Source organism: Dyella sp. 2RAB6 (assembly GCF_052115385.1).
In the GTDB taxonomy this organism is placed as follows: Bacteria; Pseudomonadota; Gammaproteobacteria; order Xanthomonadales; family Rhodanobacteraceae; genus Dyella_D.
On record NZ_JBFRGP010000003.1, the window covers coordinates 114,874 to 171,193 of the forward strand.

Annotated in this window: 53 protein-coding genes (2 of these 53 running past the window's edge); 31 read left to right on the top strand and 22 right to left on the bottom strand. The window is 67.8% G+C overall.

All coding sequences use genetic code 11. The features are described 5' to 3' along the window. Positions 1–50 carry the beginning of a DegV family protein gene (locus tag AB4083_RS06380; RefSeq protein WP_441606932.1) on the bottom strand. Its footprint begins 895 nt before the window's first position, so the window shows 50 of its 945 coding nt (coding positions 1–50); the start codon lies at positions 48–50; the stop codon falls past the left edge of the window. Between the two features lie 221 nt (positions 51–271). Here AB4083_RS06380 and AB4083_RS06385 point away from each other — a divergent pair, with 221 nt between their 5' ends. Next, positions 272–1,057 (top strand): AMP nucleosidase, encoded by a 786-nt coding sequence (locus tag AB4083_RS06385; RefSeq protein WP_441606933.1) that lies wholly within the window; start codon positions 272–274, stop codon positions 1,055–1,057. A 159-nt stretch (positions 1,058–1,216) separates the two neighbouring features. Here the strand turns inward: AB4083_RS06385 and AB4083_RS06390 are convergent, their stop codons facing one another. From AB4083_RS06390 to AB4083_RS06410, 5 genes are all read right to left on the bottom strand, one after another. Then, entirely contained in the window at positions 1,217–4,288 is a 3,072-nt protein-coding gene (locus AB4083_RS06390; RefSeq protein ID WP_441606934.1) for a TonB-dependent receptor, read from the bottom strand. 549 nt (positions 4,289–4,837) lie between these two features. After that, a complete protein-coding gene (grxD, locus tag AB4083_RS06395; RefSeq protein ID WP_441606935.1) occupies positions 4,838–5,761 on the bottom strand; it encodes a Grx4 family monothiol glutaredoxin in 924 nt (307 codons plus the stop codon). 285 nt (positions 5,762–6,046) lie between these two features. Further along, positions 6,047–6,904 (bottom strand): UDP-2,3-diacylglucosamine diphosphatase, encoded by an 858-nt coding sequence (locus AB4083_RS06400; protein ID WP_441606936.1) that lies wholly within the window; start codon positions 6,902–6,904, stop codon positions 6,047–6,049. A gap of 101 nt (positions 6,905–7,005) precedes the next feature. Beyond that, on the bottom strand, positions 7,006–7,602 hold the full coding sequence (locus AB4083_RS06405; protein ID WP_441606937.1) for an SGNH/GDSL hydrolase family protein: 597 nt from the start codon (positions 7,600–7,602) through the stop codon (positions 7,006–7,008). An 8-nt stretch (positions 7,603–7,610) separates the two neighbouring features. After that, on the bottom strand, positions 7,611–8,849 hold the full coding sequence (locus AB4083_RS06410; RefSeq protein ID WP_441606938.1) for an aminotransferase class I/II-fold pyridoxal phosphate-dependent enzyme: 1,239 nt from the start codon (positions 8,847–8,849) through the stop codon (positions 7,611–7,613). A 139-nt stretch (positions 8,850–8,988) separates the two neighbouring features. On the opposite strand from AB4083_RS06410, the gene rsgA reads away from it, so the two are divergent. From rsgA to aceE, 4 genes are all read left to right on the top strand, one after another. Beyond that, positions 8,989–10,044 (top strand): ribosome small subunit-dependent GTPase A, encoded by a 1,056-nt coding sequence (gene rsgA, locus AB4083_RS06415; protein WP_441606939.1) that lies wholly within the window; start codon positions 8,989–8,991, stop codon positions 10,042–10,044. A gap of 29 nt (positions 10,045–10,073) precedes the next feature. Continuing rightward, on the top strand, positions 10,074–11,348 hold the full coding sequence (locus tag AB4083_RS06420; protein WP_441606940.1) for a flavohemoglobin expression-modulating QEGLA motif protein: 1,275 nt from the start codon (positions 10,074–10,076) through the stop codon (positions 11,346–11,348). Positions 11,349–11,536: 188 nt separating this feature from the next. Then, positions 11,537–13,822 (top strand): NADP-dependent malic enzyme, encoded by a 2,286-nt coding sequence (locus tag AB4083_RS06425; protein WP_441606941.1) that lies wholly within the window; start codon positions 11,537–11,539, stop codon positions 13,820–13,822. 403 nt (positions 13,823–14,225) lie between these two features. Further along, positions 14,226–16,919, top strand: a complete 2,694-nt coding sequence (gene aceE / locus AB4083_RS06430) for a pyruvate dehydrogenase (acetyl-transferring), homodimeric type (RefSeq protein WP_441606942.1) — start codon at positions 14,226–14,228, stop codon at positions 16,917–16,919. A gap of 71 nt (positions 16,920–16,990) precedes the next feature. Here the strand turns inward: aceE and AB4083_RS06435 are convergent, their stop codons facing one another. The 4 genes from AB4083_RS06435 to AB4083_RS06450 form a co-directional block, all read right to left on the bottom strand. After that, positions 16,991–17,320: a hypothetical protein gene (locus AB4083_RS06435; RefSeq protein WP_441606943.1), complete on the bottom strand. Its 330-nt coding sequence runs from the start codon at positions 17,318–17,320 to the stop codon at positions 16,991–16,993. Positions 17,321–17,420: 100 nt separating this feature from the next. Further along, on the bottom strand, positions 17,421–18,095 hold the full coding sequence (locus AB4083_RS06440) for a glutathione S-transferase (RefSeq protein ID WP_441606944.1): 675 nt from the start codon (positions 18,093–18,095) through the stop codon (positions 17,421–17,423). Positions 18,096–18,125: 30 nt separating this feature from the next. Then, entirely contained in the window at positions 18,126–19,394 is a 1,269-nt protein-coding gene (locus tag AB4083_RS06445) for an MFS transporter (protein WP_441606945.1), read from the bottom strand. Positions 19,395–19,552: 158 nt separating this feature from the next. Next, positions 19,553–21,382, bottom strand: coding sequence for an FAD-dependent oxidoreductase (locus tag AB4083_RS06450; RefSeq protein ID WP_441606946.1), 1,830 nt, complete (start codon positions 21,380–21,382; stop codon positions 19,553–19,555). A gap of 166 nt (positions 21,383–21,548) precedes the next feature. Between AB4083_RS06450 and AB4083_RS06455 the strand changes: the two genes are divergently transcribed. From AB4083_RS06455 to AB4083_RS06470, 4 genes are all read left to right on the top strand, one after another. After that, positions 21,549–22,424: a LytTR family DNA-binding domain-containing protein gene (locus AB4083_RS06455; protein ID WP_441606947.1), complete on the top strand. Its 876-nt coding sequence runs from the start codon at positions 21,549–21,551 to the stop codon at positions 22,422–22,424. A gap of 63 nt (positions 22,425–22,487) precedes the next feature. Further along, the gene (locus AB4083_RS06460) at positions 22,488–23,225 is read left to right on the top strand and encodes a hypothetical protein (RefSeq protein ID WP_441606948.1); all 738 of its coding nucleotides are present in this window, start codon (positions 22,488–22,490) and stop codon (positions 23,223–23,225) included. Positions 23,226–23,291: 66 nt separating this feature from the next. Further along, on the top strand, positions 23,292–23,750 hold the full coding sequence (locus tag AB4083_RS06465) for a DUF6491 family protein (RefSeq protein WP_441606949.1): 459 nt from the start codon (positions 23,292–23,294) through the stop codon (positions 23,748–23,750). A gap of 10 nt (positions 23,751–23,760) precedes the next feature. Beyond that, a complete protein-coding gene (locus AB4083_RS06470) occupies positions 23,761–24,024 on the top strand; it encodes a hypothetical protein (protein ID WP_441606950.1) in 264 nt (87 codons plus the stop codon). A 155-nt stretch (positions 24,025–24,179) separates the two neighbouring features. Here the strand turns inward: AB4083_RS06470 and AB4083_RS06475 are convergent, their stop codons facing one another. The 3 genes from AB4083_RS06475 to AB4083_RS06485 all read right to left on the bottom strand — a co-directional run bounded on the left by AB4083_RS06475 (position 24,180) and on the right by AB4083_RS06485 (position 26,128). Continuing rightward, positions 24,180–25,001 (bottom strand): ferritin-like domain-containing protein, encoded by an 822-nt coding sequence (locus tag AB4083_RS06475; protein ID WP_441606951.1) that lies wholly within the window; start codon positions 24,999–25,001, stop codon positions 24,180–24,182. A gap of 342 nt (positions 25,002–25,343) precedes the next feature. Further along, positions 25,344–25,757: a universal stress protein gene (locus AB4083_RS06480; protein ID WP_441606952.1), complete on the bottom strand. Its 414-nt coding sequence runs from the start codon at positions 25,755–25,757 to the stop codon at positions 25,344–25,346. 32 nt (positions 25,758–25,789) lie between these two features. After that, the gene (locus AB4083_RS06485) at positions 25,790–26,128 is read right to left on the bottom strand and encodes a glycine zipper 2TM domain-containing protein (protein WP_441606953.1); all 339 of its coding nucleotides are present in this window, start codon (positions 26,126–26,128) and stop codon (positions 25,790–25,792) included. A gap of 200 nt (positions 26,129–26,328) precedes the next feature. Here AB4083_RS06485 and AB4083_RS06490 point away from each other — a divergent pair, with 200 nt between their 5' ends. The 8 genes from AB4083_RS06490 to AB4083_RS06525 all read left to right on the top strand — a co-directional run bounded on the left by AB4083_RS06490 (position 26,329) and on the right by AB4083_RS06525 (position 31,796). Next, positions 26,329–26,787 carry a hypothetical protein gene (locus tag AB4083_RS06490; protein WP_441606954.1) on the top strand — a complete coding sequence of 153 codons (459 nt, stop codon included), beginning with the start codon at positions 26,329–26,331 and terminating at the stop codon, positions 26,785–26,787. Between the two features lie 133 nt (positions 26,788–26,920). Then, positions 26,921–27,481: a peroxiredoxin gene (locus tag AB4083_RS06495; RefSeq protein ID WP_441606955.1), complete on the top strand. Its 561-nt coding sequence runs from the start codon at positions 26,921–26,923 to the stop codon at positions 27,479–27,481. Next, positions 27,481–27,954: a hypothetical protein gene (locus AB4083_RS06500; protein ID WP_441606956.1), complete on the top strand. Its 474-nt coding sequence runs from the start codon at positions 27,481–27,483 to the stop codon at positions 27,952–27,954. Before AB4083_RS06495 ends, AB4083_RS06500 begins: the two co-directional genes overlap by 1 nt. Positions 27,955–28,023: 69 nt before the next feature. Then, positions 28,024–28,779 (top strand): DUF2884 family protein, encoded by a 756-nt coding sequence (locus tag AB4083_RS06505; RefSeq protein WP_441606957.1) that lies wholly within the window; start codon positions 28,024–28,026, stop codon positions 28,777–28,779. Between the two features lie 129 nt (positions 28,780–28,908). Next, a complete protein-coding gene (locus AB4083_RS06510; protein WP_441606958.1) occupies positions 28,909–29,346 on the top strand; it encodes a DUF2383 domain-containing protein in 438 nt (145 codons plus the stop codon). Positions 29,347–29,352: 6 nt separating this feature from the next. Then, positions 29,353–29,919 (top strand): DUF924 family protein, encoded by a 567-nt coding sequence (locus tag AB4083_RS06515; protein WP_441606959.1) that lies wholly within the window; start codon positions 29,353–29,355, stop codon positions 29,917–29,919. A 245-nt stretch (positions 29,920–30,164) separates the two neighbouring features. Then, on the top strand, positions 30,165–30,500 hold the full coding sequence (locus AB4083_RS06520) for a DUF2845 domain-containing protein (RefSeq protein ID WP_441606960.1): 336 nt from the start codon (positions 30,165–30,167) through the stop codon (positions 30,498–30,500). 66 nt (positions 30,501–30,566) lie between these two features. After that, positions 30,567–31,796: a low temperature requirement protein A gene (locus AB4083_RS06525; protein ID WP_441606961.1), complete on the top strand. Its 1,230-nt coding sequence runs from the start codon at positions 30,567–30,569 to the stop codon at positions 31,794–31,796. 97 nt (positions 31,797–31,893) lie between these two features. Here AB4083_RS06525 and AB4083_RS06530 read toward each other — a convergent pair whose 3' ends face one another. Further along, positions 31,894–32,916 carry a 2-dehydropantoate 2-reductase gene (locus tag AB4083_RS06530; protein WP_441606962.1) on the bottom strand — a complete coding sequence of 341 codons (1,023 nt, stop codon included), beginning with the start codon at positions 32,914–32,916 and terminating at the stop codon, positions 31,894–31,896. Further along, positions 32,913–34,571 carry an FAD-binding dehydrogenase gene (locus tag AB4083_RS06535; protein WP_441606963.1) on the bottom strand — a complete coding sequence of 553 codons (1,659 nt, stop codon included), beginning with the start codon at positions 34,569–34,571 and terminating at the stop codon, positions 32,913–32,915. Before AB4083_RS06535 ends, AB4083_RS06530 begins: the two co-directional genes overlap by 4 nt. Before the next feature lie 185 nt (positions 34,572–34,756). On the opposite strand from AB4083_RS06535, the gene AB4083_RS06540 reads away from it, so the two are divergent. From AB4083_RS06540 to lpdA, 4 genes are all read left to right on the top strand, one after another. Further along, positions 34,757–35,575, top strand: a complete 819-nt coding sequence (locus AB4083_RS06540) for a DUF2884 family protein (RefSeq protein ID WP_441606964.1) — start codon at positions 34,757–34,759, stop codon at positions 35,573–35,575. Positions 35,576–35,755: 180 nt separating this feature from the next. After that, positions 35,756–36,580: a mechanosensitive ion channel family protein gene (locus tag AB4083_RS06545; protein ID WP_441606965.1), complete on the top strand. Its 825-nt coding sequence runs from the start codon at positions 35,756–35,758 to the stop codon at positions 36,578–36,580. Between the two features lie 356 nt (positions 36,581–36,936). Further along, positions 36,937–38,634 (top strand): dihydrolipoyllysine-residue acetyltransferase, encoded by a 1,698-nt coding sequence (gene aceF, locus AB4083_RS06550; protein ID WP_441606966.1) that lies wholly within the window; start codon positions 36,937–36,939, stop codon positions 38,632–38,634. Between the two features lie 18 nt (positions 38,635–38,652). After that, entirely contained in the window at positions 38,653–40,431 is a 1,779-nt protein-coding gene (gene lpdA, locus AB4083_RS06555) for a dihydrolipoyl dehydrogenase (RefSeq protein ID WP_441606967.1), read from the top strand. Positions 40,432–40,601: 170 nt separating this feature from the next. Here the strand turns inward: lpdA and AB4083_RS06560 are convergent, their stop codons facing one another. Further along, the gene (locus AB4083_RS06560) at positions 40,602–41,651 is read right to left on the bottom strand and encodes a hypothetical protein (RefSeq protein ID WP_441606968.1); all 1,050 of its coding nucleotides are present in this window, start codon (positions 41,649–41,651) and stop codon (positions 40,602–40,604) included. Positions 41,652–42,231: 580 nt separating this feature from the next. Then, positions 42,232–42,912 carry a hypothetical protein gene (locus AB4083_RS06565; protein WP_441606969.1) on the bottom strand — a complete coding sequence of 227 codons (681 nt, stop codon included), beginning with the start codon at positions 42,910–42,912 and terminating at the stop codon, positions 42,232–42,234. 160 nt (positions 42,913–43,072) lie between these two features. Here AB4083_RS06565 and dapB point away from each other — a divergent pair, with 160 nt between their 5' ends. Further along, on the top strand, positions 43,073–43,876 hold the full coding sequence (dapB, locus tag AB4083_RS06570) for a 4-hydroxy-tetrahydrodipicolinate reductase (RefSeq protein WP_441606970.1): 804 nt from the start codon (positions 43,073–43,075) through the stop codon (positions 43,874–43,876). A 3-nt stretch (positions 43,877–43,879) separates the two neighbouring features. Here the strand turns inward: dapB and AB4083_RS06575 are convergent, their stop codons facing one another. Together AB4083_RS06575 and dinB are read right to left on the bottom strand one after the other, a co-directional pair. Then, entirely contained in the window at positions 43,880–44,563 is a 684-nt protein-coding gene (locus AB4083_RS06575) for a hypothetical protein (RefSeq protein WP_441606971.1), read from the bottom strand. A 67-nt stretch (positions 44,564–44,630) separates the two neighbouring features. Continuing rightward, the gene (gene dinB / locus AB4083_RS06580) at positions 44,631–45,725 is read right to left on the bottom strand and encodes a DNA polymerase IV (RefSeq protein ID WP_441606972.1); all 1,095 of its coding nucleotides are present in this window, start codon (positions 45,723–45,725) and stop codon (positions 44,631–44,633) included. Between the two features lie 202 nt (positions 45,726–45,927). Here dinB and AB4083_RS06585 point away from each other — a divergent pair, with 202 nt between their 5' ends. The 5 genes from AB4083_RS06585 (at position 45,928) to AB4083_RS06605 (ending at position 51,778) form a co-directional block, all read left to right on the top strand. Continuing rightward, positions 45,928–46,266, top strand: a complete 339-nt coding sequence (locus AB4083_RS06585) for a hypothetical protein (protein ID WP_441606973.1) — start codon at positions 45,928–45,930, stop codon at positions 46,264–46,266. Continuing rightward, positions 46,253–47,227, top strand: a complete 975-nt coding sequence (locus tag AB4083_RS06590) for a scabin-related ADP-ribosyltransferase (RefSeq protein ID WP_441606974.1) — start codon at positions 46,253–46,255, stop codon at positions 47,225–47,227. The genes AB4083_RS06585 and AB4083_RS06590 overlap by 14 nt, the downstream gene beginning before the upstream one ends. Before the next feature lie 175 nt (positions 47,228–47,402). Continuing rightward, positions 47,403–48,086, top strand: a complete 684-nt coding sequence (locus tag AB4083_RS06595) for a type 1 glutamine amidotransferase domain-containing protein (protein ID WP_441606975.1) — start codon at positions 47,403–47,405, stop codon at positions 48,084–48,086. 118 nt (positions 48,087–48,204) lie between these two features. Continuing rightward, positions 48,205–49,536 (top strand): APC family permease, encoded by a 1,332-nt coding sequence (locus AB4083_RS06600; protein WP_441606976.1) that lies wholly within the window; start codon positions 48,205–48,207, stop codon positions 49,534–49,536. A 118-nt stretch (positions 49,537–49,654) separates the two neighbouring features. Then, positions 49,655–51,778, top strand: coding sequence for a beta-agarase (locus AB4083_RS06605; RefSeq protein ID WP_441606977.1), 2,124 nt, complete (start codon positions 49,655–49,657; stop codon positions 51,776–51,778). A gap of 24 nt (positions 51,779–51,802) precedes the next feature. Here the strand turns inward: AB4083_RS06605 and AB4083_RS06610 are convergent, their stop codons facing one another. From AB4083_RS06610 to AB4083_RS06620, 3 genes are read right to left on the bottom strand one after another with little or no spacing between them, the layout of a single operon-like run. Then, positions 51,803–52,210: a hypothetical protein gene (locus AB4083_RS06610; RefSeq protein ID WP_441606978.1), complete on the bottom strand. Its 408-nt coding sequence runs from the start codon at positions 52,208–52,210 to the stop codon at positions 51,803–51,805. After that, complete coding sequence (locus AB4083_RS06615) at positions 52,207–52,698, bottom strand: Mpo1 family 2-hydroxy fatty acid dioxygenase (RefSeq protein ID WP_441606979.1); 492 nt, start codon at positions 52,696–52,698, stop codon at positions 52,207–52,209. Before AB4083_RS06615 ends, AB4083_RS06610 begins: the two co-directional genes overlap by 4 nt. A gap of 8 nt (positions 52,699–52,706) precedes the next feature. Next, positions 52,707–53,603 (bottom strand): phosphoribosylaminoimidazolesuccinocarboxamide synthase, encoded by an 897-nt coding sequence (locus AB4083_RS06620; RefSeq protein ID WP_441606980.1) that lies wholly within the window; start codon positions 53,601–53,603, stop codon positions 52,707–52,709. A gap of 134 nt (positions 53,604–53,737) precedes the next feature. Between AB4083_RS06620 and AB4083_RS06625 the strand changes: the two genes are divergently transcribed. The 4 genes from AB4083_RS06625 to pdsR form a co-directional block, all read left to right on the top strand. After that, positions 53,738–54,049 carry a c-type cytochrome gene (locus AB4083_RS06625; RefSeq protein ID WP_441606981.1) on the top strand — a complete coding sequence of 104 codons (312 nt, stop codon included), beginning with the start codon at positions 53,738–53,740 and terminating at the stop codon, positions 54,047–54,049. Then, a complete protein-coding gene (djlA, locus tag AB4083_RS06630) occupies positions 54,046–54,852 on the top strand; it encodes a co-chaperone DjlA (RefSeq protein ID WP_441606982.1) in 807 nt (268 codons plus the stop codon). Before AB4083_RS06625 ends, djlA begins: the two co-directional genes overlap by 4 nt. Before the next feature lie 50 nt (positions 54,853–54,902). Continuing rightward, positions 54,903–55,583 carry a ribulose-phosphate 3-epimerase gene (gene rpe, locus AB4083_RS06635; protein WP_441606983.1) on the top strand — a complete coding sequence of 227 codons (681 nt, stop codon included), beginning with the start codon at positions 54,903–54,905 and terminating at the stop codon, positions 55,581–55,583. Positions 55,584–56,239: 656 nt separating this feature from the next. Further along, positions 56,240–56,320 carry the start of a proteobacterial dedicated sortase system response regulator gene (gene pdsR, locus AB4083_RS06640; RefSeq protein ID WP_441606984.1) on the top strand. 609 nt of this gene lie beyond the right edge of the window, so the window shows 81 of its 690 coding nt (coding positions 1–81); its start codon is at positions 56,240–56,242; the stop codon falls past the right edge of the window.

Here is a 56,320-nt window from a genome sequence, read left to right on the forward strand (position 1 = left end):
AAGCCCTGCGGAATATCGCAGGACGCATCGATGGCCAGCCCCATGCGCATCTTTTTACCCCCTAGCTCGACTGCGGCGGGAACATAACATGGGCCGGCGCCTGTGCCGACTGGGTCACATAACACGCGCCGGCCATGCGGCACTGCGCCATGCGGGAGCCGGGGCCGGTTCCGGCTAGAATGATGCGGATCATTCGGCCTATCGCCGGCGTGGCGTCGCCGGTAACGCGGTGCGGGAGGCTCCCGCGCCCATCGACCTGCCAAAGGGTCCCATGAAAGACAAACAGGAAATCGTTTCCAACTGGCTGCCGCGCTATACCGGCACGCCGCTGGATCAGTTCGGCGACTACGTGCTGCTGACCAATTTCGGCCACTACGTCGATCTGTTCGCCGAATGGCATGGCGTGGAAGTGCAGGGACGCGACCGTCCCATGCCCAATGCCACCGCCGACGGCATCACCTTGATCAACTTCGGCATGGGCAGCCCCAATGCCGCCACGGTGATGGACCTGCTCAGCGCCATCGCGCCCAAGGCCGCCTTGTTCCTGGGCAAGTGCGGCGGCCTGAAGAAGAAGAACGCGATCGGCGACCTGGTGCTGCCGATCGCCGCCATCCGTGGCGAGGGCACCTCGAACGACTATCTGCCGCCGGAAGTGCCAGCGCTGCCGGCGTTCCAGCTGCAGCGTGGCGTCTCCACCATGATCCGCGACCTCGGCTACGACTACTGGACCGGCACGGTGTACACCACCAACCGCCGCGTGTGGGAGCACGACGAGCAGTTCAAGGACTACCTGCGCCGCACCCGCTGCATGGCGGTGGACATGGAGACCGCCACCATCTTCGCCGCGGGCTTCGCCAACGAGATCCCCTGCGGCGCGCTGCTGCTGGTCTCGGACCAGCCGATGATCCCGGAAGGGGTGAAGACCGAGGCCAGCGACCGCGGCGTGACGGCGCAGTTCGTCGAGCGCCATATCCGCATCGGCATCGAGGCGCTGAAGCTGGTGCGCCGCAACGGCCGCAGCGTGAAGCACCTGCGCTTCGAGGAAAACGTCGAGTAAGTGCGCACTTCCCCTTCTCCCCGTCCGGGGAGAAGGTTTTCGTATCGCCCGCAAAAAAAGGGACCGCCTCGCGGCGGCCCATATGGGGAGATACCAGCTGTTTGTCGGCGCGGGGAACTCCATCCGTGGATCCCCGCGCACTTTGGAATGGCTAGCCCCTTACAGCGAGAAGTCGTAACGCGCGCCGAGGCGGACGTAACGCGGGTCCTGGAACGAACGCGGGCGGAAGCAGTTGATCGTGGTGTTGCCCGAGGGGTCTTCGCAGGTCTCGTTGAGCTGGGTGATGCGCTGCTTGCCGAGCAGGTTGAAGATGTCGGCCGACAGGGTCAGCTTGTGGTCCAGGAAGGCCGGCTGCCAGGCAGCGCTCATGTTGAAGGTGTAGGTCCACGGCGTGCGGCCGTACGAGCCGCGTCCCGCGGGCTTGCCGTTGCACCAGAAGTACGCCGCCTGGTAACCCACCGGGTCGCCGCCCGCCGATTCCGGACGGGCGCCGATGCAGCTGATCGGCGTGCCGGAGGTGATGCGGCTGACCGTGGAGAAGCGCCATTCCGGCGTCGGCTGGTACACGCCCAGGATGCGCAGCTGGTGCGTCTGGTCGTTGGCCAGCGGGCCGTTGGTGTTCTCCATCAGTTCCGGCGCGTCCCAGCTCTCGGTGGTCGACACGTCCGCCTGCACGATGTCGGAGTCGAGCTGGCCTTCCGAGTTGCCGTAGCTGCGCGAGAAGGTGTACTCGACCTTGGCGTACCACTTGTCGCTGAACTGATGCTCGGCATAGAAGTCGAGCATGTAGTAGCGGCGCTTGGCCTTCGGCTCGCCGATCTCGCGTGCGCTCAGCGGTACTTCGAAGTACTGGCCCGCCGCGGGCGACAGGATGAAGGTATTGGCGTTGCCCGGGTTGTACAGCCAGCACTGCGTGCTGTTGGCGATACCGGCGGCGACCACCGCGCTCATGCCGTGCGCATCGCCCCAGGCCTGGATCGGACGGCTATCGCAGTCGTCGTCGATCAGGTTGCGCAGGGTGCGGAACATGGCCTTGGCGCCGACTGTCCAGTTGTTCGGCAACTGCTTGTCGAAGCCGAGGATGTACTCGTCCTGGTAGTAGGTCTTCAGGTCCTTCACCGACACCGTCCTGGCATCGGGCGGGGTGCCGTTGGCACCGTTGTTGTAGAAGGTCTGCGACCACGGCGAGCCCACGCTCAGGCCCTGCGGCACGCCGGTGGTCGGGTCGATGCTGGTGTAGGCGTAGTAGGTGGACGGGAAGGTGGACGGACCGGCGCCGCGCACCGCCACGCTGGTCGGCAGGCCCAGGTGATAGCGGCCGGCATTGCCGTAGATCTTCAGCGAGCTGTCGCCGTACACGTCCCAGGCGAAGCCCAGGCGCGGGTCGAGCTGGTTGCGTTCCTTCGCATAGGCGGCGCCGACGCCGTTGTAGTTGGTGAACTGCTCGTTGCGCAGGCCCAGGTAGATGTTCCAGCGATCGGTCAGCTGCCAGTGGTCTTCGACGAACTGCGAGCGCTGCGCAGTGCGGGCCGAGGTACCGGTGCTGAGGCCGGTGGATTCGGCGTAGTAGCCGTTGGCGAACGCGGCCGGGTTGTACAGGCTCGGGCTCAGGCCCAGGTTGGTCAGGCGCTGGGTGATCGCCTGGCCGCCGCCGAGGTCGAAGTAGCGCCAGGAGGTGCCGGTCACCGGCGCGCTGCCCCAGGTGGCGCGCAGGATGTAGTTATCCATACCGGCGCGCAGGTCATGGCTGCCCAGGCGGTATTCGACGTTGAAGCTCCAGCCGTTGGTGCTGTCCTTCGAACCCGGGCGCAAGGTGGTGGTGGCGCCGAACTGGCAGCTGGGCGCGGGATTGGTCGCGGCGATGGCGCGGTTGTCGGTAATCGCCGGACACGGCGTGCCGCCGGCGCCGGTGATGGTCTGGATGTGATCCGCGTTGCTCTTGCCGTACATCGCGTTGATGGTCAGATCGTCGGTGATGTAACCGGTGTAGTGGCCGACGTAGATGTTGCCGCCCGGCGTGCCGTTGGTCTGCGTGCCGTTGTAGTTCTTGGTGTACTGGTGGACCTTGTAGCCGGTGTTCTGCTGGGTCGAATAGTTGTAGCCGTAGATCTGCGAGTCGGTGGTTTCGTCGTCGCCGGTGGCGGTGAATTCCAGGATGTGGCTGTCGGTGATGTTCCAGTCGAACTTGGTCAGCCAGCGCGTGATGTGGTTGCTGTCGTTCTGCACGGTGGAGCTGTTGGACTGGGTGCCGTGGAACACATCGGTCTGGTGGACCGCGTCCGCGGCGCCGAAGAAGAACAGCTTGTCCTTGATCAGCGCGCCGCCGATGGAACCGGAATACTGCAGTTCGTCGCGATCGCGCGGCGAGAACCCGTTGCCGACCTGGTACAGGGTGCCATTGCGGCGATACACGTTGCGCGGCTGCTGCGCCAGCTGGCTGGGCGACCAGAACGCCTGCACGTCGCCCTTCCACTGGTTGGTGCCGCGCTTGGTCACTACGTTGATCACGCCGCCGGTGGAACGGCCGTACTCGGCGCCGTAGCCGCCGATCAGCACCTGCTCCTGGTCGATCGCGTCATAGGGAAGCTGGCGCGAGCTCACGCCGGTCAGCGGATTGGTGACCGAGAAACCGTTGATGTAGTACGCGTTCTCCGAAGCGGACGAACCGCCGAACGACAGTGCGTTGCCATAGCCCCTGGCCGCCTGCGTGGTGCCCGGCGCGAGCAGGGCGATCGAGCTGATCGAGGTGCGCGCGATCGGCAGCTTGGCCAACTGGTCGGCGGTGAGCACGGCGCGCGAGTCCACCGACGACACGTCGATCGCCGGCAGCACATTACCCACCACCTGCACCGCGCCCAGCGTCTGCGCGTTGGCGGCGTTGGCGATAAAGGACACTTCGACACCGCTGCTGATCGTGGTCTGCACGTCGTTGCGGCTGTCCATCACCTTGCCGTCCTTGATGACGGACACGTTGTACGTGCCGATCGGCAGCGAGGCGGCGCGGTATCGGCCCTGCGCGTCGGTGGTGAGGTCGCGCTTGAGGCCGGTCTGCGTGCTTTCGATGTGGATGGTTTCTCCCGGCGCGGCCTGGCCGAAGATCACGCCCGTCGCATTGGACTGGGCAAGCGCGATGCCGCTGCTCGCGAGGCCCAGGCCCACGGCCAGGGCGAGCACGAGCGGGCGCCGCGGCAGCGAAAAACCACCGTAGCGTTTGGCTTTGCTGGAAGTCATGGTCGAACCTCGGTTGATGATTGTTTTGGTCGCTAGGACTGAGCGAGTTCATCGAACCGGAACGCTGCCCACGGCAAAGCCATGCCCGAGGCGGGGTGCCCCTGTCATGCCTGCCTTGGTAAGCGGTACTCCCCCGATTCGTCCGGATGTCCCCACATCCGGAGGCCTTTCATGGCGTGCCCCGCCGTGACTTGTGGCCTAGTCCGAAGCTACGAACCGCGCATTTGTTATGCAATGGTTACGCGTCGTAGGAAAAAACGAGCCCACCGTGGTTTGGCCCGCTTTATGCGCCGGGTAAATTTTCTCATTCTGATCGTGAAATCTTTCGGTAAACGGGGCGTTTGCAAGCCAGCGGCAAGAAATACGAAGAGGCTTGCGGCGAGGGGAGGTGCCCTTGCGTGGTGCGCTGGCGGCTATTTCGCAAAACATTGCTCATTCTATGAATGAATCATAAATAAGAGGCGCGTTTTGTCCGGTTTTTTGCGCGTCAGAAAAGCGATCGGGGCCCGTAGGCCCCGATTTTTCCTAGGAATTTTTCCTAGAAGTACCTCAATAGCGCGGCACGCTGGGGTCGATTTCCGCCGCCCATGCGTCCATTCCGCCCTGCACGTTATAGACGTTGCTGAAGCCGTGCGCGGCGAAGCGCTCGGCCACCCCGCGGCTGGACACGCCGTGATGGCAGATGAAGGCGATGGCGGTGTCCTTGGGCAAGGCGGCCAGCGTGTCGTAGCCGACTTCGTCCAGCACGCGGGCCTGGGCCAGCGGGGCGGCCTGGGCGCGGCCATGGGCCGGGCGCACGTCGACCAGCACCAGGTCGCCGGCGGCCAGGCGGGCCTTGAGCTCCTGCACGGTCAGGTTCTTGATCTCCTGCGCGCCGGGGAACTTCAGGCTGAGGCCCTCGCCCTGCACGGTGGAAACCCAGTCGATCACGATGCCCTTGGCGCGCTGCGCACTGCCCGGGTCGAAATGCACGTCGATGCCGTTGCTGCTGGACACGATGTCATGGTCGCCGGCCGGGGCGAGCTGGAAGCCGGCGCTGTGGTCCGGGCCGATCTCCAGGTGCAGGGCCAGGCCCTGCGCATTGGTCGTGCCCTGGCGGATCGCCTCGGCGGCCTTGTCGGTGATGGTGATCTGCGGTGCGCTGCGGTCCGGCGGGGTGGCGCCGAACAGGGTGTGCAGTTCGCCGCTGGTGTACATCTGGCGAATGATGTCGGCGCCGCCGACCAGCTCGCCTTCCACATACAGCTGCGGAATGGTCGGCCAGTCGCCGTAGGCCTTGATGCCCTCGCGGATCTCCGGGTCTTCCAGCACGTTCACCGTGTGGTAGTCGGGCACCAGCTCGTTGAGCGTATTGGTGGCCGCGGCCGAGAAGCCGCACATCGGCTGCTGGCGGGTGCCCTTCATGAACAGCACCACGCGGTGGTTCTTGAGCAGGGTTTCGATGCGTTCGCGGGTGGCGCTGTCGAGGGACATCAGGGGGACTCCGGCAAAGAGGGTCAATGATACGCCCCCTCCATATGCTGGCGCGGCCGGGCAGCTTCAACGCCCAAAGGCTCAAGCGGCGTAGGTTGGGGTGAGCGCAGCAAACCCCAGCACTGCGACCTCGTGTGAGGTCTGTTGGGGTTCGCCTTCGGCTCACCCCAACCTACGGGCTCAAGGTAGGCCAGGAACGAGCGGCGAGGACGCGGCCCGCGTCCTGCGGCGGCGCGTCCTGTCGCCCCGCGTCCTCGCCGCTCGTCCCTGGCCGTGCCTTCCGGCTCACGCCGCCGGGCGCAGTTCCGACAGGTTGCGCCGGTGCCGGGCCAGCGGCGCCAGGGCCAGGCCGGAGGCGGGCGAGGGCAGCACCAGCTCGCGGCTGGCGCGGCCGAGCGCGGCCGGCTGCTCGCTCCAGTGGATCAGTTCCATCGCGCCGGTGTGGTCTTCGACCAGGGCCGTGCAGTGCTCCACCCAGTCGCCGTCGTTGAGGTACAGCACACCGTCCATCTCGCGCACGTGGCCGAAATGGATGTGGCCGCAGATATGGCCGTCGAAGCCGCGCTCGCGGGCATCGCTGGCCACGCGTTCCTCGTAGGCGCGGATATAGGCCAGCGCCTTGCGGATATGCGACTTCACGATGATCGACAGCGGCAGGTACGGCAGCTCCAGCCGGCGCCGCATGGCGTGCACGCGGCGGTTGGTCCAGCAGATGAAGCGGTGCATCACCTCGCCCAGGTGCAGCATCCAGGTACGGCCGATGTGTTCGGGGTCGAATTCGTCGCCGTGGCTGACCCGGTAGCGGCGTCCGTCGGCGCCCTCGTGCACGGCGTCCAGTTCGATGCGCACGCCGCCGAAGCTCTGCCCGGCCAGGCCGCGCAGCGGGGCGTCGTGATTGCCGGGGATGTAGATCACCTCGATCCCCCGCCGTGCCATGTCCAGCAGCTCGGCCAGCACGGCGCCGTGGTCGGCGTGCCACCAGATGCGTTTGGCCAGCGCTTCCATGTCGATGATGTCGCCGACGAGATACAGCTTCTCGCAGCGCAGCTTGCGCAGGAAGTCGAGCAGGTAAGAAGCCTTGCAGTCAGGCGTGCCCAGATGCACGTCGGAGATGAAGGCGCTGCGGCAGTGAAAGGTCGCCATGGCTGTCTCTCCCGGTGGTATCCGGGAGCTCAGTCTGCTCGGGACAGGTCACCGGCTCGTGGCGGCGCGGTTGCAGCTTTGTTGCGGCGCGGGAGGGGAGCTCAGGCCAGCAGGTGGCGCGCGACCGGCAGCGCGGCCTCGGCCCATAGCGCGTATTGCGCGGCCGAAGGGTGCAGGCCGTCGTCGGCGAGCAGGGCCGGGTAGTCGCGCGAGATCGGCGCGATATCGACGAAGGCGGCGCCGGCGGCGCGGGTTTCCCCGGCGGCGATGGCGTTGAAGGCGTCCAGCTCGGCGGCGATCTGCGCGGTATCGCGGCCGCTTTCGCGCGCGAACGAGGTGACGCCCCAGTCCGGAATCGACAGCACCAGCACGCGGCCGGGCCGGGCGCCGGCCAGGGCGATCGCGCGTTCCAGCAGGCGGCGGAATTCGCCGCGGTACTCGTCGGCCGTACGCCCGCGATACTGGTTATTGACGCCGATCAGCAGGCTGACCAGCTCGTACGGCGGGGCGAAGGCGGCGGCGTCCATCGCCGCCGACAGCTCGTCGGTGGTCCAGCCGGTGGTGGCGAGGATGCTGGGGTCCGCCAGCGCCACGCCCTGCGCGCGCAGGGCGGCGGCCAGGCGCATCGGCCAGCGGCCTTCGGCGGGCACGGCCTCGCCGATGGTGTAGGAGTCGCCGAGCGCGAGGTAGCTGAGCATGCGTGCGATCAAGCGACCGCGCGCGCCTGCTGTCCTTCGGCCATGCGCGCGAGCACCCGCTCGATGCGCACGAACACCTCGCGCAACTGCTCCGGTGGCGGCAGCAGGGTCAGGCGCAGGTGGCGGCTGTCCGGCACGTTGAAGCTGCTGCCCGGCACCACCAGCACCGATTCCTCTTCCAGCAGGCGCAGCGCGAAGGCGTTGTCGTCGAAGTGCGGCACGCGGTCGGCGCGCACGCGCGGGAACGCGTACAGCGCGCCGCCCGGGGTTGCCAGGTCGAGGAATTCGCTGTGCGCGACGCCCTCCAGGATCATCCGCCGCGCCTCGTGCAGGCGTCCGCCGGGCGAGGTCAGCGCGCCGATGGTCGGCTTGCTCTCCAGCGCCGGACGCACCGCCCACTGCGCAGTGACATTGGCGCACAGGCGCAACGCGGCCAGCAGCTGCAGCGCGTCGCGGTACTCATGGGTGCGCGCCGGGTCGCCGGAAAGACTCATCCAGCCCACCCGGTAGCCGCAGGCGCGGTGCACCTTGCTCAAGCCGCCGAAGCTGACGCAGGGCACGTCGCCGGCCACCTTGGCCAGCGGCTCGAACTGCGCGCCGTCGTAGAGGATCTCGTCGTAGATCTCGTCGGTGAGCAGCAGCAGGTGATGGCGCTCGGCGATGCGCACGATGCGCTCCAGCAGCTCGCGCGGATACACGGCGCCGGTGGGATTGTTCGGATTGATCAGCACGATCGCGCGGGTGCGCGCGGTGACCAGCGCCTCGATTTCTTCCGGGTCGGGCAGGTGGCCGTTCTCGGCCAGGCAGCGGTAATAGCGCGGCTGGCCGTCGTTGAGGATGGTGGCGGCGCTCCACAGCGGATAGTCCGGGCTGGGCAGCAGCACCTCGTCGCCCGGCTGCAGCAGGGCGCGCAGGCTCAGGTCGATCAGTTCGCTGACGCCGTTGCCGACGAACACGCGCTCCACTTCCACGTCGCGCGCGCCGCGGGCGCGCTGCTGCGCGGCGATGGTCTCGCGTGCTTCTTCCAGCCCCTGCTCATGGCCATAGGCTTCGCTGTCGCGCAGATGGGCGGCGATGGCTTCGCGCAGATGGGGCGGGGTCTCGAAGCCGTAGCGGCCGGGGTTGCCGATATTCAGCTTGATGATCGGCAGGCCGGCGGCTTCCAGTTCGCGCGAACGACGGGTCAGGGCGCCGCGGATTTCGTAGCGCACTTGGGCCAGGTGCGGGCTGGGTTTGATCGGGGCCAACGTCTTGGGTCCTTCGTGTGCTTGGCGCTGTACAGCGCTTTTCTGGGGGCTTCTGCATGCTAGCAGCGCCTGTCGGAGCGTGCGAGGCGTGCGCTGGCCCGATTCCGGGCGGCCCGCAGGCAGGGCATAATCGTCCCTCATGACTGAGGCCGAGATCATCGAACGCCTGCGCAGCGTCGGCTGGCGCGGCGATGCCCTGCCGCCAGGCGAGCTGCGCCTGGCCCGGGTAGTCGCGCAGCATCGCGCGGGCTACGAGCTGCACGATGGTGTCGCACTGTTCGGGGCGCAGCCAGCCGGACATTTCCTAAAACGCGGCCTGGATCCCACCGAGCGCCCCGCCGTGGGCGATTTCGTCGAGCTGGAACCGGGCAGCCCGCCGCATATCGTCAAGGTGCTGCCGCGCCGCACCGTGCTGTCGCGCGCCGCCGCCGGGGAGCGCTACGAGCGGCAGATCATCGCCACCAATATCGACTACGTGCTGGTGCTGACCGGCCTGGACGGCGACTTCAATCCGGCGCGCATCGAGCGCTATCTGTCGCTGACCGAGGATTCCGGCGCGCAGCCGGTGGTCCTGCTCAGCAAGCTGGACACCCGCGAGGACGCCGACACCCTGGTCGCGAGCCTGCGTTCGCGCCTGCCCGCCGGCACGCCGATCCATGCGGTCAACGGCAAGGACCCGGCCAGCGTGGCCGAACTGACCCGCTACCTGCAGCCCGGCGACAGCGCGGTGCTGGTGGGTTCGTCCGGCGCCGGCAAGTCCACGCTCACCAATACCTTGCTCGGCACCGAGCGCATGGCCACCGGCGAAGTGCGCTCGCACGACAGCCGCGGCCGCCACACCACCACCCATCGCGCCCTGCTGCAGCTGCCCAGCGGCGGCTGCCTGATCGATACGCCCGGCATGCGCGAGCTGAAGCTCACCGGCGAGGAAAACCTCGATCTGTTCGCCGATATCGACGCCCTGGCCGAACGCTGCCGCTTCGCCGACTGCGGCCACGGCAGCGAGCCTGGCTGCGCGGTGCAGGCGGGGCTGGACAGCGGCGATCTGTCCGCCGAACGCTGGCGCAACTACCTCAAGCTGCGCGACGAGCGCGAGGAACAAGCGGCCACGCTGGAGGCGCGCCTGCGCCGCCAGCGCGGTGGGCGGCCGTCGACCAAGCCGCACGGCCATCGCGGCACGCGCGACAAAGAATGAATCAGCGCATCCCGGGTCAGGAGCCAGCCATGAATGCCGTCACCGCCACGCTCACCCCCGCCCTGCAACGCTACGCCGAACTGGACCAGCGCCTGCTGGCGGCGGTCAAAGGCATCCGCATCCTGCCCACCGTGGCCTGGCCGGCGACCCTGGAAAACCGCCTGATCGCGGCCTTCACCAAGGGCGACTTCAGCCTGCCGGTGGTCGACTATCCGCGGCCCGACCTGTCCGAGGCGCGCGCCGAGCTGGCGAAGATCGAGCGCGAGGCCGGCCACGACGATTCGATGGGCGAATACCTGTGCCGTACCGCCGAGTCCTGGCGCATCGCCGCGGAAATGCTCGAGGCGGTGGGCACGGCCGGCTTCACCGCGCCGTCGATCGTGCTGTACGGACGCCCCGGCGATCCGATTCCCGGCAGCGACCGCAGCAACCTCGATGCGGCCCGCTACTTCGTTGAACTGTCGGACGAACTGGGCTCGGACCTGCTCGGCGACGACGACAGCGCGAGCATGCAGGCCGACGTGCTGCGCGCCGACCTGGCCGCCACGCTGGACCAGTTCTTCGGCGACGGCGTGATCCACGTCGAGGTCGACGACGAACTCACCGCCAAGGCCGCGGCCGGCGCCACCCGCATCCGCCTGCGCGGCGGTACCCGTTTCAGCGAATACGACCGCCACCAGCTGCTGGCCCACGAGGCCTACGTGCATTCGCTCACCGCGCTCAACGGCCGCGCCCAGCCGGTGCTGGCCTCGCTGGCGCGCACCTCGCCGCGGGTCACCGCCACGCAGGAAGGGCTGGCGGTGTTCGCCGAGCTGATGTCCGGCGCGATCGACATCGCGCGGCTCAAGCGCATCAGCCTGCGCATCCTGGCCATCGACATGGCGCTCAACGGTGCCGACTTCGTCGAGGTCTACAAGTACTTTTCCGAGTGCGGGCAGAACCCGTTCGACAGCTTCCACTCGGCCCAGCGCGTATTCCGCGGCGTGCCGCTGGGCGGCGGCTCGGCCTTCGCCAAGGACAACGTGTACCTGAGCGGCCTGCTCACCGTGCACACTTTCTTCCGCTGGGCCTTGAAGCAGCGCCGCATGGACATGCTGCGGCATCTGTTCGCCGGCAAGCTGGCGCTGCACGACGTGCTGAGCCTGCAGCCGCATTTCGAGTCCGGCGCGATCGTGCCGCCGCGCTGGCTGCCGCCGTGGATGCAGCATGTGCATGGGCTGGCGGGCAAGCTGGCGTTCTCGCTGTTCGTCAATCGCATCCATATGGGACGGGTGCAGGCCGAGAGCCTGTCGCTGAGCCTCTAGCACATTCCGGCTAAGCGCCCGCCGCGCCGTTATCCGGCGTGGCTTAATGCCACGCATCCGCGCACGCCATACGCGTACGTTCTTGCGCAATGCGCAAGGGAACTGCACCGGTGCGGTGCTAACATGCCGCGATGTTGCCGCATGCGGCACGCCCATCCCCTCCCGCATCCTCAGCGAATCGCGCACTCATGGCACTTCCCGAAGAACTTCGACTCGCCGCCCTCGAATACCATCGCCTGCCGCACCCCGGCAAAATCAAGGTCACGGCCACCAAGGCCATGGTCACCCAGCGCGACCTGTCGCTGGCGTATTCGCCCGGCGTGGCCTATGCCTGCGAAGCCATCGTCGAGGACCCCAATGCCGCCAGCGAGATGACCGCGCGCGGCAACCTGGTGGCGGTGATCACCAACGGGACCGCGGTGCTGGGCCTGGGCGACATCGGTCCGCTGGCCGGCAAGCCGGTGATGGAAGGCAAGGGCGTGCTGTTCCAGAAGTTCGCCGGCATCGACGTGTTCGACATCGAGATCGACGAGCGCGACCCGGACAAGCTGGTCGACATCATCGCCAGCCTGGAGCCGACCTTCGGCGGCATCAACCTCGAAGACATCAAGGCGCCGGAGTGCTTCATCGTCGAGCGCAAGCTGCGCGAACGCATGAAGATCCCGGTCTTCCACGACGACCAGCACGGCACCGCGATTATCGTTGGCGCCGCCGTGCTCAACGCGCTGGAAGTGGTCGGCAAGAAGATCGAGGACGTGAAGCTGGCCACGGCCGGCGCCGGCGCGGCCGGCATTGCCTGCCTGGACATGCTGGTGGCGCTGGGCCTGAAGCCCGAACACATCCTCGCCTACGACCGCGAGGGCGTGCTGTACACCGGCCGCGATCACATGGATCCGGACAAGCAGCGCTATGCGCGCGACACCAAGGCGCGCACCCTGGCCGAGATCGTCGACGGCGCGGACATCTTCCTGGGCCTGTCCGCCGGCGGCGTGCTGAAGGCGGAGATGGTCGCCGCGATGGCGCGCCAGCCGATCATCCTGGCGCTGGCCAATCCCAATCCGGAGATCCTGCCGGAGGACGCCCAGCGCGTGCGCCCGGACTGCATCATCGCGACGGGCCGTTCGGACTACCCGAACCAGGTCAACAACGCGCTGTGCTTCCCGTATATCTTCCGCGGCGCGCTGGACGTGGGCGCCACCGGCATCAACGAGGCGATGAAGACCGCCTGCGTGCGCGCCATCGCCCAGCTGGCCCGCATGGAAGCCGGCGACCTGGCCAGCGCCTACGGCGGCGACGTGCCGACCTTCGGTGCGGATTACCTGATCCCGCGTCCGTTCGACCCGCGCCTGCTGGTGATGCTGGCGCCGGCCGTGGCGCAGGCGGCGATGGACTCGGGCGTGGCCAAGCGTCCGATCACCGACATGGACGCCTACAAGGAAAAGCTCGGCCAGTTCATCTACCGCACCGGCCTGCTGATGAAGCCGGTGTACGAGCGCGCCCGCGCCGACCGCAAGCGCGTGGTCTACGCCGAAGGCGAGGAAGAGACCGTGCTGCGCGCGGTGCAGACGGTGATCGACGAGCGCCTGGCCTTCCCGATCCTGATCGGCCGCCCCAGCGTGATCGAGACGCGCATCCAGCGCCTCGGCCTGCGCATGAAGGCCGGCACGGATTTCGAGATGACCAACATCGACGACGATCCGCGCTTCAACGATTACTGGCAGCAGTACCACGCGCTGACCGAGCGCCGCGGCGTGTCGCCGGCGGCGGCCAAGAACCTGCTGCGCTCGCGGCCCACGCTGATCGCCTCGCTGATGGTCGAGCGCGGCGAAGCGGACGCGATGATCTGCGGCCTGGTCGGGCGCTTCCACAAGAAGCTCGGCTACATGCGCAGCGTGTTCGGGCTGGATCCGGGCGTGCAGTGCACCTCGGCCATGACCGGCGTGATCAACGACCAGGGTGCGTGGTTCTTCCTCGACACCCACGTGCAGGTCGACCCCACCGCCGAGCAGATCGCCGAGGCTACCCTGCAGGCCAGCTATCGCCTGAAGCTGTTCGGCATCGAGCCGAAGGTGGCGCTGCTGTCGCATTCCAACTACGGCAGCCACGACAACCCCAGCGCGGCGAAGATGCGCAAGGTCTACGAGTTGCTGAAGTCGCACCTGCCCAAGCTGGAGATGGACGGCGAGATGCAGGCCGACACCGCCTGGGACGAGGGCCTGCGCACGCGCATGTTCCCCAACACCACGCTGACCGGCCGCGCCAACCTGTTCGTGATGCCGAACCTGGACGCCGCCAACATCACCTACAACATGGTGCGCGTGATGACCGACGGCGTGGCGATCGGCCCGATCCTGATGGGCGTCGACAAGCCGGCGCACATCCTGACCCCCGCCTCGACGCCGCGCCGCGTGGTCAATATGACCGCCATCGCGGCGGTGGATGCGCAGATCCGCGGGCAGCAGAAGAGCCGCTGATGCATGAAAACCCCTCTCCCGCCGGCGACCCGAAGGTAGTCCCCGTGGGAGAGAGGGGTTGGGGTGAGGGTACGGGCGGAGTGGTGCGTTGCACTTCGCCCGTACCCTCATCCGGCTGCCGCCACCTTCCTCGCTCCTCAAAGCCGCGCACATCCCTGTGCGCTCCCCGCGTGCTCCCGGCGGGAGAAGGGCTGCACCTTGAAGGTTTATAGAGAACCTGCGCTCACCCGCCGGTTCTTTTTTGCCTTTTCTAAATAGCCCCCAGCCCCCATGCGGTGCCGTATCGACGCGAGTCGAATTGGCGGCCAGACCCCGCCGGAGCTAAACTCGGAAGGTTCCCCGCATCCCCGATGCGCCACCTGCAGCCGCGCCGGTTCCCGGCGTCGCGGAGAGAAGACTCCCCATGGATCAGCTCGACGACATCCTCCACCAGGACCTCGACCCCACCGAAACCCAGGAATGGGTCGATTCGCTCAATGCAGTCATCAACCATGACGGCACCGAGCGCGCGCACTACCTGCTGGAAAAGATGGTCGACTCGACCCGGCGCGCCGGCGGCTACCTGCCGTTCAATCCGACCACCGAATACGTCAACACCATCGCCCCGGCCAACGAGGCGAAGATGAGCGGCGACGCGGCGATCGAATGGCGCATCCGCACCCTGGTCCGCTGGAACGCCATGGCCATGGTGGTGCGCGCCAACCGCAAGCCGGGCGAACTGGGCGGCCATATCGCCAGCTTCGCGTCCTCGGCCACCCTGTACGACGTGGGCTTCAACCATTTCTGGCGCGCACCCAGCGCCGAGCACCCGGGCGACCTGGTGTTCCACCAGGGCCATTCCAGCCCGGGCATCTATGCGCGCTCCTTCCTGGAAGGCCGTATCGGCGAAGACCAGCTCGACCTGTTCCGCATGGAAGTGGCGGGCAAGGGCCATGGCCTGTCGTCCTACCCGCATCCCTGGCTGATGCCGGATTACTGGCAGGTGCCGACGGTGTCGATGGGCCTGGGTCCGATCCAGGCGATCTACCAGGCGCAGTTCTGGAAGTACCTGGAGCACCGCGGCCTGGTGCCGAAGTCCGACCGCAAGATCTGGTGCTTCATGGGCGACGGCGAAACCGATGAGCCGGAGTCGCTCGGCGCCATCTCGCTGGCCGGCCGCGAAGGCCTGGACAACCTGGTGTTCGTGATCAACTGCAACCTGCAGCGCCTGGACGGTCCGGTGCGCGGCAACGGCAAGATCATCCAGGAACTGGAAGGCGTGTTCCGCGGCGCCGGCTGGAACGCCATCAAGGTGATCTGGGGCAGCTACTGGGATCCGCTCCTGGCGCGCGACAAGGACGGCGTGCTGCAGAAGCTGATGATGGAAACCATCGACGGCGAGTACCAGGCGTGCAAGGCCTTCGGCGGCGCGTACACGCGCGAGCATTTCTTCGGCAAGTATCCGCAGACGCGCGAGATGGTCGCCAACCTCAGCGACGACGACATCTGGCGCCTCAACCGCGGCGGCCATGACCCGCACAAGGTCTATGCGGCCTACCACCAGGCGGTGAACACCAAGGGCATGCCCACGGTGATCCTGGCCAAGACCGTGAAGGGCTACGGCATGGGCGCGGCCGGCGAGTCGCAGAACCCGACCCACCAGCAGAAGAAGCTGGACGACGAGGCCGTGCGCCACTTCCGCGACCGCTTCAACATCCCGGTGACGGATGACAAGCTGGCCGACGTGCCGTATTACCACCCCGGCAAGGACTCGCCGGAAGTGCAGTACATGCTCGAGCGCCGCCGCGCGCTCGGCGGTGCGCTGCCGCAGCGTCGCCGCAAGACCGACGTGAAGCTCAAGGCGCCGGAACTGGCAGCCTTCGAGCAGATCACCAAGGGCACCGGCGAGCGCGAGATCTCCACCACCATGGCCCTGGTGCGTGGCATGAACCTGCTGCTGCGCGACAAGCAGATCGGCGAGCGCGTGGTGCCGATCGTGGCCGACGAGGCGCGTACCTTCGGCATGGAAGGCATGTTCCGCCAGATCGGCATCTACGCGCCGTTCGGCCAGAAGTACCGCCCGCAGGACGCCGACCAGCTGCTGTACTACCGCGAAGACCAGAAGGGCCAGGTGCTGCAGGAAGGCATTTCCGAGGCCGGCGGCATGGCCGCCTGGATGGCCGCGGCCACCAGCTACAGCATCAGCAACCAGCCGATGCTGCCGTTCTTCATCTACTACTCCATGTTTGGTTTCCAGCGCATCGGCGACCTGGCCTGGGCCGCCGGCGACATGCGCGCACGCGGCTTCCTGATCGGCGGCACCTCCGGCCGCACCACGCTCAACGGCGAGGGCCTGCAGCACGAGGACGGCCATTCGCACCTGCTGTCCGGCTCGATCCCGAACGTGAAGTCGTATGACCCGACCTTCTCCTACGAAGTGGCGGTGATCATGCAGGACGGTACGCGCCGCATGCTGCAGGAGCAGGAGGATGTGTACTACTACATCACCGTGATGAACGAGAACTACAGCCACCCCGACCTGCCGCAGGGTGTGGAAGAGCACATCATCAAGGGCATGTACCTGTTCAAGGATGCCGGCAAGCCGAAGAAGGGCGAGCCGCGCGTGCAACTGCTCGGTTCCGGCACGATCCTGCGCGAAGTGATCGCCGCCGCCGAGCTGCTGGAGAAGGATTTCGGCGTCACCGCCGACATCTGGTCGGTGCCGAGCTTCAGCGAAGTGCGCCGCGACGGCTTCGACGCCGAGCGCTGGAACCGCCTGCATCCGGAAGGCGAGCAGCGCGTGCCGCACGTGACTGCGCTGCTGCAGGGCCGCCAGGGCCCGGCCGTCGCCGCCACCGACTACGTGCGCGAGTTCGCCGACCAGATCCGCGCCTTCATCCCCGACGGCATGCGCTACACCGTGCTGGGCACCGACGGCTTCGGCCGCTCGGATACGCGCGAGCACCTGCGTGGTTTCTTCGAGGTCGACCGCTACTGGATCGCGCAGGCCGCACTGTCGGCGCTGGCGAAGGAAGGCAAGGTCAATCCGAAGGACGTGGCGCGTGCGATGAAGGAATACAAGCTGGATGCGGACAAGCCGAATCCGTTGTACGTCTGAGGCTCGCCAGGCCTGAGAATAAAAAACCCGCCGAAAGGCGGGTTTTTTGTTTGGACGTCTGAACGTCCAGATCAATCGTCGTCGCGCAACGCCCGGCGCAGCAGCAGGAAGGCGCCGATGGTGCCTGCCACGATCGCCGCAGTCGCCACCGGATGCCGGCTCACCTGGCGGCGCAGGCGGCGGTACTGGTAGTTCGCCTCGTCGGCGATGTCCTCGGCGGTGTGCGACAGGCGGCGGGCGTAGTCGACCTTGTCGTGGCCGAAGCGGCGGCGCAGGCCGCGGCCGCGTTCGATCAGGCCGTCGGCGTGGTCGCCGGCCACGTCCGCATAGTGGCGTGCGCGGTCGCGCAGCTGCTCGCCGATGCCGTTGACGGTGCTTTCGATATCGCGGTGACGGCCCATGGCGGTGCTCCTTGAGTTGCAGAGTAAAGACCATGCCAGCGCCATCGTGAGCGGTGTGTAAACAGGGCCGGCATGGTTCAGCAAAGTCCTTGATTCGTCTTCAATCCACCATCGAATAAGGCCCGCCGCGTTCGAGCGCGCGGCGATACGCCGGCCGCGCGTGGATGCGTTCGAGGAAATCCCACAGGCGCGGATGGCTCGCCGCGGTGAGCCCCGCGCGCGAGGCAGCGGCCTCCAGCGGAAAGCTCATCTGGATATCGGCCGCGCCGAACTGCTCGCCGCCGAACCACGGCGTGCGCCCCAGCTCGCCTTCCAGGTAAGCCAGGTGCGTCTTCAGCTGCGGATCGATGAAGGCCCGCTGCACCTTGCCGGCGATGCCGCGCAGCAGCGGCTTGACGAAGAACGGCGCCGGGCTCTTCGGCAGGCGCGCGAACACCAGCTTCAGCAGCAGCGGCGGCATCGCCGAACCCTCGGCGTAGTGCAGCCAGTAGGTGCTGCGCAGGCGCTCCGGCGTACCCGGCGGCGGCAGCAGGCGGTTCGCACCGTAGCGGTCGGCGAGGTATTCGATGATGGCGCCGGATTCGGCCAGGGTGAGTTCGCCGTCGGTGATCACCGGCGACTTGCCCAGCGGGTGGATCCGGCGCAGTTCCGCCGGCGCCAGCAGGGTCTGCGGGTCGCGCTGGTAGTGCTTGATCTCGTACGGCAGCTCCAGCTCTTCCAGCAGCCACAGGACGCGCTGCGAGCGGGAGTTGTTGAGATGGTGAACGGTGATCACGACTTCCCCTTCATGGTCGGCGACAGCGCATTACAGCGTATTGGCGGCGTGTTCGCCCGCCTCGGCGGGGTCCGGTTCCGCATGCAGCTTCTGGCGCCGGCGCAGGCTGGGGAACATCCACATCCACAAGCCCACCACCACCAGCGTGCCGATGCCGCCGATCAAGGTGGCGTTGACCGCGCCCAGCCAGGCCGCCAGCAGGCCGGATTCGAACTCGCCCAGCTGGTTGGAGGTATTGATGAAGATCGCATTGACCGCACTCACCCGGCCGCGCATGTCGTCCGGCGTATCCAGCTGCACCAGCGCGCCGCGGATCACCATGCTGACCATGTCGAACGCACCCAGCGCGAACAGCGCCACCAGCGACAGCCACAGCCAGCTCGACAGCGCGAACACCAGGGTGGCCACGCCAAAGCCGGCCACGCAAGCGAACATCAGCGTGCCCACGCGCCGCTCCAGGTTGTGCCGCGCCAGCCACAGCGACATCAGCAGCGCGCCCACCGCCGGTGCCGCACGCAGCAGGCCCAGGCCCCATGGGCCGGTATGCAGCACGTCCTTGGCGAAGATCGGCAGCAGCGCGGTGGCGCCGCCGAGCAGCACGGCGAACAGGTCCAGCGAGATCACGCCCAGCACATCCGGACGCGCGCGGATGAAATGCACGCCGGCGAACAGCGTCTTCAGCGTGGCGGGCTCGCGCTTGGGCTGCGCCTGTTCGTAGCGCAGGCGGCGCATCAGCAGCACCGCGGCCAGATAGAGCACGGCGCACACCACGTACACCACGCCGGGGCCGGCCACATACAACAGGCCACCGAGTGCCGGGCCCATGATCATCGCGGCCTGACCGGCCGAACCGTTCACCGCCATCGCGCGGCCCAGCAGTGCCGGCGGCACCAGCGCCGGCAGCATCGACTGCATCGCCGGAAACTCGAACGCCTTGGCCACGCCGATCACGAACACCAGCGCGAGGATGCTGGCCTCGTGCGCCGCATGCATCAGGCTGAGCGCGGCGAGCACGGCGATCGCGAGCAGGTCGACGATCTGCCCCAGCAACACGATGCGCCGCCGCTCGAACTGGTCGGCCACATGGCCCGCGGGCAAGGCCAGCAGCACCGAGGGAATGAACTGGACCAGGCCGATCAGGCCGAGGTCGAGCGCGCGTCCGGTGATCTCGTAGATCTGCCAGCCCACCGCCACCGAGAGCATCTGGAAACCGAAGCCGGAGGCGATGCGCGCGAACCAGAACTGCACGAAGGCGGGGTGCTGCCGCAAGGACGCGGCGGGCGAGGTCGAATGCGACATGGGAATCCTTGCCGGGGAGCGCGCATTGTAGTCGCGCGACCCTGCCGATCGACCCTCGGTGCATCAACCCTGGGCGTAGGTTGGGGTGAGCCGCAGGCGAACCCCAACGTTGGCGTCATCGTGCGAGGTTTGTTGGGGTTCGCTGCGCTCACCCCAACCTACGCGTGGCGTGTGAAGCCGTCGGCGCTCCAGCTTTCGCTGCCCACGCCGTGGTGCACGAAGAACAGGCCTTCCGGATCGTAGCGCCGCTTCGCCGCCGCCAGCCGCGGATAGTTGGAACCCCAGAAGCGCTGTTGCCAGTCGCGCAGGAAATAATCGCTCTCCGACACGTAGGAGCCTGCATCAGGCGCCACCTTGAGCAAGGCCTGCATGGCCTGCTCGATCTTCTGCGACTGCTGGCGCGCCTTGGCCAGTTCCGGCGCGGCCCCGGGCAGGCCGGTGAAGGCCGGTTCGCCGCCGCTGGCGCAGATGGCCAGCGCGAAGGCTTCCAGCATGCCGGGGTTCGTCGCGGTGTCGCGCGCGCGTTCGATCGCATCGGCCGGTGCGCCGGCCAGGCCCTTGTTGAAATGCAGCGCGTAGTCGAAGTGCTGCGAGGCGGCGAACAGCGCATCGGCGAGCGCGTCCTGCCGCCCGGGCTGCAGCAGCGTGGCCGGCATCCAGGCCGATTGATAAGAGTGGATAAACCAGCCCACCTGGTCACGATCGCCGCGCCAGATCATGTGATGCGCCGGCGCGCCGGGGCGGTTGTCCGGCACGATGTACTGCGGCGCGTGCTCGCGGAAGAACGCCGCGTCCCAGAAGTGGCGGGCGGGCAGGGCGATGGTGTGGATCGGTTCGACCACGCTGTATTCCTGGCGCGCCTTGACCCACGCCAGGAAGGGTTCCCACGTCTGCTGCGCCTGTTCCTGGGTCAGGCCCTGGAACACCATCGAGATCTGCAACGCGTCGCCGTCGCGGAAACTGACCTGTTCGCCCCAGTGCGGGTTGAACAGCGCCTCGCGGTAGAACGCCACGAACTGGCGGACCAGCAGGTGGAACGCTTCGCGCGAAGACGCCTTGATCCGGCCCACCGCCGCGCCGAAGAACTCCGGCAGCTCGAAGGTGCGCAGGGTCAGCCGGGTGATCACGCCCAGGCTGCCGCCACCACCGCCCTTGATGCCCCAGAACAGTTCCGGGTCGTTATAGGCGTTGACCACGCGGACCTTGCCGTCGGCGGTGACGATCTCCGCCTCCAGCAGGTTGCCGGCCGCGCTGCCGAAGCCCTTGGAGAAGCTGCCGAAGCCTCCGCTCTGAATCAGCCCGGCCACACCCACGGTGGCGCAGCCGCCGCCCTGCACGTAGCGCCGGCCCTGGGTGGTCACGGCGTCATACGCGTCGATCCACAGCGCGCCCGACTGCACGCTCACCGCCGGCAGCGGCGCGGCGCGGCCGGCGCCGCCCTGCGGCACGAAGGCGTCGTGCAGGTCGATCCGGTTCATATGGCGGGTCCATACCAGCAGCGAGTCCGGCGCCTCCGAGGTGCCCTGGTAGCTGTGGCCGCCGCCCTTCACCACCAGGCGCAGGCGGTGCTGCCGGGCGAAATTCACCGTGGCGGCGATGTCGGCCGCGTTCTCGGCGGCCACGGCGTAGGCGCTCGGCTGCGAGATCCAGGCATCGGCCCAGCCGCTGGTCTGGGTCAGGGCCGGGTCGTCGCCGAGGGCGAACGGGTTGTCGAGCTGCTTCAGCGCCTGGGTGCACGCGGCCGAAGGGCATTCGGCGAACGGCGAGCGCGGCTGCAGCAGGCGTCCACCCACCTGGCGGCGCAGTCCGTCCCACTGCGCCGCTGCCGGCCAGCCGGGCTGGCCGGGGCGGACGCGATGGAAGGCCAACGGACCGGCGAGCAGCTTCGCCGCCCCGGCGGGTGCGCCCGGGATGGCGGCGCCAACGCGGAACGCCAGCGGCAGCAGGGGCAGGGCGAGGGAGGCTTTGAGCAGGTCGCGGCGGTTCATGGCGTGGACTCTTTGGCATGGGCTGGTGGAAGGCGCGGCGGCGCCGGATGCCACGCATGCTGTGCCGTCCGCGGCGCGGGACCCAGCGCCAAGTGATTGATGGCGGGCCCGGAGGGACGAATGGCGGACCCTGGTGACGAGCCGTCGCGCCCGTAGAATGCCCGCCATGCAAACCCGACCCAGCTTCGACTACCAGGATTTCCAGCGCTGGCGCCGGCCGCTGGTGCGCACGTTCTGGGTGCTGGTGACCCTCCTCAATACGGGGTTCAACGCGGTGGTCGCGCGGATGGACAACCCGCACCTGCCGGCCTGGGAACCCTGGACCTGGGAATGGAGCAGCGGCCTGTTGATCCTGGCCCTGATCCCCGCCGTGCTGGCGGTGGAGCAGCGCTGGCCGTTCCGCCTGGACAGCTGGCGCGCCAGCCTGCCCTGGCACCTGCTGGCCAGCGTGCCGTTCAGCCTGCTCCACGTCGGCGGCATGGTGGCGCTGCGCGGGCTGGTCTACTCGGCAATGGGGCGGCACTACGACTTCGGCACCTGGTGGCCGAACTTCGGCTACGAATACCTCAAGGACATCCGCACCTATTTCCTGATCATCGCCCTGGTCAGCCTGGCCCGGCTGTGGCTGATGCGCTGGCAGGGCGAGGCGCGCCTGCTGGCCGAACCGGACGAAGGCCCGCCGGTGGAACCGGTGGAGCGGCCCGAGCGCTTCCTGGTGCGCAAGCTGGGCAAGGAGTTCCTGGTCAACGCCAGCGAGATCGAATGGCTGCAGGCCTCGGGCAACTACGTCAACCTGCACGTGCGCGGCCGCGACTATCCGCTGCGCAGCACCATGGCCAGCATCGAGGAGCGCCTGGACGCGCGCCGCTTCGTGCGCGTGCACCGCAGCTACGCGATCAACCTCGACTACCTGGCCGAGATCGAGCCGCTGGACGCCGGCGAGGCGCGCCTGCGCATGCGCGACGGCGCCGTGGTGCCGTGCAGCCGGCGCTACCGCACGCAGCTGCGCGAACGCTTCGGCGAGGCGCCGGTCGGGGCATGAGCGGTTGCGCCATCGGGCGCGCCGTTTCACTCTTGGCTTCTTTCCAACTCCCGGGTACCGCCGATGAACCTGCCGCGCCTCCGCCCCGCCGTCCTGGCCGCTACGTTGGTTTTCGCCGGCGTGCTGGCCGGCTGTTCCCAGTCCGGCGACCAGGCCGCCGCGCCGGCCCAGGCGCCGCAGGCCGACCAGTCGGCGCAGAAGCTGGAGACCTACCGCCAGCTGCTGCGTATCCATAACGACGAGATGGCCACCTCGATGGGCAAGGAGATCGTCAGCCGCTACCCGAACAGCGAGGCCGCCAAGGAAGTGCAGCAGACCCTGCCGGAAGTGGAAAAGCGCTGGAAGGAAAACAGCGAGAAGAACCGCCTGCAGGGCCTGTGGCTGTACCAGGTGTCGCCGATGTCCGGCGGCACGCAGTCGACCGCCACCATCTACAGCAGCCAGCCCTCCGGCAACGACCGCGTGCGGCTGGTGCTGCGCCGGCATACCGAGTGGGGCCAGAACGCGTTCCTGTATGCCGGCGGCGAGCACGGCTTCGTATGCAAGGCCAACTGCACGCTCAAGGCGGTGGTGGACGGCAAGGACACCGGCATCAAGGCGTTCGCGCCGAGCACCGGCGAACCGGCGCTGATGATCCGCGACGACAAGGCCTTTATCGCCCTGCTGCAGAAGTCGAAGAAGATGTCGATCGACGTCACCATGCAGGACGGCGAGAAGAAACTCACGCTGGTGTACGAAGTCGGCGGCTTCGATGCGGACAAGTGGCAGCCGGTAGGCAAGGGCAACGCCAAGAAGAAATGATCTGAGGTGCACCGCGAACGGCGCCGCGCGTTCCGATGCGGGTCTCCTTCCGATGGAGGACATGCCATGTTCGCCAACCGTATCGTTGTCGCCGCCATCGCCACGCTGAGCGTGGCGGCGTGTTCCAGTGTCCCGTACGCGCAACGCATCGGCGCGCGCCAGGCGGCGTATGCCGCGGCCGCGCGCGAGCCGGTGCGCAGCTTTCGTTTCTTCGAGCTGTATTCGTGGGAGCCGCTGGGCGACAGCCAGCTGGCGATCTACACGCGGCCAAGCGAGGCGTATCTGGTCAGCGTGATGGGACCGTGCCCGGATCTGGAATTCACCAACGCCATCGGCCTCACCTCCAACTTGAACGAAGTGCAGGTGCGCTTCGACAAGGTGCTCACCGGCCGGCGCGATTTCCCCTGCACCATCGGCGAGATCCGCCCGGTGGATCTGGCGAAACTGAAGTCGGTGGAACACGAGCAACGCAAGATCCAGTCCGCGCAGCGCGATGCCGCTGCGAGCGACAAACCAAACCCATGAACCTCGCGCCATGAACGAGCCGCAGATCTTCTGCCCGCGCTGCAGCTGGCGCCCGCAAGGCGAGGACCGCTGGCAATGCTCGCCGCGCATGGGCGGCTGCGGCACGGCGTGGAATACGTTCTGGACCGGCGGCGTCTGCCCCGGCTGCAGCTATCGCTGGCAGATCACCTTCTGCCCGTCGTGCCGGCAGTTCTCGCCGCATGAGGATTGGTATCACTGGCCCGAGGGCAGCACGCGGGAACACGAGCAGGAGCTGGAAGTGGGGCACGACTGAGCGCCACCTGCCGTCATCCCGGCGCAGGCCGGGATCCAGTAGCGGAAGACTGCAAGAAAGCCTGGACGTCCAAAGGCTGATTTGGACGTTGTCGCGATAATCGGGCGGTCATGCCACTGGATCCCGGCTTGCGCCGGGATGACGCCCCAACGGCGTCAATTGAGAAACAGCTTCTCCGCCATCTTCGCCAGCGGCTTCTCCACCATGCCCTGCAGGCGCGGCGGCAGGTCCAGCGGCTTGAGCAGCATCTTCACCGTCATCTCGGCGGGGATGTTGCGGCGGAGCAGGGCCTGCGCACGGCCGGTGACGCGCCGGTACTCGGCCTGGTTGTCCTGGTGCTGCGGATAGCACTGGTTGAACACGTGGCGCAGCGCGATGCCGCTGTCCTCGCTCTTGATCTCGTTGACCCGGCGCAGCAGCGTGCGGAACACCTTGTAGCGGCCGAAGCCTTCGCGTTCGCGGTACAGCCGGTAGTGCTGGTAGAAGTGCTTGTAGTGCCGCACTTCGTCGCTCTTGATGTAGCTGGTGAGCTGCTTGAGCACCGGCTCGTCGGTGATGTCGTTGAGCGCGCGGTACAGGCTGGCGGTGCCGGCTTCCACCACGCAGCGCGCGGCCAGTTCCAGGCCGCGGCTGGGTTCGAGTTCGTCGGCGGTGCACACCTTGCCGTATTCGTCCCAGAACGACTGGAAGCCGCGCTCCCAGTCGAACTCCGGCCACACCTTGCGCACATAGGCGGCGAGGGCGCGGCCGTGCTGCAGCTCCTCGTGTTCCCAGTGCTGGCTGAGCCAGGTCTGCAAGGCTTCGTCGCCGGCGAAGTGGTCGACCAGGTTGTGCGTGTACAGATCCGAGCCGCTCTCGACGAAGGAAGCGCTGCACAGCAGGAAGAACAGGTCTTCGTTGTGGCGGACCCGCTCGAATTCGATGCGGTCCAGGTCCAGGCTGTCCAAAGTCCAGGGCATGGAGGTGTTGTAGCTCACGCGGTGTTTCCTGTGCGGGCCCAGGCCGTTCGCAGCGGGGCGCGCGCCGGCCTGGCATGACTGTTATATGACAGAGCATACGACGAGAGCGGGGTTTGGGATTAATGACCGCCGACCTGGGCGGAAGGCGGGGCGCGGCAAGAAGTTGCGCGGAGGTTGTGCTGCCCTATGAGTCGAAATCCTTCTCCCTCCGGGAGCACGCGGGGAGGGCACAGGGATGTGCCCGGCCTTGAGGAGCGAGGAAGGTGGCGGCAGCCGGATGAGGGTGCGGCCGGAGCGGCGCGCCTCACTCCGCCCGTACCCTCACCCCAACCCCTCTCCCGGAGGGAGAGGGGCTACACATCAGCGCACCACCGTCACCGGCACATGCGCCCGCGCGAGCATGTCGTCGGACACCGAGCCCAGCAACCAGCGCCCGAGCGCGCCGCGCTCGGTGTGGCCGATCACGATGTGGTCGATGCCATGCAGGCGCACCTGTTCCAGCAGCACCTCGCCGGGGCAGCCGGACATCACTTCCACGTCGATCAGGTCGGCCGCCTCGGGCAGCAGCGTGCGCAGGTCGGCCAGCAGTTCGTCGGCGCGCCGCGCGCCGGAGTCGGCCATCAGCAGGGCGCAGGTATCGGCGGCACCCTCGACCAGCTTCACCGCGTTGACCACCCGCACGCGGCCGCCGCAGGCACGCGCCAGGCCGAGCGCAAAACGCAGCGCGCGCTGCGAGGAAGGCGAGCCGTCATAACCGACCAGCGAGTACTTCATGGGCCGCCTCCTCGGGCGCATGGATGCCGAGGTCAGTATGCAACCTGGCGGCAGCGGCGCTCGACATGCGTATGCTTGGTCTGCTGGTTTTCCTGGATCTTCTTGCCCGCGTAACCGCCGCCGACGGCGCCGGCCACGGTGGCCAGGGTGCGGCCCTTGCCGCCGCCGACCTGGTTGCCCAGCACGCCGCCGGCCACCGCGCCGATGGCCATGCCGGCGATCTGGTGCTGGTCCTTGGGCTGGTCCTGCACGGTGACGTTCTCGCACACCGTGCGCGTACGGGGTTTGCTGGTGGAGTTCTGGGCGTACGCCGCAGGGCCGGCGCACAGCAGGCAGGAAAGGCCGAAGGCGACTGCGATCCGCGTGTTCATGGCGCGTCCTTTTCGGTTCCGGGTGGAGCATGAGTTTGCGCGGGCTTTCGTTAGCGGTAGATCAAGAACACACGTTTTCCACGCCGCACTCACGGCCCTTGTCAAAGGCTGAACGGTACCACCCGGCTTCGCCGACCGTTCAGCGAGCGCGCCTACCATGGCGGACGGGTACTGACCCAACCGAGTTAAAGGAGAGCGACATGATCAAGCGTTCGATGGGAATGATGGCTCTGGTGCTGGCGATGGCGATGGCGGGCGGCATGGCCGCGACAGGAAGCGCACGGGCCGCCGACGCGAACGTGGATTGCAAGCTGCGGTTCAACCTCTCGGGCTGGTCGCTCATCTTCAAGCACGCCGAGGGCAACGGCACCATCACCTGCGACAACGGCCAGAAGGCCACGGTCAAGATCGAAGTGATCGGCGGCGGCCTGACGGCAGGCAAGTACCGCATCGACGACGGCAAGGGCGACATCAGCCACGTGCGTTCGATCGACGATGTGTTCGGCGACTACGCGCAGGCGGGTGCCGAGGCCGGTGTGGTCAAGAGCGGCCAGGCGCAGGTGCTGACCAAGGGCACCACCTCGCTGGCGCTGGCCGGCACCGGCGAGGGCGTCAACCTCGGCGTGTCGGTGGGCAAGTTCAGCATCAAGCGGCCGTAACGCGCAGATCTAGTGATGTTCGAAGGGCGCCCTAGGGCGCCCTTTTTTTTGGGAGCGAGCGCCCCCGGGGCGCCCCACTTTTTGGACGCAGGCGTACACTCCGCCAGTTCCCTTTTCCCCATGGAGTGCCGTCATGCGTCGTAACTTCCTGTTGTTCGCCTTGCTGTTCCTGACCGGGCTGGCCGCCCCGGCATTCGCCGACGACAGCGCCGCCTCCGCGCTGCCGCAGGCAGGCCAGGCCGCTCCGGATTTCCGCCTGCAGGACCAGAACGGCAAGTGGCATACCCCGGCCGATTTCCGTGGCCACTGGCTGGTGCTGTATTTCTATCCGAAGGACTTCACCCCGGGCTGCACCACCCAGGTGTGCACCTTCCGCGACGACGTCGCCAAGCTGCGCAAGGCGGGCGCCATGGTGGTGGGCGTGAGCCTGGACGACGTCAAGTCGCATGCCGACTTCGCCGCCAAGTATCACGTGCCGTTCCCGCTGCTGGCCGATAGCGACAAGAAGGTGGCCACCGCCTACGGCGTGCTCACCTCCAAGATGGGCATGCAGTACGCCAAGCGCACCACTTTCCTGATCGATCCGGAAGGCAAGGTGGCCAAGGTCTACCAGGACGTCGACCCGGAGAAGAACTCGGCCCAGGTGCAGTCGGACCTGAGCACGCTGAAGACCGCGGACAAGGCTTCGTCCTGATGTTGTTGAGGGTGCGCAACAACGCGGCGGACTCGCGCGGGTTCGCCGCGTGGCCCGTCGCGGTCTGGTTGCTGTTGCTGCTCGCCGCCTATGGCGGCGTGCAGTACCTGCGTTTCGGCGATTACGCTTATCTGGCCGCGGCGATGGGCGTGATCGTGGTCTGTGCGGGTTGCGTGCTGCGCCAGGATTGGGCGCGGCTGGCGATGCGCGCGACGGCGGTCCTGCTGGCGTGCTGGGCGGTCTATTCCGGCGTGCTGATGTGGCAGGGGCGCGAGCAGTTCGACATGGCCCGGCAGGCGGCGCTGGCCAACCCGCAGCTCGGTGACGTGGCCTTGATGATGGTCGAGCGCGCGCGGCGCACCTTCCAGGTGGTGATCGTCATCAAGGCCGTCAGCGTGCCGCTGCTGCTGTGGCTGGCCTGGACCATGGGCCGCCCAACGGTCGCCGCGCAGTTCCATACGCGCCGCCGCTGAATCGCCAAGTTCAGCCCGGGTTGTCCGGCGGCGAGCTATCGCTGCATGCCTCCTGTTCGAGGAAGCCGCATGCGCCGCCGGTCCCCGTTTGTCCCCTTCGCGCTCCTGGCCCTGGCCAGCCTCGGCCTGCACGCGCAGGACCTGGCCACCACCTGCCAGGCCAGCAGCAGCTACGACGTGACGCTGAAGCCGGCGGAGCTGTCGTTCGACCGGCCGCAGCCGGCGCCCTTCCATGTCGAACTGCACGACGGCAGCCTGCGCACGGATGGCGCTTCGGTCGCGCTGCGCCCGGAAGACCAGGACCGCGTCGCCCTGTTCGAACGCGAACTGCGCGCGCTGGCGCCGCGCGCCAAGGCGGTCGCGCGCAACGGGGTGGACCTGCTGGCGCAGTCGGTGCGCGAAGAAGCGGCCAAGCTGGGCCTGAATGCCGGCTCCATGGCCGAGCTGAATCAACGCCTGGACACGCGCGTGGCCGAGCTGAAGCAGCGCATCGATGCCAGCCAGAGTACCCACGACTGGCAGGGCGACCTGGCCGACCAGTACGCCAGCCAGATCGCCAACGACCTGTTGCCGGTACTGGCCGGCGACCTCGGCCAGCAGGCGGTGCAGGCCGCCCTGAGCGGCGACATGCAGGCCGCCGCCAGCCTGCGCGACCGCGCCGGCGACCTGGCCACCCAGCTGCGCCCCCGCCTGGAGCAGCGCATGCAGGCGCTGCGCCCGCAGATCCAGGCCCTGTGCCCGTCGCTGCGCCGCCTGGCCGAATTGCAGCAGGGCGTAAAGGGCGCCAACGGACAAGCGCTGAACCTTTTGCAGATCGCGCAATGAGCCGGGCAAACCGTGGCTGAGTGCAGCGCGGCGAGCATCCGGGGATTAATGCGCCGCTAAGTCAGCGCGTCCGAGCATAGCCACCATCGCCAACCCGTTTTTGCACCGAACCGCCCGGAGGCGGTCGCCGTGTCGCATCTCGACCAGACTCTATTCAACGCCCTGATCCGTCGCGGTATCGACGACCGCGACCTGCATCGGCGGGCCCTGGAGCGGGTACGCGATCCGGCGCTGCAGATCCTGCTGTTCGAAAACCTGCAGACGCTGGATTCGCTGATCGCCGACCTGCAGGCGCAGGTGCGCGCCGACGGCAGCGATCCGGCACAGCGCGGCACCCCCACCGGTTCCCTGCGCGTGCTGCTGGCGGACCTGTCCACCCGTTTCTCCGCGCATCGGGATACGGCCTGGGTGCAGTGCCTGGCGCGCCACGAGTGCGGGCTGCTGCACAGCTTCGAACGCCGCCTGCAGCGCGCAGGCCACACCGAGGCCGGCCTGGGCCGGCAGCTCGATCGCCTTTACGGTATGCATCGCGACATGCATTGCCTGGCTGGCACCACCCACGGCTGAGAACCCATGACCGACGCGCAGGATGTGCTGGCCTTCTGGTTCGACCCCGCTCACGAGGCGCTCTGGTTCGAGCGCGACGATAGTTTCGATGACGCCATCCGCACCCGCTTCGGCGCGCTGCACGAAGCCGCCGCGCGCGGCGAGCTGGACCGCTGGATCGCGCTGCCCGAAGGCTGGATCGCCCTGCTGCTGGTGCTCGACCAGTTCAGCCGCAACCTGCATCGCGGCGATCCGCGGACCTTCGCCTGCGACGCCAAGGCGCAGCGGCTTGCACTGGAAGGCATCGCGCAGGGCTTCGACCAACGGCTGCCGCCGGCCTGGCGCGTGTTCGCCTACCTGCCGCTGGAGCATGCCGAGGACCTGGCCTTGCAGGACCGCAGCGTGGCGCTCGCCGAAGCCACCTGTGCGGCGTTTCCCGGCGAGGCCGTCTACGCCAATTATCTCGGCTATGCGCAGCGCCACCGCGAGGTGATCGAACGCTTCGGCCGCTTTCCGCACCGCAATGCCGTGCTCGGCCGCGTCTGCACGCCGGAAGAGCTGCACTACCTGGCCCAGCCCGGCGCCGGTTTCTGAGTTCCCTCATCCCCGCCTGGAAAGGAATTTCACCACGCGCGGTCTCGTTCCGATGTCCGTGCTGGCGTAGCCAGCGTTACCGCGTGATCGGCGGCAAGGTGACCAGGATCGAGGAACTCAGCAACTGAGCCTGCCTGTCCGCACGGCAATGCCTTACATATCGTGACGGCATGCGCCGCTGATGCTTTCCGCCGCACAAACTTAAATTCACTCCCACGGCGCTCGTGGCGCCATGGGAGTGAATCATGCGTTTCTGGATATGGGTGATCCTCTTTCTCTGCGTGGCGGCGCCGGCGCAGGCGGACAGCTTGCGCGTCGGCCAGCAGGTGCTGGTCACCGGCGACAGCGCGGCGCGCGTCGTCGAGCTGCTGGGGCAGCCGGTGCACAAGGTGAGTGGTGCGGGGAAAGCGGCGGGCAAAGCTGCGGCGAAGCAGCCGAAACATAAGCGCAGCAGCAAGGGCGGGCAGCGCGCGAAAACCGCCGCCGGCAAGGCGGTCGAAGGCGAGCGCTGGCAATATCGGCAGGGGCGCCGCACCGTCACCGTGGTGATCGTGCAAGGCAAGGTCGCCCGTATCGAATGACCACGCCAGCGGTGGTCGACGCACGCATGCCGTGCCATAAATAGATGGCCTCCAGGGAAGCCCGCCATGTCCGCCACGCCGAAGCCTTCTTCGCACGTCTCACCGTCCGGCCTGCTGCGCGCGCGCGTCGCGGGCAGCCACGGCAAGGTGACGAATATCGAGCTGTTCTTCGATCTGGTGTTCGTCTATGCCGTGACCCAGCTTTCCCACACGTTGCTGCACGACCTCAGCCTGCTGGGCGCGGCGCACGTGCTGCTGCTGTTCCTGGCGGTGTGGTGGGTATGGATCTTCACCGGCTGGGTTACCAACTGGCTGGACCCGGACCGCATCGCGGTGCGCGCGATGATGCTGGCGCTGACTTTCGCCGGCCTGCTGCTGTCGGCCTCGCTGCCGCAGGCGTTCGGCGAGCGTGGCCTGCTGTTCGCCGGCGCCTATGTGGCGATGCAGGTGGGCCGTTCGCTGTTCATGGTGTGGGCGCTGCACCGCGGCGGCACGCTGCAGCAGCGCACGAACTTCATGCGCATCCTGCTGTGGCTGTGCGTGGCCGGCGCGTGCTGGCTGGTCGGCGCATGGCAGGACGGCATGCCGCGCTTCCTGTGGTGGATCGCCGCGCTCGGCATCGAATACCTCGGGCCAGCCGCCTATTTCTATGTGCCGGGCCTGGGTCGTTCGAGCACCGCCGACTGGGATATTGAAGGCGGCCACTTCGCCGAACGCTGCAGCCTGTTCGTAATCATCGCGCTGGGCGAATCGCTGGTGGTGACCGGTTCGAGCTTCGCCGATTCCAGCGCCATGGCCGACGCGGCGCCCGCCTTCGTGGCGGCCTTCCTGGGCTGCGTGGCGATGTGGTGGATCTATTTCGACCTCGGCGCCGAGCGTGGCAGCCGCGCGATCCGCCACGCGGCGGATCCGGGGCGCACGGCGCGCCTGGCCTATACCTATATGCACCTGCCGATCATCGCCGGCATCGTGGTCAGCGCGGTGGGCGACGAGTTGAGCCTCAGCCATCCGCATGCGCGCTGCGAGATACCGGCGATGATCGTGCTGATCGGCGGGCCGATGCTTTATCTGCTGGGCAACGCGTTGTTCAAGATGACCGCGGGGCGCTGCAACTTTCCGCTGTCGCATCTGGTGGGGCTGGGGCTGCTGGCCTTGCTGGTGGTGCCGGCCTTGCAGTTGTCGGTGTTCTGGCTGGCCACGCTCACCACGGTGGTGCTGCTGCTGGTGGCGGTGTGGGAGACGCTGTCGCTGCGCGACATGCGGCGACATCTGGCCGGACAGGCGGAGCATCAATGATGGACGTAGGTTGGGGTGAGCACAGCGAACCCCAACGTGCACGACATGCGGCTGTTGGGGTTCGCTGCGCTCACCCCAACCTGCGCCGGCCGGTGATTCAGGTCGGACGGCTCGAAGCCTCGCGCAGCTCGCCCAGCAAGCGTTCCGACGTCCACACCACCGGTTTCGTCTCCGCCTCGCGCACCAGCTCGACGATGCGCTGATTGACCGGCGCCCGCCGCCCCGCGCGTTCGGCCAGCTCGACCACCGCTCCATGCAGCGCATCGACCTCGGTCCGCCGCCCCGCCTGCAGGTCTTCCCAGGTGGACGAGCGCGCCAGCGGATCGATCGCCAGCATCCGTGAGGCCAGGCGTGCGAACAGCGCATCGGGCAGCTTCAGCAGCGCGGGCAGCCAGCCCGGTGGCAGCGGGGTGAGCTTCGCCACCGGCAGATCCAGGTGCCCGAAGATCGCCAGCGCCTCGCCTTGTGCCAACGCCAGGCAGCGCCGCCAGCCGCGCCGGGCCAGCTCGTCGCGCAGCGGTAAGTCCGACAGCGCATTGATCGCGTTGTTGAGATTGAACAGCAGCTTCGCCCGCTGCACCGCCGCCATATCGCGCCGCGGCTCGAGCGGCAGGTCAGCGGCGGCGAACACGGGCAGATAGCGTTGCAGCGCCGGGTGTTCCTCCACCATCAGCTCGCCGCTGGAACCTTGATGGAACGCACCCGGTTCCCGCTGCAGCACGTTGAACGGCACCATGCCCGCCAGCACCGTGCGGCCGGGCAGGGCGTCGCGCAAGGCATCGGCGTTATGCAGGCCATTCTGGAAACTGATCACCAGCGCATCCGGCGGCAGCACCGCGGCCAGCTCCCGCGCCGCCTGCGGCGTATCGCCGGATTTCACCGTCACCAGCACCAGCGGAGCGATGGCGTCCGCCGGCGCGGTGCGCAGATCCAGCGCCGCGCCGTCGATCATCCGCTCGAAGCCATGCAGATCGGTCAACGTCATGCCGCACTCGCGCAGCGTGCGCAGCATCCGTTCGCGCACGATGAAGCGCACCGCGGCGTGGCCATGCAGCCGCCCGCCCAGATAACCACCGACGCTGCCGGTGCCGTAGACGACGATGTCAGCGGCAGCGCTCAAGCCACCGCTGCCGCTGCGGCACGCCCCGCGACGCGGCCGGAGAACAGGCAGCCGCCCAGGAAGCTTCCTTCCAGCGCGCGATAGCCGTGCAGTCCACCGCCACCGAAGCCCGCCGCCTCGCCCACGGCGTACAAGCCGGGCAGGGGTTGTCCATCCGGCGCCAGTACGCGTGCCTGCAGGTCGGTTTCGAGGCCGCCCAGCGTCTTGCGCGTCAGCACATGCAAACGCACCGCGATCAACGGCCCGTTGGCCGGATCGAGCAGACGGTGCGGCTTGGCCACGCGCACCAGCTTGTCGCCGCGATAGCGCCGCGCGTTATGGATCGCCATCACCTGGGCGTCTTTGGCATAGGGGTTGTCGAACTGCAGGTCGCGCGTCTCGATCTCGCGCCGCAGTGCCGCCACGTCGAGCAGCTCGTTGCCGGCCAGCGCATTCATGCCGGCTACCAGCTCCTCCAGCGTGTCGCGCACGATGAAGTCGCGGCCGTGCTGCTTGAACGCTTCCACCGGCGCGGGCGCGCCCTTGCCGATGGCGCGCCTGGCGACCTGGCGCCAGCTCTTGCCGGTGAGATCCGGATTCTGTTCGGAGCCGGACAGCGCGAACTCGCGCCGGATGATCTGCTGGTCCAGCACGAACCAGCTGTAGTCGTAGCCGGTCTGGCGCAGCCAGGCCAGCGTGCCCATGGTGTCGAAGCCTGGCCACAGCGGGCCGGGCAGGCGCCGGCCGGTGGCGTCGAACCACAGCGAGGACGGGCCGGGCAGGATGCGGATCGCATGGTCCGGCCAGATCGGATTCCAGTTCTCGATGCCCTCGACGTAATGCCACATGCGGTCGCGATTGATCAGCTGCGCGCCGGCCGCCTCGCTGATCGCCAGCATGCGTCCGTCCACATGCGCCGGCACGCCGCACAGCATGTGCGCGGGCGCCGGGCCAAGACGGCTGGGCCAATGCCGGCGCACCAGCTCGTGATTGGCGCCGATGCCGCCAGAGGCGACGATCACCGCCTGCGCGCGTTTTTCGAAATCCGCTGCCACCTCACGCGTGCTCGGCCGGCCGCGCTCGATCCCATCCGGCGCCAGCACCACGCCGCGCGCGCCGACCACCGCACCGCCTTCCACCAGCAGCTCGTCCACCCGATGGCGGAACGCGAATTCGATCAGCCCCTTCGCCTGTGCCGCGCGGGCGCGCCGCACGAACGGCTCCAATACGCCTGGCCCGGTGCCCCAGGTGACATGGAAGCGCGGCACCGAATTGCCATGCCCGTATGACCCATGCCCGCCGCGTTCGGCCCAACCCACCACCGGGAACCAGCGCATGCCCATGCCATGCAGCCAGGCGCGCTTCTCGCCGGCGGCGAAATCGACATAAGCCTCGGCCCAGCGCCGCGGCCAGTGGTCCTCCGGCCGGTCGAACGCGGCCGTGCCCATCCAGTCGGCCAGCGCCAGCGCATGCGAGTCGCGCACGCCCATGCGGCGCTGCTCGGGCGAGTCGACGAAGAACAGCCCGCCGAACGACCAGAACGCCTGGCCGCCCAGGCTCTGTTCCGGCTCCTGTTCCAGCACCAGCACCCGCCGCCCGGCATCGGCCAGTTCGGTCGCCGCCGCCAGTCCGGCCAGGCCGGCCCCGATCACGATCACGTCCCAGCCGTCCCGCATGTGGATGCTTCCCTTGGCCGATGGTCCGGCCAACTTAGCGGCTTGGCGCGCGCCTGCCTATGCGCGACGCCGCATGTGACCGATGGCAGGGCATGACGGCTGGCCCATGCCGTTGCGGCCCGCGCCGACGCATCGTGCCGACATGGGCCGGCGGAGGGCCGGCCCGCGCCATGAGGGGATCGACCATGCGCATCACGTTCGCCGCCACCGCGCTTGCGCTCGGCCTGGCCATGACCCTGCCGGCGCAGGCCCGCGAGATGCATATCGACAACACCAGTTGCGGCTACGCGACCTCGTACGACGTGCGCGTCGACGCCACCGGCATCCGCTTCCAGCGCGACGACGGCAAGCCGTCGAACGTGTTCATGCACGACGGCCAGCTGCGCGTGGACGACCGCGAGATCGCCGTCTCCGCCGGCGACGCCGCGCGCCTGCGCCAGTACGAAAGCAATGTGCGCACCCTGCTGCCCGAAGTGGCCGGCATCGCGCGCGAAGGCGTGGACATCGGCTTCGCTTCGATGCGCACCGTGATGGCGACCTTCGCCGAAGGCGACGGTGAGCGCCGCAAGCTTACCGAGCGCCTGGATCGCCGCCACGCGCAGGCGATCGCCGATATCGACGGCTCGCTCGGCCGCGGCGTGTGGAAACACGGCGCGGTCAGCGAGGCGCTGACCGACAGCGTGGAAGAGACCGTCGGCGACCTGGTCGGCAAGGTCACCGCCAGCGCGGTCACGGCGGCGCTGAGCGGCGACCAGTCCAAGGTGGCGGCGCTGGAAGCGCGCGCCGACTCGCTGGACAAGAGCATCGACCGCGAGATCAACGCGCGCGCCGACCATCTGAGCGATCGGGCCAAGGCCTTGTGCCCGCGCCTGCAGGCGCTCGACCAGCTGCAGCAGCAGTTCCAGTTCCGCCTCGCCGACGGTTCGCGCCTGCAACTGGTCAAGTACGACAAGGACAACGACAAGACGCCGGCCAAGAAGGACCCGGACGTCGCCTCGCGCTGAGTCGAGGCGAAACGGAGCGCTCCGGCCGTTCCCCCCAACGGACGCTCTACTCCACGCCGCGTTCATCCCCATGGCGCGGCTTTTTTATGCGTGCGGTTTGTGCGGGTGCGTGCGCGGTTCCGGCCGTGCGCGCGCGCCTGCTAGGCTTGAAGTCTGTCTCCCCCGGATGGACGCCCCTTCATGCACGATTTCCTGGTGCGCCTGCATTTCTCCGAAAACGCGATCGATCACCTGATCAATATCGCCATCGCGTTGCTGATCCTGTTGTTCGGCCTGTGGATCGCCGCGCGCGTGGCGAACTTCGCGCTGCGCGCGATGCAGCGCGCGAAGTTCGACCCCACCCTGAGCGGCTTCCTGCGCAACCTGATCAGCGGCGTGCTGATCGTGCTGCTGGTGGTGATGGCGCTGCAGCAGGCCGGCGTGCCGTCCGCGCCGCTGATCGCCGCGCTGAGCACCGCCGGCCTCGCCATCGGCCTGGCCTTGCAGGGCTCGCTGAGCAACCTGGCCTGGGGCGTGCTGCTGATCGTGTTCCGACCGTTCCGCGTGGGCGACTACATCACCGCCGGCGGCATCGACGGCACGGTCGATTCGATCAACCTCATGCACACCTTGCTGGTGCTGCCGGACAACCGCGAGGCGATCGTGCCCAACGGCAAGATCGGCGCCGACGCCATCGTCAACTTCAACCGCCGTGGCACCCGCCGCTTCGAGCTGAAGGTGGGCATCGGCTACAGCGACGACATCGGCAAGGCGATGGCGGCGGTGCGCGAACTGTTCGAGGCCGACGAACGCATCCTGCGCGACCCGGCGCCGGGCGTGTGGACCGAATCGCTGGGCGACAGCGCGGTGAACCTGGTGATCCGCGCCTTCACCCGCAGCGGCGACATCTGGGGCGCCCAGACCGACCTGCTGCGCCGGATCAAGGAGCGCTTCGAGGCCGAGGGCATCAGCATCCCGTTCCCGCAGCGCGAGCTAAGGGTGGTGCAGGGGAAGCTGCCGGACTGAACTGGCTTTAGCCCCTCTCCCGTCGGCGACCCGAAGGTAGTCCCCGTGGGAGAGAGGGGTTGGGGTGAGGGTCCGGGCGAAGTGGTGCGTTGCACTCCGGCCGAACCCTCATCCGGCTGCCGCCACCTTCCTCGCTCCTCAAAGCCGGGCACATCCCTGTGCCCTCCCCGCGTGCTCCCGGAGGGAGAAGGACCCAGGCATGGGGACAGAGTCCAGAATTTCGGCCCGCATACGTCCGCGCATGGACCCCCCAGGACCAAGATCGATCCAGACGGGACCGGGCGCCTTCGCTATGATTGGGCTCTTGCGCGCCGCCACCCCCCAGGCGCTGCGCCATCGACATCGCAGGAGAAATCATGGCCGACCTGAAAGAAGCCCGCGTACCGGATATCGGGCACGACAACGTCCCGGTGATCGAGGTGCTGGTGAAGCCCGGCGACAAGGTCGCGAAGGAACAAGGCCTGGTCACCCTGGAATCGGACAAGGCCACCATGGAAGTGCCCGCGCCGTTCGCCGGCACGGTCAAGGAGGTCAAGCTCAAGGTCGGCGACGAGGTGTCCGAGGGCGCCGTGATCGCCATCATCGAGGCCGACGAGGCTGCCGCCCCGGCGCCCGCGCCCCAGGCCGCCGCGCCGGCTCCGGCCCCCGCGCCGGCTGCCGCCCCGGCCAAGGCCGCCGAACCTACCCGCGCCGCGCCTGCTCCGGCGCCGGCCGCCGGCGGGGTCCGCGAAGCCCTGGTGCCGGATATCGGCGGCCACGACGGCGTGCCGGTGATCGAGGTGCTGGTCAAGGTGGGCGACACCGTCGCCAAGGACCAGAGCCTGATCACGCTGGAATCGGACAAGGCCACGATGGAAGTGCCCGCCGCGTTCGCCGGCGTGGTGAAGGAACTGAAGGTCAAGGTCGGCGACGAGCTGTCCGAAGGCGCCGTGATCGCCCTGATCGAAAGCGCCGAAGGCGCCCCGGCTGCTGCGCCGGCTTCGGCCCCGGCCCTCGCCCCCGCCCAGGCCACCGTGCCGCAGGTCGAAGAAAAGCCCGCCCCGCTCGGCGGCCGCGGCGTCCTGCCCGGCAACGCGCCGGAAGGCGACGTGGCGCCGGCCGCGCGTCCCCCGTTCGACTCGCGCATCGTGATGCCGGGCGACGCCCCGTATGCCAGCCCCGCCATCCGCGCCTTCGCGCGCGAGCTGGGCGTGGACATCCGCCAGGCGAAGGGCAGCGGCCGCGGTGGCCGCATCGTGCGCGAGGACATCACCTCCTACGTCAAGCATGCGCTGGCTTCCGGCGCGCGCCCCAGCGGCGCGGCGCAGCCGGCCGGCGGCGGCCTCAACCTGCTGCCGTGGCCGAAGGTGGACTTCGCCAAGTTCGGCGAGATCGAGGAGAAGCCGCTCACCCGCATCCAGAAGATCTCCGGCGCCAACCTGGCGCGCAACTGGGCGATGATCCCGCACGTCACGCAGCACGAAGACGCGGACATCACCGAGCTGGAAGCCTTCCGCAAGAAGCTCGGCGAAGAGAACAAGGACCTGAAGGTCACCCCGCTGGTGTTCCAGATCAAGGCGGTGGTCGCGGCGCTGAAGAAATTCCCGCAGTTCAACGCCTCGCTCGACGCGACCGGCGAGAAGCTGATCCTCAAGAAGTACTTCCACGTCGGCATCGCGGTGGATACGCCGGACGGCCTGGTGGTCCCGGTGATCCGCGACTGCGACAAGAAGGGCCTGCTCGACCTCGCCGTCGAACTGGGCGAGATCTCCAGGAAGGCGCGCGACAAGAAGCTCGGCCCCAACGACATGTCCGGCGGCTGCTTCTCGATCTCCTCGCTGGGCGGCATCGGCGGCACCGCGTTCACGCCGATCGTCAACGCGCCGGAAGTGGCGATCCTTGGCGTGTCCAAGGCGCAGACCAAGCCGGTGTGGAACGGCAAGGAATTCGCGCCGCGGCTGATCCTGCCGCTGTCGCTGAGCTACGACCACCGTGTGATCGACGGTGCACTGGCCGCGCGCTTCGCCTCCTTCCTCGCCACCCAGCTCGGCGACATCCGCCGCCTGCTGCTCTGACGCGGAGGCATCGACGACATGGCTAATACGATCGAAGTGAAAGTCCCCGACATCGGCGGCCACGACAAGGTGCCGGTGATCGAAGTGCTGGTAAAGGCCGGCGACAGCGTGACCAAGGACCAGAGCCTGATCACGCTGGAGTCGGACAAGGCGACGATGGAGATCCCGTCGAGTGCCGCCGGCACCGTCAAGGAATTGAAGGTGAAGGTGGGCGACGAGCTGTCGGAAGGCGCCGTGATCGTCATCCTCGAAGTCTCCGCCGACGCCGCCGCACCGGCACCCGCCGCCGCGCCGGCTGCCGCGCCCGCACCGGCGCCTGCAGCGGCCCCCGCCGCCAAGGCCCCGGCGCCCGCCCCGCAGGCGGCCGGCGCCTCCGGCCGCACCGCCGATATCGAATGCAAGCTGGTGGTGCTCGGCTCCGGCCCCGGCGGCTACACCGCCGCGTTCCGCGCCGCCGACCTGGGCGTGGACACCATGCTGGTCGAGCGCTATGCCACTCTTGGCGGCGTCTGCCTCAACGTGGGCTGCATCCCGTCCAAGGCGCTGCTGCACGCCGCCGCCGTGATCGACGAGGCCGAGGCGATGGCCGCGCATGGCGTCAGCTTCGGCAAGCCGAAGCTCGACCTGGACAAGCTGCGCTCGTTCAAGAACAAGGTGGTCGCCCAGCTCACCGGCGGCCTCGCTGGCATGTCCAGGCAGCGCAAGGTGCGCACGGTGCAGGGCGTGGGCAGGTTCGTGTCGCCGCACGAGCTGGAAGTGGAGACGGCCGAAGGCAAGAAGCTGATCCGCTTCGAGCAGGCCATCATCGCCGCCGGTTCGCAGTCGGTGAAGCTGCCGGCCTTCCCGTGGGACGACGAGCGCGTGATGGATTCCACCGACGCGCTGGAACTCAAGGACGTGCCGGCCACCCTGCTGGTGGTGGGCGGCGGCATCATCGGCCTGGAAATGGCTACGGTGTACGGCGCGCTCGGCAGCGAAGTGACCGTGGTCGAATTCATGGACCAGCTGATCCCCGGCGCCGACGCCGACCTGATCAAGCCGCTGGCCAAGCGCCTAGGCGGCAAGCTCAAGGGCGTGCACCTGAAAACCAAGGTGACCGAGGCCAAGGCCACCAAGAAGGGCATCGAGGTCGCCTACGAAGGCGACAGCATCCCGGAGACCAAGCTGTTCGACCGCGTGCTGGTGTCGGTGGGCCGTTCGCCCAACGGCAACAAGATCGGCGCGGATAAGGCCGGCGTCGCGGTGACCGAGCGCGGCTTCATCAACGTCGACACGCAGATGCGCACCAACGTGCCACACATCTTCGCCATCGGCGACCTGGTCGGCCAGCCGATGCTGGCGCACAAGGCGACCCACGAGGCGCGCGTGGCCGCCGAGGTGGTCGCGGGCATGAAGAGCTACTTCGATGCGCGCGTGATCCCCTCCGTGGCGTTCACCGATCCGGAAGTGGCATGGGTCGGCGTGACCGAGCGCGAGGCCAAGGAGAAGGGCTTGAAGATCGGCGTCGGCAAGTTCCCGTGGGCGGCCAGCGGCCGCGCCATCGGTATCGACCGCACCGAGGGCTTCACCAAGCTGATCTTCGACGAGGAAACCCACCGCGTGGTCGGCGGCGCCATCGTCGGCCCGCATGCGGGCGACCTGATCGCCGAGATCACCCACGCCATCGAGATGGGCAGCGAGGCGGCCGACATCGGCCTCACCATCCATCCGCATCCCACCTTGAGCGAGTCGGTGGGCATGGCAGCGGAGGTGTACGAAGGCACCATCACCGACCTGTACATTCCGAAGCGGAAGTAAGCTTCCGGCATGAAGAGAGCCCGGGCTTGCCCGGGCTCTTTTTTTAGCTCGTCATTCCGGCGAGGGCCGGAATCCAGTGAAGTACGTTGTGCGAAGCACGCAAAACCCTTCGCGACAATCACACATCACCGCCACTGGACCCCGGCCTGCGCCGGGGTGACGGGCTTTGCTCAGTTCGATTCCGTGAACTGGATGTACGGCGTCGAGCCGCCACCCGTCGAGCAGCTACCCAGGTTGAGGTTGTTGCTCTCGCCCGTGCTGCCCGAGTTGGCCACGCAGGACGGCGCGGTGGTCGAGCCATTGGTCACCGCCAGCTTCGCCGTGATCGACGAACCGGTGTTGAACTTCGCCATCGAGCCGCCGGCATTGCCGACCACGTTCCACTCGCCCACCTTCCACACCGTCGCCAGGTACAGCACGCTGTCCTTGCCGCTGGAGCTGTAGGCCTGGGTGCCGTTGGTGAACACCACGGTGTCGTTGCCGCCGGCGGTGACGGTGCCGGTCAGCTTTACATTGCCGAGCTGGGTGGCCGGTACGTCCGGCGCGGTGGCGGCGGCGCTGTTCTTGTAGCAGTCGCCGGAACCGTCGCTGCCGAAGCCGCTGGGGCAGCTGCTGCCGCCGTAGCCGATCAGCCAGTACTGCATGAACACCGCCGCTTCGCCGTCCACTTCATAGTCCGGCGCGTAGACGTACTGCTGCCACACGGTGCAGCCGGAGTGGTTCTTACAGGCCGAGGTGGTGTCGTCGAAGCTGGAGTTGATCTGCAGCGAGTACTCGTTGGCGCCGAGGATGCCGCCGCCGCCATAGGCGGCCACGCCCACGCCGGACTCGGAGGTCACGCCGGTCACGGTCGGGAAGCTGCCGACCGCCTTGGTGATCAGCGTTGACGAGTGCAACGTGTAGTCGTTGCCGTTGCCGGCGTTCTGCGCGGCGCCGAAGCTGCGCCAGCGCGGCGTGGGCGTCACGCGCGGAATCGCCGCCTTGCACGCCGCGCGCTCCCACACGACGCTCGGGTAGGTGGCGTGGAAGCAGCCTTCCGCCGGCGTGGCGATATGCGCGATGTCCTCGCGCCACTGCGCGCGGGCCTGCGCTTCGAACGGAGCGACCAGCTCGGTGCCGGCCTGGCTGGAAACATTCGCGGGCTGTGCGGCATAGGCCGCGGAAACACAGGCAGCACTGAGCACGCCGGCCGCCAGCACAAACGTCAACTTCGCAAGCATTGAATTCTCCCTGGTACGCGAAATAAGTTTTTGGTTCCGGCGTTGGAGGATTCCATTCGCCGGTTTCGGGCAACAACTCACCTGCGCGCCGACCGCATCGCGGTGGCGACGATTCATGCAGCTACATGTGCTCCGCTTCATCCCACCGCGGAGAGTTCGAGCGATGACGCATCCCCTGAGAGAGCGTTCGGCCATCCGGGCACAAACGTTCCGTCGGCCTTGGTAATGCATCTTCGGTGTGCTTTGCAAATCGAAAGAGACTGCGTCAAGCACCTGCGATGCAAATCGTGCGGTGCGCGCGCGGAGGCGCTGCGCACATGCCTTGAAAATAGCTTCCGGGTGAAAGAACGCGCGCGCCGTTAATGATGTTCAACGATTCGTGCATTCGAAAAAACACGCGGTGCGATCGTGTGTTCAAGGTGTGAAGAACCAAAGCCCGTCATTCCGGCGCAGGCCGGAATCCAGTGGCGACACCGCGTGATTGTCGCGAAACGTTTAAAGCTGAAGCTTCCGCACTCCATATTTCCACGGAGCACATCGCCACTGGATTCCAGCCTGCGCCGGAATGACGGGGCGGGCGCTACGAATGCCTGTGCTGCTTATCCGCCGGCAGTGCCGCCTCGATCCGCTTGTGCAGGCCGTCCAGCATGTTGACCACCTCGTGCACGGTGCCCGCCATCTGGTTCGCCACGTGCAGCAGTTCGCGCGGCTGGTAGTCGTCGTTGTCGAAGTCCAGTCCCATGTCCATCGCACGCGGGCCGTTCAACACCAGCGGAATGTCGGCGGCCAGATTGCTGAGGCTGGCGGCCTGGGTGGCGTAGATGGACGAGTAGGCACGCAGGCGGTCGTTGTCGATCCAGCTGGCGGACTGGTTGGCCACGGCCAGGTCCCAGGCTTCGCGGCGCAGCACCGGCCAGCGGTAATCCAGGTACAGGCCTTCGGGCGCGTTCGCGTGGGCATGCTGGCGGATGGTTTCGTCCGAGGCGTGCGCCTTGATGTCGGCGGCGAGCACGTCGCGGAAATGCGCCAGGTCTTTCGCGCGCGCCTGGTCGTGTTCGGAGATCCGCTGGATCTCGGCCAGGTTCTGCTGAATCTCCGCATCGATGCGCGCGCTGGCCTCGGCGGCCGCCTGCTTGTGGTGGGCATGCTCGATCCATGCCTCCAGCCCCAGCGCGGTGAGGATGCTGAGCACGATCATCAGGTAATGCTTGGCGAAATCCTTCAACGAATGCAGGCGTGTCTTCGGCAATTCGAGGTGCATGGCGGCGTCCGGGCGGCGGTATGCGGGAAACTGCTGAGCCTAGCCGATGGGGCCGTGGGCCGGCAGTGCGGGAAGCCCGGCCGGCTATGCTCGACCGGGCTTGCAAAGCGGCTGCAGCAGCGGCATCTGTTTTTCCATCTTTTCGATCGCGAGGTGACCCATGAGCTTGAACGTTTGTCTGGCGGGCGCCACCGGCTGGGCCGGTTCCGAACTGGCCCGCGGCCTGGCCGCCGCCGATGGCCTGAAGCTGGTCAGCGCCATCTCGCGCAAGCACGCCGGCAGCACGCTGGGGCAGGCGCTGGGCGACGCGCGGCTCGATGCGCCGGTATTCGCCAGCGCCGCCGAGGCGCTGGCCAGGCCGGTCGACGTGTTCATGGAGTACACCAAGCCGGACAGCGCGAAGGCGAATATCCTCGCCGCGCTCGAACATGGCGCGCACGTGGTGGTCGGCACGTCGGGACTGAGCGACGAGGACTACGCGCGCATCGACGAGGCCGCGCTCGCCAAGGGCCGCGCCGTGCTCGCCTGCGGCAACTTCGCGCTCACCATGGTGCTGCTGCAGAAATTCGCCGAGCAGGCGGCGAAGTACATCCCCAGCTGGGAAATCATCGACTACGCCTACGAGGGCAAGCCGGACGCGCCCAGCGGCACGGTGCGCGAGCTGGCCGGACGCCTGGGCCAGGTGCGCCAGCCGCAGCTGGGCCTGCCGCTGGACCAGACCAAGGGCGTGCGCGAAACGCGCGGCGGCACGCTGGGCGGCGCGCAGGTGCATGCGGTGCGCCTGCCGGGCTTCGTGCTCGGCGCCGAGGTGATCTTCGGCATGCCGGACCAGACCCTCAGCTTGCGCCACAACGCAGGCAGCAGCGCCAGGCCTTATGTCGACGGTGCCTTGCTGGCGATCCGCAAGGTCTCGGGCCTGGCGCCCGGCGTGCACCGCGGCCTGGACCAGGTGCTGGACCTGTAAGCGTCAGCCGTGCGCCTTGCCGGCGTCTTCCTGCGCCAGTGCATGCACCAGATGGCCTTCCAACTGGTGCAGGTGCGACTGGACCTCTTGCGAGGTATGGATCATCTGGCGCAGCACGGTGACGAATTCCAGCGGGTCGACCGGTGCGCCGAGGTCGATCCGCGTGTGCAGCGCCGCCATGCTCGGCGCATTGAGCAGGATCACGCTGTCGTGGGTGATCCAGTCCGAGGCATTGCGCAGGTCCGCATAGGCGGCGGAATAGCGGCGTAGATCGACGTCATCCATCCAGCTCGCCGACTGGTTGGCCACCGCGACGTCCCAGGCCTGCGAGGCGAAGGTCGGCCAGTTGACGCTCAGCTTGAACGAGGCGCGGCGCGCGCGGATATGCTCGTTGACGACGGCGGCCGCGGCACCGTCGCGGATGTCCTGGCTTACTGCCGTGTCGAGTTCGTTCAACGGCGCGATCAAGGCCTCGTTCGCCTTGATCGAGGAGCGCACGTCGTCGAGATTGCCCTGGATCTCGGCGCGGATCTGCCGGTTCGCGGTCTCGCCCGCATGCGCATGATGCGAGTGCTCGATCCACGCCTCCAGCCCCAGCGCGGTGAGAATGCTGAGCACGATCATCAGATAGTGCTTGCTGAAGTCCTTCAGCGAATGCAAACGCATTTTCGGCAGTTCGAGATGCATGTCGTACGTCTCGGCAAGGCTGGAGGAGGCGCAGCGTAGCCGATCCCGGCGCCGTGCAGCAGTGCGCCTAGCCGGCTTCGAACAGGTCGCCCTGGGCGACGAAACTGTCCTGTTCGACGAAGCCGGACAGCCCCACGCCGACCAATCGATAGCGGCTGTCCGCCGGCCGCTCCACGCGGGCGCGCAGGGCGCAGGCCAGGTCGGCCAGCTCCTGCGCGGAGATCGGCCTGGTGGATGGCGTCAGGCTGCGCGTCAGCGTGTGGAAGTCGCTGGTCTTCAGCTTCAGCACCACGGTGCGCGCGATGCGGCCGTGTTCGCCCTCCGCCTCGCGCTCGTGCGCGGCCCAGGTCTTTTCGGCCAGGCGGCGGATATGCGGCTCCAGCTCGTCCAGGGTGAGGTCGCTGGCGAAGGTGTCTTCGGCGGAGACCTGCAGGGTGGGGCGGTCCGGTTCCACCGCGTGCTCGTCGATACCCAGCGACAGCTCGTGCAGGCGCCGGCCCCAGCGGCCGAAGCGCTGTTCCAGTTCCTCCGCCGCGAAGGCGCGCAGGTCGCCCACGGTGGCGATGTTCATCGCGGTCAGCTTCGCCTCCATCACCTTGCCCACGCCGGGCAGGCGGCCCACCGCCAGCGGGGCGAGGAAGTCCAGGATCTGGTGCGGGCGGATCACGAACAGGCCGTCCGGTTTGTTCCAGTCCGACGCGATCTTGGCCAGGAACTTGTTCGGCGCCACGCCGGCGGAGGCGGTGAGCCGGGTTTCCTCGCGGATCGCCGCGCGGATCGCCTCAGCCGTGGCGGTGGCGGAGGGCAGCGCGGTGATGGAGGTGGTGACGTCGAGATACGCCTCGTCCAGCGACAGCGGCTCGATCAGCTCGGTATGCCGCGAGAAGATTTCGCGCACCTGCCGCGACACCGCCTTGTAGCGGCCGAAATCCGGCGGCACGAAAATCGCCTGCGGACACAGCCGCTCGGCGCGCACCGCCGGCATCGCCGAACGCACGCCGAACTTGCGCGCCTCGTAGCTGGCCGCGCACACCACCGAGCGCGCGCCGCGCCACGCCACCACCACCGGCTTGCCGCGAAGCTCCGGGGCGTCGCGCTGCTCCACCGACGCGTAGAAGGCGTCCATGTCGATGTGGATGATCTTGCGCGGGACGGAGGGCACGAACGGGTGGCGGCGTGGCGTGGACGGTGGCGAGAGTTAAGCACGGAACCGCGCCTGCCGGCGGCAACGCGACAGATTAGGTCGATTCAAGTCGTCCAGGGTGAAGCCAGATCGCGCCCGTCGGCGTAGTTTCTTAAGTGCGAAATAATGATTTCGCGGTTTTGAATAGAAAAATCTGGTTTTATCAAAGGGGGAACTTCGAATGAAAGTATTAATTCTTCTGTTGCTGGCTTGCATGCCCTTGGCGACTGCTGCGGCTGATATACATCTAACCGGTCCAGTGGTCGGATTCCAAATGCGCAGCGCTGAGGAGCGGTGTTATGCGGCGATCGCCGATCCGGCTAACCCGTACTACGGCAATGGCTATTTTCACATCGAAAGTAAGGCGATGTGCTCGATGGCGAAAGCGGCGTTTCTCACCGGAATATCCGTTGCCGCGCTAGGCAAGGTCGAATCGTCCGGCGAAACCAACAGCATATCGCACCTGGAAATGGTCAGGGCCGGAGCCAGGCCGTACTGGCCGCCCTATGGACATCCTTGATGGGGTCGGCATGGCTACTTCAGCGAAGCGATGGTTATCACGGCTGGGTCTGCTGCTTGGCCTTGCCTTATGTGGAGCGTTTCCGTCGTGGGCTAACGGTGGGGTGCGGTTCGTCTACCGTTTCGATACCCGGCCGCCGGAACAAATCTTTGCTTCCGGTTTTTCCCCGCGGGGAAGCGATACCAGTCTGATACGGCACGTGCTGGCGTGGACGGAAGAGAGCGCTTTTGTCGCCGCCACGTCGAGCCTGGAAGTGGCGACGAGTCTGGCGATCACCTACCTTGAGGCCAATCCTGGCGCCGTCGGCTTCATTTATCGGATCCAGGCTGACGAGAGCTTTTACGAAGCGATCCCCAGTCTGGAACATTTTCTCGCGCAGGAAAGGGGCGCTGGCATCGATCCGCGTCACTACTATACGGAGAGGGGTCTCGACTACGTCATCCCACAGTTCACCTGGCAACGAGAGTTCGTGGCGACTGTTCCGATCAGGCTGTCATCGATTTCGTGGGCCCTCTCGTATTCCAGTGAACGTGGAACGGACAACAATTTCCACGTGCGGCCAGGTTCGTATCGGCATAACACGGCATGGACGGGGGATAGCGCTACTTTCGCCAACACCGCGCCTTACACAGTGACCTGGCCAGAGGACGATGCATCCTCATCTCCGTCACTTGCCATATGCTCGCCGGCTGTCGGTGCCATATCTCAACCCGCGGGAATGAACTGTACGAATGATGTGTACGGGGCCGCCGAGGGCGGCGCGGAAGATGGCGATCCTATCCATCTGGCGTTGCTGCCGTCCTGTGCGTCGCCGAAGGAAAAGCGCGGCGATTCCATCCGGTTCTGTTTTTCCGCCCTGCGGATCGTGAACATGTCGAGCAGGATGCGGGTCGATGCAGAGATTCAATCGGAAGTCGGCGCGGGCGAGAACTGGCGCTGGCGGAAGAACGACGATCTCTGACTCCGTTGGCCTTCTCGCAAACCCGGCGGCGGATCTACCCGATCCGCCGCCGGGTTTGCTCATTCCTGCCGATCCGCCGGCGCGGCGCTTGAAGGCCTCGCGCCGGCCCGCAGATCACGTGCACTTACCGCCCCGCCTGCCAAGCTGGGCGGCATCCACGTGAGGAAAAGCTGCAATGAAGATCCTGATGGTGCTGACGTCGCACGACCGCCTGGGCGACACCGGCCGCAAGACCGGTTTCTGGCTGGAAGAGTTCGCCGCGCCGTACTACGCGTTCAAAGATGCCGGCGCGCAGCTCGTGCTGGCCTCGCCCAAGGGCGGCCAGCCCCCGCTCGATCCCAAGAGCGACGACGCCGACGCGCAGACCGACGCCACCCGCCGCTTCCGCGCCGACGCCAAGGCGGTGGAGGCGCTGGCCCACACGCTGCCACTGGCCGAGGCGGCCAAGGCGCAGTACGACGCGGTGTTCTATCCCGGCGGGCATGGTCCGCTGTGGGACCTGGCCGAGGACCAGCATTCCGCCGAGCTGATCGAACGCACCTATGCGGCCGGCAAGCCGGTGGGTGCGGTGTGCCACGGGCCGGCGGTGTTCCGCCACACGCGCTTCAAGGGCGAGCCGCTGGTGCGCGGCAAGCGCGTCACCGGTTTCACCAATGGCGAAGAGGCCGCGGTGGGCCTGACCGAGGTGGTGCCGTTCCTGGTCGAGGACATGCTCAAGGCGCATGGCGCGGAGTACTCGAAGAAGGCCGACTTCCATCCGTATGCCGTCACCGACGGCAACCTGGTGACCGGGCAGAACCCAGCCTCGTCGGTGGATGCGGCCAAGGCCGTGCTGGCGCTGCTGCGCAGCGAGGGCTGAACCCGGCACGCGGTGGGGACGGGCAGGCCGCGCCACGTCCTGCCCGAGCTCCATGCTCCCGCGCATAGGGCATAGGTCATCAGTCATGAGGGGGCGTCCCGGGTTATCGTCGACGCTTATGACTGACACTTCTCCTTCCTACCTCCGCCGTCTCGGCACCTGGGACGCCGCCGCCATCGTGATCGGCGGCGTGATCGGCGGCGGCATCTTCCGCAGCACCTCCACCGTGGCCGAGCGCACCTCGTCCGGCGCGCAATTGCTGGTGCTATGGGCGATCGGCGGCGCGCTCACCCTGGCCGGGGTGCTGTGCTACGCGGAACTCGGCGCGCGGCGGCCGCAGGCGGGTGGCATCTACATCTATCTGCGCGAAGCGTTCGGCCAGCTGCCGGCGTTCCTGTTCGGATGGACCATGGCGCTGATCAACTATCCGGGCAGCGTGGCGGCGGTGGCGACCACCTTTGCCGATTACCTCTGCGCCGCGGTGGGCCTGCCCTTGATGTGGGTGAAGCCGATGGCAGCGGCGGCGATCCTGTTTATCGTGGGCGTGAATTTCTTCGGCATCCGCGCCGGTTCGCGCATGCTCAACGTGTTCACCGTGCTGAAGCTGGCGGCCATCGCCATGCTGGTGGCGACGGCGCTGGTGCTGGCGCGCGGCCATTTCGGCATGGCGCTGGCGCCGGATCCGGTGCACCAGGCGCGGCCCTGGGATTTCCTCGGCGCGCTGCTGCCGGTGCTGTTCACCTATGGCGGCTTCCATTACCTCAACGACCTCGCCGGCGAAGTGCGCGAACCGCAGCGCACGCTGCCGCGCGCGCTGGGCCTGGGCCTGGCGGCGGTGGTGCTGTGCTATCTGCTGGTCAACTTCGCTTACCTGGCCGGGCTCGGCCATGCGGGTCTGGCCGCCAGCCACGCGCCGGCCGCGGACCTGATGCACAAGCTGTTCGGCGACGCCGGCGCGCGGGTGATGGCGATCGGCATCGCCTGTTCCACCTTCGGCTATTGCAGCATCGCCATCGCCGGTGGCGCGCGCGTGCTGCAGACCATGGGCGCGGACGGCATGTTCTTCCGCGCGGTAGGGCGCATCGACCCGCAGTCGCGCGCGCCGCAGGTGGCGCTGGCGGTGCTCGGCGGCTGGGCCATCGTGCTGGTGCTGTCCGGCAGCTTCGGCCAGCTGCTCAACTACACCACGGTGGGCGAGTGGCTGTTCCATGCGTTCGGCATCGCCACGCTGTTCTGGTATCGCCGCCGTTTCGCGGCGGAGCCGGCGCCGTATCGGGTGCCGTTCTATCCGGTGCTGCCGTTTCTGTTCGTGTTGACGGTGCTGGGTGTGATTGCCGCGACGGTGCTGGATTCGCCCGGCGATGCAGGCATGAGTCTGCTGCTGGTGCTGGTCGGTGTGCCGGTCTATCTGGTGTGGCGTGCGTGGCAGCGGCGGCAAGGTCCGGCGTGACGCCGTAGGTTGGGGTGAGCGCAGCGAACCCCAACCGGTGCTGCCGGATGCCGTGCTGTTGGGGTTCACTGCGTTCACCCCAACCTACGTCGCTCCAGTCGGGGCGAAGGAGTAGCGCGTGAAGCGATGGCATACGTTCGGCTGCTTGGTATTCGCATCCCTGTGCGGCGGGTCTGCCGTGGCCGGACAGCTGGCCGATCTCGGACAGCCCTCAGCCAAAGTCGCGCTCGAACAGGTGCAGCGCGGTGCCCATGAAGTGCGCGATGGCGCGGCCGTGCTGCAGCCCTTCGTGTTCCAGCCCGCCGCAGCGCCGCATCTGACCATCGCACCCGCAGGCACTTGGGACTGGAGCAGCCAGGGCGAACTGCACCTGCGCGTGCAGAGCGGCATGGATTGGGCGGTGACGCTGCGCATCGATATCGACGGCGCCGGCAAGGATCAGGCGCTGCACGCCACCGTCGGCATTCCTGCCGGTCCTCCGCAGACCGTGGTCGTGCCGCTGCACGCCGCTTCGCCGCGCGCGCAGGGCATGCAGGTGGGGCCGCCGATGCCGTACGACAGCAAGGGTCAGCGCGTGCTGGTCGCCACCGTGGTCGAAGGCCAGCTCGATCTGCACAAGGTCGCGTCGGTGCGCCTGAGCATGCCCGCGCCGCAGGCGGCGCAGACGCTGCTGTTCGGCAAGCTGGAGACAGTGGCCGGCGACGCGGCGCTGCGCGGTGCCTACACCGCCATCGTCGACGGCTATGGCCAGTACACGCGCGGCCAGTGGCCGGAGAAGATCGACAGCGATGTCGCGCTGCGCGCCGCGCAGGCCAGGCTGGTGGATGCGCCATCGCCGGCAAAGCGCGACCCCTACGGCGGCCGCCGCGAGCTGCCTTCGTTCAAAGCCACCGGCTGGTTCCACACCGAGCGCCGCGACGGTCGCTGGTCGCTGGTGACGCCGGAAGGCCATGCGTTCTTCTCGCTGGGCGTCAATGCGGTGACCACGGAGCAGCGCAGCTACGTGCAAGGCCGCGAATGGATGTTCGTCGGCTTGCCGCCGGACAGCGGTGCGTGGCGAGCGTTCTACGGCAGCAGCGACAACCGCTCGCCCGATGCACAGGCCGCGGCCGGCATCGGCTACAACCACGGGCGCTGGTTCGATTTCTACGCGGCCAACCTGTATCGCCTGGATGGTGCGAACTGGCCACAGGCCTGGCGCGCACGTACCACCGCACGCCTGCGCGCATGGGGTTTCAACACGCTGGGCAACTGGAGCGACCAGGCCCTCGCCGGCGAACGCACGAACCGCCTGGCCTACACCCGCTCGATCGAAGTGGCCGGCGTGTTCGGCAATGTGTCCAGCGGCTACGACTATTGGGGCCGCATGCCCGACCCGTTCGACCCGCGCTTCGCACAGGCCGCCGAAGCGGCCGTGGTGAAAGCGTCGAAAGGCGCGCAGAACGATCCCTGGCTGCTGGGCTACTTCGCCGATAACGAATTGCCGTGGGCCGGGCAGGGGCCGCAGGGGCGCTGGGGTCTGGCGCTGGGCACGCTGCGCGGCGAGGCGCGCAGCGATGCGAAGCAGGCGTTCATCGCCGCGCTCAAGCGCAAGTACGGCGAGCCGGCGAAGCTGGCCGCGGCCTGGGGCATCGCATTGAATGCGTGGGATGCGCTCAACGCCACCGGCTATGACGCACCCTTGCCGGGCGAGGCGCATCCGGCGATCGCCGCCGACTACAGCGCGTGGCTGCAGCAATACGCCGAGCAATATTTCCGCGTGGTCAGCGAGGCGCTGCACCGGCACGATCCGCATCATCTGTTCCTCGGCGGCCGCTTCGCGGTGAATACGCCGGAAGCCGTCGCCGCCTGCGCGCGCTATTGCAATGTGCTCAGCTTCAATGCCTATACCGACGTGCCGCAGCACGGCGTGGACATGGCCGCGATCGCCAAGCTCGGCAAGCCGGTGCTGCTTACCGAATTCCATTTCGGCTCGGACGACCGCGGGCCGTTCGGCCGCGGCGTGGTGCCGGTGTGGAACGAGGCGCAGCGCGGCGAGGCGTATGCGCGCTATGTGCAGGCGGCGGCGAAGGATCCGAACGTGGTCGGCGCGCACTGGTTCGAATACACCGACCAGCCGGTCAACGGCCGCACGCTCGATGGCGAGAACTCGCACGTCGGCCTGGTCGGCATCACCGACCTGCCGTTCAAGAGTTTCGTCGAAGCAGTGCGCAAGGCCAACGAGCAGGCGGACGCCCGTTGATCAACCGGCCGATCAACCGGCCGATCAACCGGCGAGGCTGGTGACTGCGCCGAACGCCACCAGCATGATCACTGCCACCGCGAGGCAGGCGCTGGTCGGCTTGATGCGCCGCGCGTCGATGCGCGGCACCAGCCGCCACAGCAGGGCGGCGCCGACCAGCATGTTCAGCACGATGGCGGCGCGCCAGCCGGCGGTGTGCAGCAGCGGGAGCGGATCGACCTTCGCGCCGTGCTTCATCAGCACCGTGCCGACCACGATCACGTCCAGCAGCATCCACAGCAGGCAGGCCAGGTAGGTGCGGTTGAACACCACCGGGCTGCGCTCGATCCAGCGCAGCACCGCCCACGCGATGATCGCCACGAACAGGCCGCCGATGCTGCTGTAGAGCACCCACCACAGCAGGCTGCTGAGCAGGATCAGGAAGGTGTTCATGCCTGCTCTGCTCCCAGTCCCAGGCGGCGCAGCAGCTTGTCCATCAGCCAGGCGGGGCCGACCAGCAGATACGACAGGTCGGTAAGAAAGCTGGGGCGGCGGCCTTCGATCGCATGCCCGACGAACTGGCCGACCCAGGCGATGGCGAACACCGCCACGGCGCTCCAGCGCAAAGTGCTCGGGCCGTATTGCGCGTACAGCCACGCGGTGGGCAGGTCCAGCAGCACGAAGGCCACCAACATCGCGCCGCCCATGCGCCGCGAATGCTTCCAGTACCAGGCGAAGGCCAGCACCTGCGCCGCCACCGACCAGAAGCCCGGGCGACCGAGCAGGCCCGGCACCGGGATCGTCCACAGCAGGGCGATCGCACTCCACAGGATCAGCGGCACGCACACTTCGTGCAGCCGCTGGTTGACGGGGTGGCGATGGTCGGCGGCGTAGCTGTCCAGCCAGGCGCCCATGCCGGTGCGCGGTTCCGCGGTATGCATGGCGCGGCTCAGCCCAGCTCGATGCCGGCGAGGCGGCGCAGCGCCTCGGCGTACTTGGCGGCGGTGCGGTCGATCACCTCAGCCGGCACGCTCGGGCCCGGCGCCTGCTTGTTCCAGTCCAGCGTTTCCAGGTAGTCGCGCACGAACTGCTTGTCGTAGCTGGGCGGGCTGATGCCGACCTGGTATTCGTCGGCCGGCCAGTAGCGCGAGGAGTCGGGCGTGAGCATCTCGTCCATCACGTAGAGCTTGCCGTGCTCGTCGGTGCCGAATTCCAGCTTGGTGTCGGCCAGGATGATGCCGCGCTCGGCGGCATAGGCGGCGGCCCACTGGTAGAGGGTGAGCGTGGCTGCGCGGACCTGCTCGGCCAGCTCCGCGCCGACCGCGGCGACCACCGCGTCGAAACTGACGTTCTCGTCGTGGTCGCCCACCGCGGCCTTGGTCGACGGGGTGAAGATCGGTGCCGGCAACTGCTGCGCCTGCTGCAGGCCGCCCGGCAGCTGGATGCCGCAGACCGCGCCGGTGGCGCGGTAGTCCTTCCAGCCCGAACCGATCAGATAGCCGCGCGCGATCGCCTCCACCGGCACCGGCTTCAGCCGGCGCGCGACCACGGCGCGCTGTTCGTACAGCGCCGGATCGATGCCGGCGGGCAGCACCTCGGCCAGCGGCGTGTGCAGCAGGTGGTTCGGCACCAGGTGGGCGGTCTTGGCAAACCAGAAGTTGGAGATCTGGGTGAGCATTTCGCCCTTGCCGGGGATCGGGTCGGGCAGCACCACGTCGAAGGCGGACAAGCGATCCGTGGCGACGATCAGCAGGCGGTTGCCCGGCAGCGCGTAGACGTCGCGCACCTTGCCGCGGTGGAGCAGTTCCAGGCCAGGGAGATCGGATTGCAGCAGGGTGGTGGGCACGGCGGGCTCCTGGGTTGATCTGGCGTGGGACGAGGCGGGCGGGGCAAGCCGCCTATTGTAGCGGCGGGCGGGCCGCGGATCGTCCTGGCGGGGCTGCTAGTATGGGAGTCTTTAGCCCCTCTCCTGTGTCGCCGATGCGCCTCGCCCCGACCGCGGTACTCGTCCTCGCCGCCAGCCTTCCCGCTCATGCCGTAGCGCCGCCCAAGCCCGCGCGGGTAGGCCTGTGCGCGGCCTGCCACGGCGAAACCGGCATCGCGCAGATTCCCGGCGCGCCGCACCTGGCGGGGCAGAAGGCCGACTACCTGCGCGAGGCCCTGCGCCAGTACCGCGACGGCCGCCGCAAGGCGCCGATCATGCAGGCGGCGATCGGCCCGGTCAGCGAGGCGGACCTGGACGAACTGGCCCGCTGGTACAGCCAGCAGGCGCCGCTGAAGGCGCAGCCATGAATATTTCCTGGACCCTGGTGCTGGCCTTCCTGGGCCTGGTGTTCGGCCACAGCCTGTCGACCATGATCGCCGGCGGTGTGGTCGGCTTCGTCATCGACAGCATGCGCCAGAGCACCCAGCGCCGCCGTGCACCGGCGGCGGGCGGCTATATCGGGCCGCTGTACGCCCTGCTGGGTGCGGTGGCGAAGTCGGACGGGCGCGTGTCCGAGGCGGAGATCGCCGTGGCCGAGCGCCTGATGTCGCGCATGGGCCTGCCCGCCGAGCAGCGCCAGCAGGCGGTCGCCGCGTTCAATGCCGGCAAGCAGCCGGAATTCGACGTGACGCCGGCCATCGAAGAGCTGCGCCAATGGGTCGGCGTGCGCCGCGACCATGCCTTCCCGGTGCTGGACGTGGTGATCGACACCGTGCTGGCCGAGGGCAACCCGCCACCGGAAAAGATGGCGATCCTGCGCCAGCTCGCGTTCGCCCTGCGCGTCAGCGACATGGAGCTGATGGCGCTGATGGCGATGAAGGGCTACGCCTGGAACGCCGGCGCCAACTACCGCGGCCCGGGCTATGGCCAGGGCAACGGCTATGCGCCGCCGCAGCGCAATACCAACGGCCCCGATCCGTACACCGTGCTGGGCATCGGCCGCGAGGTCGACGACCGTGCGGTGAAGCGCGCCTACCGCAAGCTGATTTCCGAGCACCATCCCGACCGCCTGGGCGACCTGCCGGAGGACATGCGCAAGCGGGCCGAAGCGCGCGCCAGCGAGATCAACGCGGCGTACGAGCGGATCAAGGCCGAGCGCGGCTTCAAGTAAGCCCGGCCGCCGTTATCGGCGGTGCTAGGCTCCCCCTGTTTTCCCCTTGCATGCGCCAGCCCATGAAACAGCCCAACGTCATCGCCCCCTCGATCCTCTCCGCCGACTTCGCCCGCCTGGGCGAGGACACCGCCAAGGCCCTGGCCGCCGGCGCGGACTGGGTGCATTTCGACGTGATGGACAACCATTACGTGCCCAACCTGACGATCGGCCCGATGGTGCTCAAGGCGCTGCGCGGCTACGGCGTCACCGCGCCGATCGACGTGCACCTGATGGTCAAGCCGGTGGACCGCATCGTGCCGGACTTCGCCAAGGCGGGCGCGAGCCTGATCAGCTTCCATCCGGAAGCCAGCGAGCACGTGGACCGCACCATTGGCCTGATCAAGGATTCCGGCTGCCAGGCCGGCCTGGTGTTCAACCCGGCCACGCCGCTGAACTGGCTGGACCACGTGCTGGACAAGCTCGACCTGGTGCTGATCATGTCGGTCAACCCGGGTTTCGGCGGGCAGAAGTTCATCCCGCACGCGCTGGACAAGCTGCGCGAGGTGCGCCGCCGCATCGACGAGAGCGGCCGCGCGATCCGGCTGGAAGTGGATGGCGGCGTCACCGCGGACAATATCGGCGCGATCGGCGCCGCCGGCGCGGATACCTTCGTGGCGGGCTCGGCCATCTTCAATGCGCCGGACTACCGGGCGGTGATCCAGGCCATGCACGCCCAGCTGGGCGCTTGAGCTTCGGGCAATAAAAATCCCGGCGCGGGGAAGCGCCGGGATAAGACGTCGGAACGACGTCAGAGGAGACCACGCTGGCTGCGCCCTACGCTCCTGCGTGTTCCACGGCAATGGATTCGGGCGCCACCGCAAGGTCTGACCGGGCATTCCCCGGTTGGTTCCTTGCGAGACGAAAATATTTCCGCCGCATAAAAAAACCCCGCGAGGGAGCGGGGCGGAACTCACCGTCCGGAGGAGGACGGGAAGGGGGCACTCGGTCAGCGCTGCTTGCCGTGCGGCGGGCTGCTTGCCCCGGCGGTCCGGCACGCTTCCCTGCGCACCGGCCGCCCATGCCTTCCACGGCAGTTCGCTGCAGATGGTCAGTGGATGCTCATCACCAGGCCCAGCAGCAGGGCGCCGAGGGCCAGCACCACGCGCAGGGGTTCGAAGCTGCGCAGTTCGGCGTTGGGATCGGTCGGTTCGGGCTTGCTCATGGCGGCATCCGGGGTGTTGGCGGGTGCTGCACATGAGGCGCCCGCGGCGGGCGCGCGGCCCGGCAGGGTGCGGGCGAAGGCCCGACGGCGTCTGGCAAAACGCGGGCAGCGACGGCCCCCGCCTTGCGCCGGGCGAGCCCGCATAGCACCCTGCGCGCCATCCGCACCGAGAGGGACTGCTCCATGGGCCGCAGCATTGCCATTGTCGAAGACGAACCGTTGATCCGCGCCAACTATGTCGAGGCGCTCAACCGCTTCGGCTAC

Excerpts from the sequence above, each read along its gene's own strand:
- AB4083_RS06445 (WP_441606945.1), bottom strand. The coding sequence starts at position 19,394 with ATGTCGCATTCGACCTCGCCCGCCGCGTCCTTGCGGCAGCACCCCGCC.
- AB4083_RS06625 (WP_441606981.1), top strand. The coding sequence starts at position 53,738 with ATGCGCCTCGCCCCGACCGCGGTACTCGTCCTCGCCGCCAGCCTTCCC.
- rpe (WP_441606983.1), top strand. The coding sequence starts at position 54,903 with ATGCGCCAGCCCATGAAACAGCCCAACGTCATCGCCCCCTCGATCCTC.
- AB4083_RS06520 (WP_441606960.1), top strand. The coding sequence starts at position 30,165 with ATGCGTTTCTGGATATGGGTGATCCTCTTTCTCTGCGTGGCGGCGCCG.
- AB4083_RS06595 (WP_441606975.1), top strand. The coding sequence starts at position 47,403 with ATGAAGATCCTGATGGTGCTGACGTCGCACGACCGCCTGGGCGACACC.
- AB4083_RS06470 (WP_441606950.1), top strand. The coding sequence starts at position 23,761 with ATGAACGAGCCGCAGATCTTCTGCCCGCGCTGCAGCTGGCGCCCGCAA.
- AB4083_RS06435 (WP_441606943.1), bottom strand. The coding sequence starts at position 17,320 with ATGGGCCGTCACCGCGATATCGAAAGCACCGTCAACGGCATCGGCGAG.
- lpdA (WP_441606967.1), top strand. The coding sequence starts at position 38,653 with ATGGCTAATACGATCGAAGTGAAAGTCCCCGACATCGGCGGCCACGAC.
- AB4083_RS06455 (WP_441606947.1), top strand. The coding sequence starts at position 21,549 with ATGCAAACCCGACCCAGCTTCGACTACCAGGATTTCCAGCGCTGGCGC.
- AB4083_RS06515 (WP_441606959.1), top strand. The coding sequence starts at position 29,353 with ATGACCGACGCGCAGGATGTGCTGGCCTTCTGGTTCGACCCCGCTCAC.
- AB4083_RS06420 (WP_441606940.1), top strand. The coding sequence starts at position 10,074 with ATGAATGCCGTCACCGCCACGCTCACCCCCGCCCTGCAACGCTACGCC.
- AB4083_RS06400 (WP_441606936.1), bottom strand. The coding sequence starts at position 6,904 with ATGGCGACCTTTCACTGCCGCAGCGCCTTCATCTCCGACGTGCATCTG.
- AB4083_RS06390 (WP_441606934.1), bottom strand. The coding sequence starts at position 4,288 with ATGACTTCCAGCAAAGCCAAACGCTACGGTGGTTTTTCGCTGCCGCGG.
- djlA (WP_441606982.1), top strand. The coding sequence starts at position 54,046 with ATGAATATTTCCTGGACCCTGGTGCTGGCCTTCCTGGGCCTGGTGTTC.
- AB4083_RS06610 (WP_441606978.1), bottom strand. The coding sequence starts at position 52,210 with ATGAACACCTTCCTGATCCTGCTCAGCAGCCTGCTGTGGTGGGTGCTC.
- dapB (WP_441606970.1), top strand. The coding sequence starts at position 43,073 with ATGAGCTTGAACGTTTGTCTGGCGGGCGCCACCGGCTGGGCCGGTTCC.
- AB4083_RS06450 (WP_441606946.1), bottom strand. The coding sequence starts at position 21,382 with ATGAACCGCCGCGACCTGCTCAAAGCCTCCCTCGCCCTGCCCCTGCTG.
- AB4083_RS06585 (WP_441606973.1), top strand. The coding sequence starts at position 45,928 with ATGAAAGTATTAATTCTTCTGTTGCTGGCTTGCATGCCCTTGGCGACT.
- AB4083_RS06500 (WP_441606956.1), top strand. The coding sequence starts at position 27,481 with ATGTTGTTGAGGGTGCGCAACAACGCGGCGGACTCGCGCGGGTTCGCC.
- AB4083_RS06600 (WP_441606976.1), top strand. The coding sequence starts at position 48,205 with ATGACTGACACTTCTCCTTCCTACCTCCGCCGTCTCGGCACCTGGGAC.
- AB4083_RS06615 (WP_441606979.1), bottom strand. The coding sequence starts at position 52,698 with ATGCATACCGCGGAACCGCGCACCGGCATGGGCGCCTGGCTGGACAGC.
- AB4083_RS06405 (WP_441606937.1), bottom strand. The coding sequence starts at position 7,602 with ATGCTCAGCTACCTCGCGCTCGGCGACTCCTACACCATCGGCGAGGCC.
- AB4083_RS06495 (WP_441606955.1), top strand. The coding sequence starts at position 26,921 with ATGCGTCGTAACTTCCTGTTGTTCGCCTTGCTGTTCCTGACCGGGCTG.
- AB4083_RS06565 (WP_441606969.1), bottom strand. The coding sequence starts at position 42,912 with ATGCACCTCGAATTGCCGAAGACACGCCTGCATTCGTTGAAGGATTTC.
- AB4083_RS06490 (WP_441606954.1), top strand. The coding sequence starts at position 26,329 with ATGATCAAGCGTTCGATGGGAATGATGGCTCTGGTGCTGGCGATGGCG.
- AB4083_RS06460 (WP_441606948.1), top strand. The coding sequence starts at position 22,488 with ATGAACCTGCCGCGCCTCCGCCCCGCCGTCCTGGCCGCTACGTTGGTT.
- AB4083_RS06560 (WP_441606968.1), bottom strand. The coding sequence starts at position 41,651 with ATGCTTGCGAAGTTGACGTTTGTGCTGGCGGCCGGCGTGCTCAGTGCT.
- AB4083_RS06425 (WP_441606941.1), top strand. The coding sequence starts at position 11,537 with ATGGCACTTCCCGAAGAACTTCGACTCGCCGCCCTCGAATACCATCGC.
- AB4083_RS06545 (WP_441606965.1), top strand. The coding sequence starts at position 35,756 with ATGCACGATTTCCTGGTGCGCCTGCATTTCTCCGAAAACGCGATCGAT.
- AB4083_RS06535 (WP_441606963.1), bottom strand. The coding sequence starts at position 34,571 with ATGCGGGACGGCTGGGACGTGATCGTGATCGGGGCCGGCCTGGCCGGA.
- AB4083_RS06385 (WP_441606933.1), top strand. The coding sequence starts at position 272 with ATGAAAGACAAACAGGAAATCGTTTCCAACTGGCTGCCGCGCTATACC.
- grxD (WP_441606935.1), bottom strand. The coding sequence starts at position 5,761 with ATGTCCCTCGACAGCGCCACCCGCGAACGCATCGAAACCCTGCTCAAG.
- aceF (WP_441606966.1), top strand. The coding sequence starts at position 36,937 with ATGGCCGACCTGAAAGAAGCCCGCGTACCGGATATCGGGCACGACAAC.
- aceE (WP_441606942.1), top strand. The coding sequence starts at position 14,226 with ATGGATCAGCTCGACGACATCCTCCACCAGGACCTCGACCCCACCGAA.
- rsgA (WP_441606939.1), top strand. The coding sequence starts at position 8,989 with ATGACTGAGGCCGAGATCATCGAACGCCTGCGCAGCGTCGGCTGGCGC.
- AB4083_RS06480 (WP_441606952.1), bottom strand. The coding sequence starts at position 25,757 with ATGAAGTACTCGCTGGTCGGTTATGACGGCTCGCCTTCCTCGCAGCGC.
- AB4083_RS06575 (WP_441606971.1), bottom strand. The coding sequence starts at position 44,563 with ATGCATCTCGAACTGCCGAAAATGCGTTTGCATTCGCTGAAGGACTTC.
- AB4083_RS06505 (WP_441606957.1), top strand. The coding sequence starts at position 28,024 with ATGCGCCGCCGGTCCCCGTTTGTCCCCTTCGCGCTCCTGGCCCTGGCC.
- AB4083_RS06465 (WP_441606949.1), top strand. The coding sequence starts at position 23,292 with ATGTTCGCCAACCGTATCGTTGTCGCCGCCATCGCCACGCTGAGCGTG.
- AB4083_RS06485 (WP_441606953.1), bottom strand. The coding sequence starts at position 26,128 with ATGAACACGCGGATCGCAGTCGCCTTCGGCCTTTCCTGCCTGCTGTGC.
- AB4083_RS06590 (WP_441606974.1), top strand. The coding sequence starts at position 46,253 with ATGGACATCCTTGATGGGGTCGGCATGGCTACTTCAGCGAAGCGATGG.
- AB4083_RS06540 (WP_441606964.1), top strand. The coding sequence starts at position 34,757 with ATGCGCATCACGTTCGCCGCCACCGCGCTTGCGCTCGGCCTGGCCATG.
- AB4083_RS06525 (WP_441606961.1), top strand. The coding sequence starts at position 30,567 with ATGTCCGCCACGCCGAAGCCTTCTTCGCACGTCTCACCGTCCGGCCTG.